General features: G+C 42.2%; 52 protein-coding genes and 1 riboswitch (2 of these 53 cut by a window edge). Of the genes, 8 read left to right on the top strand and 44 right to left on the bottom strand.

The features are described from left to right. The 19 genes from DL92_RS20140 to DL92_RS18460 form a co-directional block, all read right to left on the bottom strand. Positions 1-1,267, bottom strand: the 5' portion of a protein-coding gene (locus tag DL92_RS20140; protein ID WP_185750484.1) for a cache domain-containing sensor histidine kinase. Its footprint begins 515 nt before the window's first position; the window shows 1,267 of its 1,782 coding nt (coding positions 1-1,267); the start codon lies at positions 1,265-1,267; the stop codon falls past the left edge of the window. Positions 1,268-1,424: 157 nt separating this feature from the next. Continuing rightward, positions 1,425-2,252, bottom strand: a complete 828-nt coding sequence (locus tag DL92_RS0106535; protein WP_026656886.1) for a carbohydrate ABC transporter permease — start codon at positions 2,250-2,252, stop codon at positions 1,425-1,427. Further along, the gene (locus DL92_RS0106530; RefSeq protein WP_051199223.1) at positions 2,252-3,166 is read right to left on the bottom strand and encodes a carbohydrate ABC transporter permease; all 915 of its coding nucleotides are present in this window, start codon (positions 3,164-3,166) and stop codon (positions 2,252-2,254) included. The genes DL92_RS0106535 and DL92_RS0106530 overlap by 1 nt, the downstream gene beginning before the upstream one ends. Before the next feature lie 107 nt (positions 3,167-3,273). Then, positions 3,274-4,644 (bottom strand): ABC transporter substrate-binding protein, encoded by a 1,371-nt coding sequence (locus tag DL92_RS0106525; RefSeq protein WP_026667239.1) that lies wholly within the window; start codon positions 4,642-4,644, stop codon positions 3,274-3,276. A 78-nt stretch (positions 4,645-4,722) separates the two neighbouring features. Next, a complete protein-coding gene (locus tag DL92_RS0106520; RefSeq protein WP_026656882.1) occupies positions 4,723-5,304 on the bottom strand; it encodes a hypothetical protein in 582 nt (193 codons plus the stop codon). Between the two features lie 254 nt (positions 5,305-5,558). After that, complete coding sequence (locus DL92_RS0106515; protein ID WP_026656881.1) at positions 5,559-6,656, bottom strand: peptidylprolyl isomerase; 1,098 nt, start codon at positions 6,654-6,656, stop codon at positions 5,559-5,561. A 21-nt stretch (positions 6,657-6,677) separates the two neighbouring features. After that, positions 6,678-8,672, bottom strand: coding sequence for a 2-isopropylmalate synthase (locus DL92_RS0106510; protein ID WP_026667238.1), 1,995 nt, complete (start codon positions 8,670-8,672; stop codon positions 6,678-6,680). 165 nt (positions 8,673-8,837) lie between these two features. Continuing rightward, positions 8,838-10,145, bottom strand: a complete 1,308-nt coding sequence (gene thiC, locus DL92_RS0106505) for a phosphomethylpyrimidine synthase ThiC (RefSeq protein WP_026667237.1) — start codon at positions 10,143-10,145, stop codon at positions 8,838-8,840. A 108-nt stretch (positions 10,146-10,253) separates the two neighbouring features. Further along, a complete protein-coding gene (thiH, locus tag DL92_RS0106500; RefSeq protein WP_026656877.1) occupies positions 10,254-11,507 on the bottom strand; it encodes a 2-iminoacetate synthase ThiH in 1,254 nt (417 codons plus the stop codon). 63 nt (positions 11,508-11,570) lie between these two features. Continuing rightward, positions 11,571-12,338: a thiazole synthase gene (locus DL92_RS0106495; protein WP_026656876.1), complete on the bottom strand. Its 768-nt coding sequence runs from the start codon at positions 12,336-12,338 to the stop codon at positions 11,571-11,573. 89 nt (positions 12,339-12,427) lie between these two features. Next, positions 12,428-13,063, bottom strand: coding sequence for a thiamine biosynthesis protein ThiF (gene thiF, locus DL92_RS0106490; protein WP_026667236.1), 636 nt, complete (start codon positions 13,061-13,063; stop codon positions 12,428-12,430). A gap of 1 nt (position 13,064) precedes the next feature. Beyond that, the gene (gene thiS, locus DL92_RS0106485) at positions 13,065-13,259 is read right to left on the bottom strand and encodes a sulfur carrier protein ThiS (protein ID WP_026656874.1); all 195 of its coding nucleotides are present in this window, start codon (positions 13,257-13,259) and stop codon (positions 13,065-13,067) included. A gap of 23 nt (positions 13,260-13,282) precedes the next feature. After that, on the bottom strand, positions 13,283-14,062 hold the full coding sequence (gene thiD / locus DL92_RS0106480) for a bifunctional hydroxymethylpyrimidine kinase/phosphomethylpyrimidine kinase (RefSeq protein WP_026667235.1): 780 nt from the start codon (positions 14,060-14,062) through the stop codon (positions 13,283-13,285). Positions 14,063-14,150: 88 nt separating this feature from the next. Beyond that, positions 14,151-14,783: a thiamine phosphate synthase gene (gene thiE, locus DL92_RS0106475; protein WP_026667234.1), complete on the bottom strand. Its 633-nt coding sequence runs from the start codon at positions 14,781-14,783 to the stop codon at positions 14,151-14,153. Continuing rightward, positions 14,774-15,559 carry a hydroxyethylthiazole kinase gene (gene thiM, locus DL92_RS0106470; protein WP_026667233.1) on the bottom strand — a complete coding sequence of 262 codons (786 nt, stop codon included), beginning with the start codon at positions 15,557-15,559 and terminating at the stop codon, positions 14,774-14,776. The genes thiE and thiM overlap by 10 nt, the downstream gene beginning before the upstream one ends. Next, the gene (gene thiW, locus DL92_RS0106465) at positions 15,556-16,062 is read right to left on the bottom strand and encodes an energy coupling factor transporter S component ThiW (RefSeq protein WP_026667232.1); all 507 of its coding nucleotides are present in this window, start codon (positions 16,060-16,062) and stop codon (positions 15,556-15,558) included. Before thiW ends, thiM begins: the two co-directional genes overlap by 4 nt. Before the next feature lie 122 nt (positions 16,063-16,184). Continuing rightward, positions 16,185-16,287: riboswitch (TPP riboswitch) on the bottom strand. A gap of 81 nt (positions 16,288-16,368) precedes the next feature. Continuing rightward, complete coding sequence (locus tag DL92_RS0106460) at positions 16,369-17,904, bottom strand: ATP-binding protein (protein WP_026667231.1); 1,536 nt, start codon at positions 17,902-17,904, stop codon at positions 16,369-16,371. Between the two features lie 115 nt (positions 17,905-18,019). Next, on the bottom strand, positions 18,020-19,402 hold the full coding sequence (locus DL92_RS18465) for a vWA domain-containing protein (protein WP_034462177.1): 1,383 nt from the start codon (positions 19,400-19,402) through the stop codon (positions 18,020-18,022). Between the two features lie 15 nt (positions 19,403-19,417). Next, positions 19,418-20,347 (bottom strand): leucine-rich repeat protein, encoded by a 930-nt coding sequence (locus DL92_RS18460; RefSeq protein ID WP_051199221.1) that lies wholly within the window; start codon positions 20,345-20,347, stop codon positions 19,418-19,420. A gap of 161 nt (positions 20,348-20,508) precedes the next feature. On the opposite strand from DL92_RS18460, the gene DL92_RS0106445 reads away from it, so the two are divergent. Together DL92_RS0106445 and araA are read left to right on the top strand one after the other, a co-directional pair. Further along, entirely contained in the window at positions 20,509-21,597 is a 1,089-nt protein-coding gene (locus DL92_RS0106445; protein ID WP_026667230.1) for a GntR family transcriptional regulator, read from the top strand. Between the two features lie 155 nt (positions 21,598-21,752). After that, entirely contained in the window at positions 21,753-23,249 is a 1,497-nt protein-coding gene (gene araA / locus DL92_RS0106440) for an L-arabinose isomerase (protein ID WP_026656869.1), read from the top strand. 167 nt (positions 23,250-23,416) lie between these two features. Here the strand turns inward: araA and DL92_RS0106435 are convergent, their stop codons facing one another. From DL92_RS0106435 to DL92_RS0106425, 3 genes are read right to left on the bottom strand one after another with little or no spacing between them, the layout of a single operon-like run. Next, a complete protein-coding gene (locus tag DL92_RS0106435) occupies positions 23,417-24,319 on the bottom strand; it encodes a diacylglycerol/lipid kinase family protein (protein ID WP_026656868.1) in 903 nt (300 codons plus the stop codon). 22 nt (positions 24,320-24,341) lie between these two features. Beyond that, a complete protein-coding gene (locus DL92_RS0106430) occupies positions 24,342-24,830 on the bottom strand; it encodes a dihydrofolate reductase (RefSeq protein ID WP_026667229.1) in 489 nt (162 codons plus the stop codon). Between the two features lie 59 nt (positions 24,831-24,889). Beyond that, complete coding sequence (locus tag DL92_RS0106425) at positions 24,890-26,017, bottom strand: DUF3048 domain-containing protein (protein WP_081816844.1); 1,128 nt, start codon at positions 26,015-26,017, stop codon at positions 24,890-24,892. A gap of 115 nt (positions 26,018-26,132) precedes the next feature. Between DL92_RS0106425 and DL92_RS0106420 the strand changes: the two genes are divergently transcribed. From DL92_RS0106420 to DL92_RS0106410, 3 genes are read left to right on the top strand one after another with little or no spacing between them, the layout of a single operon-like run. Continuing rightward, on the top strand, positions 26,133-27,737 hold the full coding sequence (locus DL92_RS0106420) for an MBL fold metallo-hydrolase RNA specificity domain-containing protein (RefSeq protein ID WP_026656865.1): 1,605 nt from the start codon (positions 26,133-26,135) through the stop codon (positions 27,735-27,737). Between the two features lie 26 nt (positions 27,738-27,763). Beyond that, on the top strand, positions 27,764-28,615 hold the full coding sequence (gene thyA, locus DL92_RS0106415; RefSeq protein ID WP_026667227.1) for a thymidylate synthase: 852 nt from the start codon (positions 27,764-27,766) through the stop codon (positions 28,613-28,615). A gap of 18 nt (positions 28,616-28,633) precedes the next feature. Continuing rightward, the gene (locus DL92_RS0106410) at positions 28,634-29,404 is read left to right on the top strand and encodes a TraX family protein (protein ID WP_026667226.1); all 771 of its coding nucleotides are present in this window, start codon (positions 28,634-28,636) and stop codon (positions 29,402-29,404) included. Position 29,405: 1 nt separating this feature from the next. On the opposite strand, the gene DL92_RS0106405 is transcribed toward DL92_RS0106410, so the two are convergent. The 3 genes from DL92_RS0106405 to trkA form a co-directional block, all read right to left on the bottom strand. Then, the gene (locus DL92_RS0106405) at positions 29,406-29,993 is read right to left on the bottom strand and encodes a hypothetical protein (protein WP_026656861.1); all 588 of its coding nucleotides are present in this window, start codon (positions 29,991-29,993) and stop codon (positions 29,406-29,408) included. A gap of 138 nt (positions 29,994-30,131) precedes the next feature. Further along, a complete protein-coding gene (locus DL92_RS0106400; protein ID WP_026667225.1) occupies positions 30,132-31,577 on the bottom strand; it encodes a TrkH family potassium uptake protein in 1,446 nt (481 codons plus the stop codon). 3 nt (positions 31,578-31,580) lie between these two features. Beyond that, positions 31,581-32,942 (bottom strand): Trk system potassium transporter TrkA, encoded by a 1,362-nt coding sequence (gene trkA, locus DL92_RS0106395; protein WP_026656859.1) that lies wholly within the window; start codon positions 32,940-32,942, stop codon positions 31,581-31,583. A 689-nt stretch (positions 32,943-33,631) separates the two neighbouring features. On the opposite strand from trkA, the gene DL92_RS0106385 reads away from it, so the two are divergent. Further along, positions 33,632-34,174 (top strand): flavodoxin family protein, encoded by a 543-nt coding sequence (locus DL92_RS0106385; RefSeq protein WP_026656857.1) that lies wholly within the window; start codon positions 33,632-33,634, stop codon positions 34,172-34,174. Between the two features lie 16 nt (positions 34,175-34,190). Here DL92_RS0106385 and DL92_RS0106380 read toward each other — a convergent pair whose 3' ends face one another. From DL92_RS0106380 to DL92_RS0106355, 6 genes are all read right to left on the bottom strand, one after another. Then, a complete protein-coding gene (locus DL92_RS0106380) occupies positions 34,191-34,787 on the bottom strand; it encodes a hypothetical protein (protein WP_026656856.1) in 597 nt (198 codons plus the stop codon). A gap of 85 nt (positions 34,788-34,872) precedes the next feature. Next, complete coding sequence (locus DL92_RS0106375; RefSeq protein WP_026656854.1) at positions 34,873-36,756, bottom strand: threonine--tRNA ligase; 1,884 nt, start codon at positions 36,754-36,756, stop codon at positions 34,873-34,875. Between the two features lie 304 nt (positions 36,757-37,060). After that, the gene (locus tag DL92_RS0106370; protein ID WP_026656853.1) at positions 37,061-37,567 is read right to left on the bottom strand and encodes an SEC-C metal-binding domain-containing protein; all 507 of its coding nucleotides are present in this window, start codon (positions 37,565-37,567) and stop codon (positions 37,061-37,063) included. Between the two features lie 125 nt (positions 37,568-37,692). After that, a complete protein-coding gene (locus DL92_RS0106365) occupies positions 37,693-38,451 on the bottom strand; it encodes a sulfite exporter TauE/SafE family protein (protein WP_026656852.1) in 759 nt (252 codons plus the stop codon). Between the two features lie 47 nt (positions 38,452-38,498). Then, positions 38,499-39,725 carry an LL-diaminopimelate aminotransferase gene (locus DL92_RS0106360; RefSeq protein WP_026667224.1) on the bottom strand — a complete coding sequence of 409 codons (1,227 nt, stop codon included), beginning with the start codon at positions 39,723-39,725 and terminating at the stop codon, positions 38,499-38,501. Between the two features lie 102 nt (positions 39,726-39,827). Beyond that, positions 39,828-40,649, bottom strand: a complete 822-nt coding sequence (locus tag DL92_RS0106355; protein WP_026656850.1) for a hypothetical protein — start codon at positions 40,647-40,649, stop codon at positions 39,828-39,830. A gap of 813 nt (positions 40,650-41,462) precedes the next feature. Here DL92_RS0106355 and dapF point away from each other — a divergent pair. Next, positions 41,463-42,377 carry a diaminopimelate epimerase gene (dapF, locus tag DL92_RS0106350; RefSeq protein WP_026656849.1) on the top strand — a complete coding sequence of 305 codons (915 nt, stop codon included), beginning with the start codon at positions 41,463-41,465 and terminating at the stop codon, positions 42,375-42,377. A 514-nt stretch (positions 42,378-42,891) separates the two neighbouring features. Here dapF and DL92_RS0106345 read toward each other — a convergent pair. The 12 genes from DL92_RS0106345 to DL92_RS0106290 form a co-directional block, all read right to left on the bottom strand. Continuing rightward, positions 42,892-44,604, bottom strand: coding sequence for a DUF8201 family protein (locus DL92_RS0106345; RefSeq protein WP_026667223.1), 1,713 nt, complete (start codon positions 44,602-44,604; stop codon positions 42,892-42,894). A gap of 113 nt (positions 44,605-44,717) precedes the next feature. Beyond that, positions 44,718-45,653 carry a class I SAM-dependent DNA methyltransferase gene (locus tag DL92_RS0106340; RefSeq protein ID WP_026667222.1) on the bottom strand — a complete coding sequence of 312 codons (936 nt, stop codon included), beginning with the start codon at positions 45,651-45,653 and terminating at the stop codon, positions 44,718-44,720. A 27-nt stretch (positions 45,654-45,680) separates the two neighbouring features. Then, positions 45,681-46,151, bottom strand: a complete 471-nt coding sequence (locus DL92_RS0106335) for a COG2426 family protein (RefSeq protein WP_176756622.1) — start codon at positions 46,149-46,151, stop codon at positions 45,681-45,683. A 46-nt stretch (positions 46,152-46,197) separates the two neighbouring features. Then, a complete protein-coding gene (hisC, locus tag DL92_RS0106330; protein WP_026667221.1) occupies positions 46,198-47,250 on the bottom strand; it encodes a histidinol-phosphate transaminase in 1,053 nt (350 codons plus the stop codon). Between the two features lie 181 nt (positions 47,251-47,431). Next, positions 47,432-48,331: a hypothetical protein gene (locus DL92_RS0106325; RefSeq protein ID WP_026667220.1), complete on the bottom strand. Its 900-nt coding sequence runs from the start codon at positions 48,329-48,331 to the stop codon at positions 47,432-47,434. Between the two features lie 72 nt (positions 48,332-48,403). Beyond that, positions 48,404-49,198: a class B sortase gene (locus tag DL92_RS20135; protein ID WP_197027239.1), complete on the bottom strand. Its 795-nt coding sequence runs from the start codon at positions 49,196-49,198 to the stop codon at positions 48,404-48,406. After that, positions 49,185-50,246: an LCP family protein gene (locus DL92_RS0106315; RefSeq protein ID WP_026656842.1), complete on the bottom strand. Its 1,062-nt coding sequence runs from the start codon at positions 50,244-50,246 to the stop codon at positions 49,185-49,187. The genes DL92_RS20135 and DL92_RS0106315 overlap by 14 nt, the downstream gene beginning before the upstream one ends. Positions 50,247-50,255: 9 nt before the next feature. Then, positions 50,256-50,717, bottom strand: a complete 462-nt coding sequence (locus DL92_RS0106310; RefSeq protein ID WP_026656841.1) for a DUF5011/hyalin repeat domain-containing protein — start codon at positions 50,715-50,717, stop codon at positions 50,256-50,258. Positions 50,718-50,771: 54 nt separating this feature from the next. Next, positions 50,772-51,605 (bottom strand): polysaccharide biosynthesis tyrosine autokinase, encoded by an 834-nt coding sequence (locus DL92_RS0106305; protein ID WP_026656840.1) that lies wholly within the window; start codon positions 51,603-51,605, stop codon positions 50,772-50,774. A gap of 20 nt (positions 51,606-51,625) precedes the next feature. Continuing rightward, the gene (locus tag DL92_RS0106300; protein WP_026667219.1) at positions 51,626-52,339 is read right to left on the bottom strand and encodes a YveK family protein; all 714 of its coding nucleotides are present in this window, start codon (positions 52,337-52,339) and stop codon (positions 51,626-51,628) included. A 60-nt stretch (positions 52,340-52,399) separates the two neighbouring features. After that, positions 52,400-53,125, bottom strand: coding sequence for a CpsB/CapC family capsule biosynthesis tyrosine phosphatase (locus DL92_RS0106295; protein ID WP_026667218.1), 726 nt, complete (start codon positions 53,123-53,125; stop codon positions 52,400-52,402). A 215-nt stretch (positions 53,126-53,340) separates the two neighbouring features. Further along, positions 53,341-54,309, bottom strand: a complete 969-nt coding sequence (locus tag DL92_RS0106290; protein ID WP_026667217.1) for a hypothetical protein — start codon at positions 54,307-54,309, stop codon at positions 53,341-53,343. Positions 54,310-54,413: 104 nt separating this feature from the next. Between DL92_RS0106290 and DL92_RS0106285 the strand changes: the two genes are divergently transcribed. Then, positions 54,414-54,596: a DUF4250 domain-containing protein gene (locus DL92_RS0106285; protein WP_026667216.1), complete on the top strand. Its 183-nt coding sequence runs from the start codon at positions 54,414-54,416 to the stop codon at positions 54,594-54,596. Positions 54,597-55,408: 812 nt separating this feature from the next. On the opposite strand, the gene clpB is transcribed toward DL92_RS0106285, so the two are convergent. Then, positions 55,409-57,671: the 3' portion of an ATP-dependent chaperone ClpB gene (gene clpB / locus DL92_RS0106275; RefSeq protein WP_026656833.1), read on the bottom strand. Its footprint extends 329 nt past the window's final position; the window shows 2,263 of its 2,592 coding nt (coding positions 330-2,592); its start codon lies off the right edge, out of view; it ends in the stop codon at positions 55,409-55,411.

Genomic DNA, 57,671 nt, shown 5'->3' with positions numbered 1-57,671 from the left:
TTCTGTAAAAACTTCCGAGTACCTCAAGTGAATCGTGCACCTTGACCGCTCCCGCATCTAGTGCAAGAAAACCTATTGTTTCAAGAGAATTGTACAAAAAATGCGGCTTGATCTGTTCCTGCAAGACTCTCATCTCAGCTCGCTGAAGAGTCTTCTCCTTTTCGATCAAAGTACCGATAAGCTCGTTGACGTGATCGATAAGATTATTGTAATCGTCCTTAAGCATTTCAAGCTCGCTTGAAGGCATATCAATATCAATAGTCTTAAGGTCACCCGTCCTCTTATTTTTTTCCATTGATTCGGAAAGCTTGTATATGGGATCCGTTATATCGGTCTTGATAAAGAATCCCATGTGAATCGCCAAAACAACAAACACGAGCAAAAGAACCATCAGAACATACAGGATTCCATACGGTATGCCCTCTGTTCCATACTTTGATACTCTCATTATAACGATCGGATAATTATCAACACAGCATGCCGATAAAAGCATGCGCTTGTTATCTACTTTGATATTCTTATTCCTTATCCCGCCAACCGCAAAACCGGGACTGTAATAATTCAAATATTCCTCGTTTCCTGCGATAAAACATCCATCTGCGCCAAGGATACAAATATTATCATAGCGTAGCTGATTGAGCATATCCTGAAAAACATTTGACGATATGTTCATCATCATTATTCCGATACGCTTCTGTGAATTGATGTCATTTATCGCCCTCTCAATCGTAACCAGCGGCTTATCGTCGATTCTCCTCGCAACACCGCCACAATTCAGAGTAACGGTTGCTCTTCCTTCGTTGGAATATATGGTATCTCTCCACTCCCTCGAATTCATAAGCGTATCATCATACTCATAGGAAATTCTGTTGGTTGAGACCATTTTCTCGTCTTCTCTAAATGCCATAACAGAATCCACGCCTTCTGCCGCGTTCAATATATCCATCATTCCGTATCTGGCATCATTTGTCATATTTTCATCGACAGCACTTAAATCCGCTTTAAGAAAGGTGACAAGTCTTCTGTCCGTTATAACAAGCCTCGAAACATCCATATAGTTCTTAAGATCGGAACTTATATTATTGGAAAGAGCTTTAAGCACACTTTCTGATTCTCTTATTACATATGCTTTGCGTTCTTTTTCCGTAATGATATATGTCGAGATCAAAAAAGACACAAAAACTATCATTACAATGCCAATCATGGTGCTTCTAAAGCTTGACGAAAGCGTAGTTTTTTTTAACTTATCCCCAACCTGATCGATCATATTTTTTCCCATACCAATATTAATAATTTCATATTGAAAAATATAAATATCAATAAACGCTCTATAAAAAGATACCATTTTTTCGTTCTATTAGCAAAAAGACTCGCCATCATAAGATGCCGAGTCTCGAAATTCAATATTAAATTATAAGCTCACATCAACCCTTAACCGCGCCGGCAATGAAGCTGTCCTGAATCCTTCTGCTTAAGAATACATAAGCAATAAGTGTCGGGAATGTTGCGATTACAAGAGCCGCACCGATCGGGCCCCAATCAGTTGTGTACGCACCTGACAAAGCCTTAATACCTACAGGCAATGTTCTGTGCTTCTGATCTGAAATGAATACGTTCGCAAACATGAACTCGTTCCAGCACTGAAGGTATGCATAGATACCTACTGTTGAAAGAGCAGGCTTCATAAGCGGCATGATGATCTTAAAGAATGTTCCGAAAAGGCCACATCCGTCGATAATCGCAGCCTCATCAAGGTCATACGGAATATCTACCATGAATCCCGTACAAATAAGAATCGACATTGAAAGTGTGAAAGCTGAGTAAGGAACAATAAGTGTTGAATACTTATTGAGCCAGTGAAGCTTTGAAAGCACTACGTATACAGGAACGATTGAAGCCTGAAGCGGAATTGTAAGTCCAAGCATAAAGAATGCATTTGTGATCTTACTGAGTTTCCACTTAATACGTGTAAGCGCATATGTTGCCATCATTGCGGCAATAATTGAAATACCTATTGAAATCGCTGTAACAAGTAAACTGTTTACAAAGTACAACGCCATATTTCCGGTGCTCAAAGCTGAGCTATAGTTGGACCACAACCAATGCTTGGGAAGTCCTATGATATTTTCTCCGAAAATCTCATCATTTCCCTTAAGAGAGAATGTAAACATGAAATATATCGGGAATAAATTGATTATCGACCAGATAACCAAAAGTATATATACAAATGTTTTTTTCTTACCTACCATCATTACTTATCCTTTTCCTTAAATGCAGCACTAATTAGTAACGCAAACGCGAAGCACAGAGCAATAAGCATTACAGAGATCGTACTTCCCATTCCGTATCTGTTTCTCAAGAACAACATATATTCGAGCAATGTACTCGGAACTTCGGTTGTCTGATAAGGACCTCCGTCTGTCAGGATACGAACAAGGTCGTATGTCTTAAGTGAACCTGTAACAGCGAAGATAACACTTACTCTGATAATAGGCTTAATGATCGGGATAACAATGAATCTGTCTGTCTGCCACTTTGTAGCGCCGTCAATCATTGCTGCTTCTCTAAGGTCGGGTGAAACACCTTTAACTCCCGCATACATAAGAAGCATGTGATAACCGACATACTGCCAGATTGTGGGAACAACGATACTTCCAAGAGCAGTCTTGGGATCACCGACCCAAATATGCTGCAAACTCTCCAAATGGATTGCTCCAAGGAATCTGTTCAAAATACCGTAATCAGGGTTGTAAATCTTAAGCCAGAGCTGACCGATAACAACAGTTGAAATAAGCACGGGCATAAAGAAAACTGTAAGGTAGAAACGCTCGCCCTTAGGTTTTCTTCCAAGTATAAGTGCAAGCAACAATGCAAGCGGTAACTGTATAAATACTGAAAATAGTGCCAATATAAGCGAGTTCTTCAATGAGATCATGAACTTAATAGATCCGTTTGTGAACAGCTCTTGATAGTTGGCTAATCCTATGAATGTTCCTTCCGTAAACCCATTCCAGTCAAACAAACTTTTGTACAAAGAAACTGCAATGGGAGCAATTAAAATACTAACGAATAAAAGTAATCCGGGAAGCAGAAATACAAAGACTGCCAGTCCCTTTTTCAACTCCTTATTCCTCTTCTGATTTAACGCACTCTTATCTCTTTCCATACAAAATAACCTTCCAACAAAATACGGTTCCCCCTATGCTTCCCATTGGAAGCACAGGAAGAACCAAAATAAAATCAATTTAGATTAACAAACTCTTCAAAAAAGAATTACTTAATATCCTTAGCAAGACCTTCGATGAATCCTTTTCCATCGATCTGGCATCCATAAACCTGATCAACATATGAAAGGTATGTCTGAGCCTTATCTGCTGCCATAGCTGTATCTCCGAAGAGAACCATGTAATCAGACTTCTGAACGATATCTGCAACAGCCTGTGTAAGAGGATTTACAGAACTTGTGTCACCGTAAGGTGTCCATGCAGGAAGTCCGCAACCATCAAGGTAACCGTAGTGGCAGATAAGCTTACCAAGCTCGAATGTGTAATCAGCAGCTGCTGCAGCGTTAGGTGATGAAGCTGCAACTGCAAGTGTATCAGAAGGTCCACCGATGAGCTGGCCAAGCTTTGACTTGTCAGCGTTGATTACAGGGAACTCACCAACCTTAACCTTAGGTAAGAAGTCTGCATTTGCTGCAAAGTCTGCACAGTTCCATGTACCATTCATGTAGAATGCGTACTTGCCTGCCATGAAGTTAGCCTTAACTTCGTCGTTTGAAAGACCGATTCCTGAAGGATCGAAGTATCCGTCTTTGATGAGCTTCTGGAATGTATCAACGGCATCAGCAACGTCCTGATTGTTCCATGAATCAGTTCCTGCGAAGATAGCATCAAGTGTAGAAGCACCTGCGCTCTTCTCGATGATAGACTCAAGATACTCAGTTACGCACCATGTTTCCTTACCTGCACATCCGAAAGGAATCTTGCCCTTAGCCTTAAGAGCATCACAGCACTTAATGAAATCTTCATAAGTTCCGGGAATCTCATCATATCCTGCTTCTTTGAGGATATCCATGTTAGCGAAAAGACCTACAATATTCATTGTAAGCGGAACACCGTAGTGTTTTCCGTCAAATGTTGTGTTCTTAAGCATAGCTTCAGGAAGCTCGTTCTTATACTTCTCGTATGCTTCGTCAAGGCACTGTACCTTTCCTGCGCTTACGAAGTCACCGAGGAATGCACATGACCATGTAAAGAAAATGTCAGGCATTTCATTAGCTGAAACTGCAGCTTTGATCTTTGTCTTATAAGACTCGTTCTCAAAAGCTTCCCAGTTCAAAGTAACATTTGGATGGTTTGTCTCCATCTCCTTAATAGCTGTCTCGTAAGACTTACGGTTTGAATCACTCTCTGTAGCGATACACCACATGTTAAGAGTAATAGGTGTGCTGTCATCCAATCCAGCACCTGCTGCACTTGCTTCTGCTCCTGCATCTGCTCCTGCGTCTGCTCCTGCCTCTGTTGCTGCAGCTGCACCGTTGTCACCTGATTCTGCAGGTGCTGAAGCTGTATCTCCGCATCCAACAAGAGAAAGAGTCATTACGCCCGCCAATAACATTGAAACTAAACGCTTCTTCTCCATTTCATACCTCTCCTTCTTAATAATGGTTTTTGGCAGTCTTACTGCCATGATCTATCGTAAACGCGCCATGCGTTTCGATTACGTTGTACCCTCATCCTTCTTGGTCGTGTCTTTCTCCTGAGTCTTAACTAAAGGCCAGGGATAATCGATTGTAAGTTTCTTGCCGTCCAAAGAATAATAGAAAGTCGCATCCGGAATAGGTGCATCATACATAAGTTTCACACTGGAATTTGCTTCATCCACTGAATAGTGGCCATAGAAAGCATCCTCCTCACTAAACTCCAATTTAGGCGCGGGTAAAAATCTGAAAACATTATTACCGCAAGCCCAATTCCCAACAATTCCATCAGGATCCCCTTCATCCTGATAGTCATAAACCGATGCTATATAAAAAACCATTTTTTCATTATCCATGTAGTATCTGTGTTCTATCGAATTACCATCTTTATCGGTAAGGGTGATACTGTCATCATCCTTAACATATGTATAATTCTTACCTTCGCAAACAGCCTTTCCGTCATCATAAAGAGCAAGATACTCTTCACTCGGCTCATAATCCTTTGCCCAGGATTCAATTTTGTTTGCGGAACCGCAACCTGTGGGGATAAGCATCACCATAATCAAAGCAAGTATAATAGAAGTCTTTTTTAAATTTTTCATGCTTATCATCACCTCGGTGTAATTTTGATACTACTGATAATAATATAAACGATTAAGTAAATATTCTGAACATATTTTTTTTACTTCATCAAGCACTTTTTTTACTTCTTGACCATAAATCATAGTTTTTTCATGTTTTATTTGTGCATATTGCCATTAGTAGCGCTTCCATTTTGTCTAAAATGGATAAAAATAGACGTATGATTCTTACCAAAGTAAAAATCATACGTCATTTTGACACTTCTGTTAAATTATCACTTTTTCGAGAAATATTTCTGATAGACTTCCATAAGTCCCTTAGCGGTAACTTCGGGATCCTTGCCTACAGTTACGCTGCTCCAAAGCTTTTCGTTGAGCTGTTTGTTCAGTGTCGCGACAAAGCTGTCATACTTCTCACCGAAAACTTCACGTTTTCTCTCCTGAACGATCTTAACCTTATTGGCTTCGGTTTCCTCAAGATTGAATTTGCTGATGCACTTGATTATCGCATAACCTTCACTTGTCGCAAAGACACCGCTCACCTCACCGCCTCCGAGATTAAACGCAACGCTCTCATAATCGGGTTGTTCGCCGCCTTTTCCAAAAGAGAGTTCCGATTTATCGGACTCGTTATATTCAAGCATGAGTTCTTCGAAACTTGCTCCCTCGTCTTTAATCCGTCTGTATATACCGTCAGCTTTAGACTTGGCTGCCGCCTTGTCGGCCTCATTGAATTCTACCTTATTTCCGTTAGCGTCAAGCGAATACGTCTTTATCAAAATCTGCTCAATCGTTATCGTTCTGGCTTCGTCATCGCTTATCTCCGGATTTATATCTTTGATGATATCGTTGTAAAGCTTGTCTGCAAGAGCCTGATCCTTGTATATGCCCGCAATATCTTCCTGCGTTATTCCATCCATAGCCGCAATATCGGCTTCTGAAAGTGTAGCATAATACTCAGCCGCTGCTTCTTCAGCTTTTTTGTTCTCTTTGTCATCAAGCACAATTCCGTTATCCGCTGCCAGAATATCCATTGTCTTAATCTGAGCAATCTTCGCAAGAACAGAGTCTTTTAACCTGTCCTCGACAGTCTCGCTTCCGGTCTCGCGCCCCCATATCTCTTCTCCAAAGCTTGCCTCATAACCCTCCTGGGTATTTATGAGATATGCCTTGGCCTCCTTGAGGGTGCACACCGAATCTTCTATCCTGAATACTTCATCCTTTGCAAAACCCGTGGTAAAAACTATCTTTACAGGCTTTTCGGATGATCCGCATCCTGTTATAAAAACTAAGGAACAGGCGGCGACTGTTGCCGCAATTCTTTTTGCAATTTTTTTATTGTTAAGTCTACCGCTCTGCCTTTTGTTTTCCACTCTTTTTTCCTGATCCGATCTTTATTTTTCGCTGCAACGATACTGAACGGGAGTCATTCCGAATCTCTCTTTAAAGAGACGATTAAAATGTTCAACGTTCTGGTATCCGGATGCCTCAGCTACTTTCTCGACCTTCATGTTTCCGTTTCTCAAAAGAGTACTTGCCTTGTTAAGTCTTATCTGCTTTACATTCTCACCGAAAGTCATTCCCGACTTGTCTTTGATGAACTTGGACAAATAAGGCTTTGAAAGGAAGAACTGCTTGGACAGATCTTCAAGTGTGATCGTGAGGTAATTCTCCTGAATATAATTCATGATCGCGTTGATCCTCACATCTCTCACATCCTTGTTGTTCTTAACGGCATCAAGCTGGTTAACGGCAACAACAAGAGCGTTAATTGAAGATTTGATAATATCCTCGTCAATTCCAACTCCCCAGTACTTCTTGCCTTCAACGGTGATTCCGACATATGTACATGCCTTGGATGAAGAACCTCTTGAAAGAGCGTGCTCCTCATATGTTGAAAGCTCGTATTTTATTCCAAAGTACTGCTTGATGGCATTACTTACAGCGTCAAGACGTCCGTTTCCGTTTGCCTCAACAACCTGCTGGGCGTCAAGATGATCTAACTTAACCTCTGCAAGTATTCCCTCTTTCTGCTTGAAGTGACATTCATCAATCTTAAATACATGATTGTTGTGAACGTACTTATCCTCAAAGATCTGATAGATACGCATGGGAGAAAGCTCCGCATGCTCTCTGTCGGAAATGTCTTTGATCGTGTAGCTGACATCTTCCTGCATTTCTCTGGGAACCATCATACCATAATTATTCTTAAGAATATAGCTTACGCCACCTTTTCCTGACTGGCTGTTGATTCTGATAACGTCTCCGTCGTACTCTCTTCCGATATCCTTGGGATCGATGGGAAGATAAGGAACCGACCATATTCCGTTGTCTTTCTTAAGTTCATGCCAGTTGAATCCCTTGGAGATCGCATCCTGGTGAGAACCTGAAAATGCAGTAAAGACAAGCTGTCCTGCATAAGGCTGTCTCTCGTAAATACGCATTCTTGTAAGTTTCTCATATGTCTCACCGACCTGTGGAAGGTGTGAAAAATCAAGCCCCGGATCTACACCGTGCGAATACATATTAAGGGCAAGTGTAACGATATCAACGTTACCTGTTCTCTCACCGTTTCCGAAAAGAGTTCCCTCAATTCTGTCAGCCCCCGCAAGACATCCGAGCTCCGCATCACCGATGCCCGTTCCTCTGTCGTTGTGAGGATGAAGTGAAAGTGTTACCGCCTCGCGATATTTAAGCGAGTTATGTATATATTCAACCTGTGTTGCAAACACATGCGGCATAGCATTTTCAACTGTTGTGGGAATATTGATTATTACTTTGTTTTCTTTGGTAGGCTTCCATACATCAAGAACGGCGTTACATACCTCAACAGCGTAATCAACCTCTGTTCCGGGGAAGCTTTCGGGTGAGTATTCAAAAGAGAAGTTTCCTTCAGTCTCTTTTGCAAGCTTATCGAGAAGCTTTGCTCCTTCAACAGCGATCTTCTTGACCTCATCCTTATCCTTTTTGAACACCTGCTCACGCTGTGCTACGGAAGTTGAGTTATAAAGATGGATGATGGCTCTTGGAGCCCCCTTTACAGCCTCAAATGTTCTCTTGATAATATGTTCTCTTGCCTGTGTAAGAACCTGAACCGTAACATCATCAGGAATCATATTTCTCTCAATCAAAGTTCTCGCAAATTCATATTCTGTAACAGAAGCTGCAGGGAAACCAATCTCAATCTCCTTGAAGCCGAGCTTAACAAGCATTGTGAAGAATTCAAGCTTCTCCTCAAGACTCATAGGCTCAATAAGCGCCTGATTTCCGTCTCTTAAGTCAACACTGCACCAAATGGGGGGAGTCTCGATATGATCCTTTGTTACCCAATTGTATGTTGCCTTAGGAGGCATATAGTACTGACACTGATACTTCTGACAATTATCCATTATTCATCTGCTCCTTGATTTCTTGATATTTTTTATCATAATCGAATTAAAATATCTCAGTTTTGTTGATGGATATTATGATATCACATTTTTTCACAAATAAAACATGGCAAAATTAATCATTTTACTTGATGTTTTTTGCCATGTCGCTATACTTTTCAGTTTTTATCCCAATATATCAATATACTCTCCGTTAAGAGCTTTGTTCATGCTTCGTACCGCACAGAACTTACCGCACATTGAGCATGTATCGTCAAACTCGGGAGACCTTTCGTCTCTTATCTTCTTTGCAGTCTCGGGATCAAGTGCGCACTCCCACTGCTTATCCCAGTCAAGCACTCTTCTCGCATCACCCATCTTGTTGTCCACCTCCATTGCATGAGGAATCTTCTTTGCAATATCAGCTGCGTGAGCTGCAATCTTGGAAGCAATGATTCCCTGCTTAACGTCGTCGACATTTGGAAGTGCAAGGTGTTCAGCGGGTGTAACATAGCAAAGGAACGCTGCTCCCGATGCTGCTGCGATTGCACCTCCGATCGCGGATGTGATATGATCGTATCCGGGCGCTATATCCGTAACAAGGGGTCCGAGTACATAGAAAGGAGCTCCCATACAGATTGTGTTCTGAATCTTCATATTGGCTTCTATCTGATCCATAGGCATGTGTCCGGGACCTTCAACCATTACCTGAACATCTTTTTCCCAAGCTCTCTTGGTAAGCTCGCCGAGCCTTACAAGTTCCTCTATCTGGCAAACATCGCTCGCATCCGCAAGGCATCCGGGTCTGCACGCATCTCCGAGTGAGATTGTAACGTCATACTCTCTGCAGATCTCAAGAATTTCATCATAATACTCATAAAAAGGATTCTCGTTACCCGTCATACACATCCATGCAAATACAAGAGAACCACCTCTTGATACGATATTCATTTTTCTCTTATGCTTCTTGATCTGCTCAATCGTCTTTCTTGTAATTCCGCAGTGAAGTGTGACAAAGTCAACTCCGTCCTCAGCATGAAGTCTTACAACATCGATGAAATCCTTAGCCGTAAGCTCAGCAAGATCTCTCTGATAATGAATAACGCTGTCATATACGGGAACCGTTCCGATCATTGCAGGGCATGATTCTGTAAGCTTTTTTCTGAAAGGCTGTGTATTTCCGTGGCTTGAAAGATCCATAATAGCCTCAGCACCCATGTTTACAGCGGCCATAACCTTTTCCATCTCAATATCATAATCCTTGCAATCTCTTGATACACCAAGGTTTACGTTGATCTTGGTTCTGAGCATTGAACCAACGCCCTCAGGATCGATACATTTGTGATTCTTATTTGCGGGAATCGCAATCTTTCCTTCCGCAACAAGTGCTCTTATGAACTCAGTATCACGATACTCTTTTTTGGCAACCGCCTCCATCTCCTTGGTCACGATTCCTTTGCGCGCCGCCTCCATCTGTGTTGAATACTCTCTCATTAAAACCTTCTCCTATTCTGATTTTTTATATTTATGGTGTAATAAACTGATTTTTCCATGTTTTATATTCGAATCGCCCCGTTTCTTCAAAGTTCTCACGATTCTATATCATACGTATACGTAGTCGTTGTAAACCGGCTGAAGCCCTTCGCTTTCAATATCCTTATACATTCTGTTAAGGCTTCGTCCGTCCGATATTTCAAACTGCTCATCTCCGGCCTCTTCACCTTTTTCTTTTCCCGAATACTTCTGTTCGTGATCGCCGATTCCCGTCGATACTCCCGCTGAAACCTTGGTAGCAGCAATCTTCACAATGCCGTTTCTAAATTCCGCCGTTTCCCTCGATGAAACCGTTATTCCGCAGAACGGCAGGAATATTCTGTACGCGCAAAGAATCTGGCAAAGCTGCCTCTCGCCCACATCAAGCGGATTTATGGTCTCGTTGTTGATAATGGGGCGAAGCCTTGGACAGGACAAAGACATCTCGGCATAAGGATATTTTCTTTGCAAAAAATATACATGAAGCGCCGAAGCTAGCGCATCCTTCCTGAAATCCGAAAGCCCCAAAAGCGCAGAAAAAGCTACGCCGCGCATGCCGCCCATAAGTGCCCTCTCCTGTGCATCGAACCTATACGGCCAGACTCTCTTGTTTCCCATAAGATGCAGCTGTTCATATCTGACTGTATCGTAAGTTTCCTGAAATACAGTGACGTAGTCCACACCGCACTCGTGAAGATACTTGTAGTCTTTAACATTCACGGGATAAATCTCAATTCCGACCATTCGGAAATACTTCCTCGCGATCTTACATGCCTCTCCGATATACTCAATATCCGAATTGGCGGGGCTCTCTCCCGTAAGGATCAGGATTTCCTCCATTCCGCTGTCTGCTATGACCTTCATTTCATGTTCAATCTGCTCGTATGACAGCTTCATTCTCTTAATTCTGTTATAGCAGTTGAATCCGCAGTAAACGCAATAGTTCTCGCAATAATTTGCAATATATATCGGGGTAAAAAGATATACCGTATTCCCAAAGTGCTTGCTCGTCTCGCGCTGTGCCTTCTCAGCCATCTGCTCCAGAAAAGGCTCCGCCGCAGGTGAAAGAAGTGCTTTGAAATCTTCAATCGAACATCTCTCGCTATCAAGAGCTCTTCTGACATCTTTCGCCGTATACTTGCTGTAATCATATGACTCAAAGTGCTCCATTACATTCTTGCAAACATCGGATTCGATCACGTCCATTCCGGGCAGATAAGCCATGTGATCCGTCCTGAACGAAGGATCGTTCTCAATCCTGTGTTTGCGCTCAAGTCCCGCCTCGGACAATTCATCCGAATCGATCAAAAAATGATTTTCCATATCTTCCTCCTTAGTGTTGCTGTCCATTCTGTACAAAAGTCGAAATATCTTACAACAGCATCACTAATGCAAGAATCCTATCAAAGGATCGGATGCGCTGGCTCCGCGGGTCAAAACTCTTCCGACTCCGGCAAGATATGCCTTTCTTCCGGCTTCAATGGCATCTTTAAATGCCGATGCCATAAGAGTCAGATTTCCTGCTGTCGCAAGCGCTGTGTTTGCCATTATCGCAGCAGCTCCCATCTCCATTGCCTCGCAGGCCTGAGAAGGTCTTCCGATACCCGCGTCAACGATTATCGGAAGGTCAATCTCATCTATAAGAATCTGTATAAATTCTTTTGTAGCAAGTCCCTTATTTGAGCCTATAGGTGAAGCAAGCGGCATGATTGACGCTGCTCCCACTTCCTTAAGCTCTCTCGCAACATTGAGGTCCGGATACATGTAAGGCATTACCACAAATCCTTCTTTTGCAAGTATCTCCGTCGCTTTGATAGTTTCATAATTGTCGGGCAAAAGATATTTCGTATCGCGCATGATCTCAATCTTTACAAAATCACCGCATCCAAGCTCTCTTGCAAGTCTGGCTATACGCACTGCCTCTTTTGCATCTCTTGCTCCGCTCGTATTTGGAAGAAGTGTGACATTCTTTGGAATAAAGTCCAGAATGTTCTCCTCATCCTTCGTATTTGTTCGTCTTACTGCAAGCGTGATTATCTCAGCGCCCGCATCACGTGTTGCAGCCTCGATAAGTTTCATCGAGTACTTTCCCGATCCAAGAATGAATCTTGAATTAAATTCTTTTCCTCCGATAATAAGTTTGTCTTCTGTCATTTTCCTTCTCCTACCCGATGTGCTGTGATATTGCCGATCTGAATTCTTCATTGTCTGCTAAAACTCGGCTTGTCAGCTCATCAAATCATTCACGTTTCCGTTTCTCCCATCAATATGCGCAGCGCCATATGTGCTTCGTGTGCTGCACACACCATCACTCTCGAAGAGATCAATCCTATGCCGTCATTTACGTCACTAACGGAATCTCCGGATAAAAAGAACCTTTTCGAGATCTTTTTTGTCTTAATAAGATTGGCACTTCCAAAGCCCGCCATTCCGGAGCTTGATACAAGGTACTTTTCGGGAGCATTTTCAAGTATCGCATTTACAAGCATTGCTTTGTTCTCTGCCTTATCAAATGCCTCGCAGACTAAGTCTGCGTCTTTTGTAAGTTCGATGACATTTTCTTCTGTGACTTTCGTGTTATGCGTCTCGATGGTTATATATGGATTTATTTCTTTCAGATTATCTGAAAGAGCCTGTGCCTTTGGCATTCCAACCTGCGCAGCCTTATACTGTTGCCTGTGAAGATTGGTTATGTCGACTTTATCAAAGTCGATAAGAATCAGCTTTCCAACTCCCGCTCTTGCAAGGCATATAGCAATATTGGAACCGAGCCCTCCAAGTCCGCAGATTGCCACTGTCGCCTTGTCAAATTTCTTTTGATTCTCGGCTCCGTGCCGCTCTATGAGCGCATTATGGAACTCCTCTCTCGTCGGTGTCATATCAGCCACCTCCCACAAAGCTCACAACTTCTACGATATCTCCGTCCTTAAGAACAGTAGCATCGTAACATACCTTTGGTACGATTTCTTCATTGATCTCAACAGCAATCCTGGCCTTGTCGTAATTAAGTTCCTCAAGAACCGCAGTCAGCTGCTTGTTTTCATATTGGTATTCTTCTCCGTTTATTTTGACCATATACCCTCCTGCTTACTCCTATTTCATAAATCCACCATGTGATCAAGTGGTCCCGAACCCTTTCCCAGATTAAGTCCCGACGCGATTGCATCAGAGATATATGCTTTTGCATTTCGTATAGCATCTTCGAGATTCAAACCAAGTGCAAGGTTTGAAGCTATCGCACTTGAGAGTGTGCATCCCGTTCCGTGAGTATTGCTGCTCTCAATTCTTTTTCCCTCGAACCACGTAAGCTTCCCGTTCTCATAAAGAACATCGCTGGCATCTTCTATGCTGTGGCCGCCCTTTAAAAGAACCGCACATCCGCTCTCATTTCCAAGTTCTTCCGCAGCTTTTTCCATATCTTTTCTCGATGTTATCTTAAGTCCCGTAAGTGCCTGAGCTTCAGGTATGTTGGGCGTTATAACACGACTTATGGGAAAAAGAAGCCTCGCCATAACCTCGGCTGTCGAATCCTTCATAAGGCTGCTGCCGCTTGTAGCAACCATCACCGGATCCACAACAAGATTTTTTACCTTATACTTGGTGAGCTTTTCGTGCACCACCTTAACCTGCTCTGCAGACGGAAGCATTCCGATCTTGGCCGCATCGCACGGAATGTCACTAAGGCAAGCTTCAATCTGCTCCCCAAGGAACTCGGGACTTGCCTCCATAATATCCGTAACCCCTGTTGTGTTCTGAGCTGTGAGCGCCGTTATCGCAGTCATTCCGTATACTTTGTGTGCGGTCATTGTCTTAAGATCTGCCTGAATGCCGGCTCCGCCGCTACTGTCGCTTCCCGCTATAGATAAAACTACTTTCATTGAAAATCTCTCCCGATCGTATAATTTCTGATATGCAATAATCTGCATTTTTCATTGATAAATAGCTTTTATTCGCATTTATATATAATCACAACTCTTCAATCGCTTTAATAAGTCCCTGCGCCGCTTCCCTTGGCGACTCAGATTTCATGATCGCAGACACTACGCAGATTCCGGCAATCGGAATGCCTTTTAATACACCAAGGTTGTCTTTATTTAGCCCGCCTATCGCATTTGCCGGAATCGGCACCGCATTGCAGATATCATTTAAAGTTTCAGTTGAAGTAAGAATCGTTTTTACCTTTGTCGTTGTCGGATATATCGCACCCACACCCAGATAATCCGCACCTGCTTTGTACGCTGCAAGTGCCTGCTCGACAGTCTTGGTTGTTGCGCCAACTATCTTGTCTTTTCCCAGAATCTTTCTTGCCGTCTCAACAGGCATATCCTCTCTTCCGACATGTACTCCGTCTGCGCCTGTCGCAAGAACGACATCAACTCTGTCATCAACGATAAGCGGCACATTGTGCTTTCTTGTGATTTCAAGCGCCTTACTTACGAGATTTATATACTCCGCTGTCGACTTATTTTTTTCCCTGATCTGGACAAAGGTAACACCGCCTTCTATCGCCTCTTCAAGAGCTTTAAGGAATTCTTCGTCGCTCTTATCCGTGCTGTCCGTGACAAGGTAGAGCTTAAGCTGCTTTCTGTCTAGTACCATGTAACTTTCTTCCTTTCTTCAATGATGTCGTCATTTATCTCCGCGATAGCGTCAAACAATCGCATCAGGAACATGTTGCCCTCTGCGTTCTCTCCGCTTATCCCAAAAGCCGACGTCGCATTCACAACCGCTTCAATACTTGTATCTACCGCAAAAAAACTTGCGCACACTGCTCCGAGCATACATCCCGTTCCGGTTATGCTACCGAGCTTTTTCGTTCCGTTCTCGATAACCGCCGTTCTGCTGCCGTCTGTTACTATGTCTTTTTCTCCGCTTGCAAGAACTATGGCATTAAGGTTATTTGCAAGTTCCTTGGCGATGTTGATTGTCTCTTCGAATGTGAGCTTCTTATCCGCATCAACTCCTGATGATTTATAGTCGATGTCGAAAAGAGCCCGTATCTCAGAGTAATTGCCTTTTATCAGCATCGGAGCTTTAGGATTTCTTTTACCTGTCATCTTTTTTACGATGTTTCTTCGAAGCTCCGAGCACGAAACACCCACCGCATCTATCACGACAGGCATCTCTTTTTTCATCGCCTCATCATAAGATACAGCCATCGCCTCAAGCCTGTCCCTCGTTACGTTTCCGAAGTTGAGCAAAAGAGCTTTCGCACTTGCCGTAATCTCACGAACTTCATCGGGATGCTCCGCCATTATCGGTCTTGCACCAAGAAGAAGCACGGCGTTGGCACACTGCATTATTGAGATTGGGTTAGTGATGCAGTGAATTAGGGGCGATTGTTCTTTTAGTTGTTTGCAGATGTTTGTTTTCATATAAGGCTATCCTGTATCTTTCTAAGCATTCCCGTAGCGGCAAGCCTCTTAAGCAGAAGGTACGCAATGCTTCCACCTATGAGCGTTCCCATGATAAATGAAGGGACATAGAAGAAAAGTGTTAGCCCAGTTTTGCCCCAAAGATAAGTCATAACAGGATATGATACGATCGCACCGATAATTCCGGTTCCGATAATCTCGCCGATAACCGCTGCTATAATCTTGCCCTTTGAAAGCTTATACAAAATTCCGGAAAGAGCCGCGCCAAACACCGCACCCGTAAGCGCAAGCGGCGGAATCCCCATCGTCGTCATTCTTATCACGCCGATCAAAACCGCACATGTAAAGGCATACACAGGCCCCATAAACACAGCGCACGTGATATTGATAAGATGCGCCATAGGGCACATTCCCTCAACACGAAGTATCGGAGAAATCACAACTCCAAGCGCGACAAACATAGCAAGCGTAACCATTTTCAGCAATACTTTTTGATTTTTCATATCAATCTCCTTTTGACGGGCCTGAAAATCAATGCACGATAGTGCTTTAGCATCCGGCGGAGGCATCTTTTTTTGCATCAAAAAAGCGGAAGCTCCCGTCCGGTAAGCTTCCGCATAAATCTCCTATTTCTACAAGGCATCCCTACGTTGGCATTATCCAAATCAGGTTCTCGGTCGAAGGTCACACCTTCCTCTCAGCCTGTAATACAAGCTCCCGTCTGTTTAATTTTTATAAATATGGTTATACACCATTATGAATGGAATTACAATATGGCGTTTTCTTAATTGATTCCGTTAATTTTTCACTCACTCCAGCTCATACACAACCTTCCGAATCTCCTCATTAATCTCCTGCCTCCTGTCATTCAAAAGCAGTATCTTATTATATTTGTAATACGCTTCATTTCCCGTCTCGCGAACAAACTTAAGGCTGTAGTAAGCGTTCGAAAGCTCTGTAAGAAAAATGACCATCTCCTGGTTTCCCGAAAGAGACTCCTCATCGCCAAACACGCGATTTATAAATTCAAGGCTGTTTGTAAGATGTCTTCCGCTCACTTCACTTGCATTTTTCCTTGAAAGCTCCCTGCTGTTGAACCACTCTTTCACCACTGAGACAGGATTCTTATCGCAATCCTTGGCAATAATCTCTGCGCAGTTCTTTAGCTCTGCTGCCGCAATTCGCCTGTACTTCTCGTCATCGCGGCTCACCATTCCGGTCTCGACATCCTTCTTTAAAATCTCCAGCTCCTCATCGGCTTTTGACAATAAATACTCCGAAGCAGCATCGGCTTTTAAGGCATTCTTTTCACAGCAACCAAGAAACTCCTTCAAGACTACGAACAAGCTCTTCTGAACCGCTTGATCTTTGGCATAGTCCCTAAACTCTTCCATCAGTTTATCTGTAAGAAGCCCGATAATACTGAGCTTTTCATCAAAGCTTCCGTTTCGAAGGGCATCCCTGTCCTCAAACGCCTCTCCCTCAAGAATCTTGGGAATCTTATAAAGCTCTCTGTACCTGTGATAAAGCTCATAATACGTTGCAAAATCAGAAGCAATATCCGCATTCTGAATATACTGACTGACAAGATTCTCATCCACAACAACGCCGAGTTTCTCATGAACCTTGATAACTCTCGATAAATCCTCCCAGCCTCTTGCGGTCACAAAACTTCTTTTCTCGAGCTCAGTCCTGATGCTGTAGAAATTATCTTTTTTAATCTCCAGATAAGCGAGGATCGCACCGTGAACGCCTGCCTTATATGCATATTCCTTCCACGCCTCAAAGTCCTCTTCAATATCAATCTGACGCACTCTGTCGAGAGTTACTATATCGAAATCTCTGACCGACTTGTTATACTTCGCAGGATTTCCGGCAGTCACAATTATATATCCGTCAGGAAGCTTATGTGTTCCGAAAGTCTTGTACTGAAGAAACTGAAGCATCGTAGGTGCAAGCGTTTCCGAGACGCAGTTTATCTCATCAAGGAAAAGAATTCCCTCTTTTACCCCGGATTTCTCTATCTGATCGTAAACAGCCGCTATTATCTCGCTCATAGTGTATTCGGTTACCGAATACTTCTTCCCACCATACTCTTTCTCAGAGATCATCGGAAGTCCGATGGCGCTCTGCCTCGTGTGATGAGTTATCGTATAAGATACAAGACCTATTCCAAGCTCCCACGCAATCTGCTCCATTATCGCAGTCTTACCTATTCCGGGAGGTCCCATAAGAAGAACGGGTCTCTGCCTGTTTACGGGAATCTCATACTGCCCGCTCTCATCTTTCGTAAGATATGCCCTAACGGCATTTTTCACTTCCTCTTTTGCTTCATTTATGTTCATGGTCAATCCCTCATCTATTGTTGTGCAATTATCTTAAATAAGACGTGTTTCAATTTACACAGCATATTTCATAATCAAATGTATAAATCTATGCGCCATACTCAAAACCACTTTCTTATACATATAGCTTAAGTGCCCACTCCGGCACCTTTGTATCATCGATGTCACCATCCTTCGGAAACGCAAACGCAACATCGTAGTCAGGGCTCTTTTCCGGATACTCTCCATACCCGTCGGTAAAATATATTAGCCCCTTCAGATTCTCAAACTCTCCCTTTTCGCGCAAGTTCTCGACATATTCAAACACAGGCCTAAAGTCCGTTCCAAAGCCGCCTTCAACCGTAATCTTACCGATGCGCCTCTCCATATCTTCAACGGATTCAATAAGCTCATCCTTCTGCACCCTGTCGTCGCACTCGATAAGATGCACCTTGATCTTCTGAAAAAAGCTCTCCTTGTCCAAAAGAATTTTCGCCGCCTCTCGAAGAAATCCCTCAAGCAGCGTATCCGTACAGGACGCCGAAGTATCCACCGCGATCACCAGCTCTTTTAACCGCTTAACTTCCCTGAACTCGTTCTCTTCAATAAGCGGCATATTTCCGTAATGCGTCATCCCAAAGGAATACATCCCGTAGTCGAAGCTATCAAGGTCGATACCGCCCTCTTCCCTAAGTATCATAAACCTCTTTAAAAATTCCCGGTAATCCGTCCTTGACGTATTCTGTATCTGCAGAAGAAAAGAGAGCTTCCCGACCTTATCCGACGCCCTGCTTGAAAGCGCATCTATCTCGCTCTGAAGACGTTTTGCCTCTTTCTCCCAGTCTTTTTCTTTATCCTTAATCTCCCTTAAAACAAGCGGACTTATCAGCTTTTCCTTAAGCTTCTCATCTTCGTCGTTTTCTTTCTCCGGCTCATCCTTCGGAATCCTTCTGAAAAAACCGTGATCATCAAGCTTAAACTCCCGCTCTGCCCGTTCAAGCTCATCTATCGAAAGTTCTTTTCCCTCAACAGAAAAAAATCTGTATAACTTCTCCACAGTCAAAACCTTGAGTTCATCCTCTAAAAGCGCATACATCCTGTCCCTGTAATCCGACGTAACCCTGTAGATGCAAGGATAGTCCATACCGTCGAGAATCGATTCGACCACGATATCGGCGCACAGATCAAAGAGTCTCTCATCCTCATAGAACGCTGAGGTGTACATATGCCTGAATATGCAGTGAAGTATCATGTGCAGATACGTTCTGTTAAGCTTCCCCGGCTCCTCGACAAAGAGCTTTAATATATACGAAGGATTGTACCTGATGTTCACCGCATCCGTACCTACTGTAACCGTCGAAAGATCCATCTCATACCGAAGGCTCATAAGCGCTGCCCCCATGAATCTCATAGCAATATATAGTTCCGTTCTCGAAGCCTCAAGTGCCTTTACACCTACAGCCTCAAGCTCCCTTCTTTTCGCACTTCCGGAAGTACCTTGATCCATGTCTTTCTCCATCTCAGCCTCCGCCTTTTACAAAAGATTGAATTCCTCGAAATTCCCACCGGGCTTTCTGCTCCGCTCGACAATAACCGCGCACAGCAAAGTCTTTCCGGCATCCGTAGCTCTTTTTATCCCCTCTTCGATATGCTCATCAAGGAAAAGAGCTCCGGTCGCACCCATCCTGTAATCAAGGAGCTTACCGATATACTCAAGATTCTCTTCCGTCTCAGATGCCTCATCTATCAATCTGTTAAAAATGCTTCCAAAATTATCGGAAACATACTCCTCATACTTTTCTCTGAATCTGTCTTCAAGTTTAAGCGGATACAAAAGCCTCCCCATAGCTATATCCTCAGCGATCTCGCTTCCGTCTATTATCGCCTTTTCAAAGAGCTTGTCATACTCCCTGAAATTGATGAAACTCCTGTCAACGCACTCCCTGTACGCATAGCCCGATCCGCCTATAGAGAACTGGATCGTCCTCGCCATTGTATTCTCATTGAAATCATAAAGAAACTCAGGAAAGGTCAAAAGAGCTTCTTCAACGTTTCCATCCTCCTGATGAATCTTTATCCAAAAGCTCAGTGTCCTGTCCACATCCGCGAGAAAATTTCGAATTATCTCGTATCTTCCGCTTTTTATAGTCACATCTATTTTTCTGAGACTGTCGCACTGCCTCAAAACGCCGTCGTAATAATCGATTATTCCATCGTACACGCTTATCTCTTTAAGCGACTTACAGTTGTGAAAAGCAAATCCGAAAACAGTCTTAATACTCTTGGGAAGTACAACACTTTCGATATCGTCTCTTCCTGAAAAAGAGTGATTTCCTATTTCCTCAACCAAGGCGCCGTCAATCTTATGAGGTATCACAAGTTTCCTGATGCTGCCCTCATATCCCGTTATCGCAATATACTCATGTCCGTCTTTTTTATGATTCTTTTTCTCATACAAAAACATTTCGCTTTAAAGTTCCTTCCTGCACTACTCGAAGTTTACCAAAACCACTACCTCGGCGCAACATTGTGGTCACAACGCTTTAAAACTTGTATATACAACTTACGTTTAATCGGTGATAAAATACATATATTATCTCAAGCTTATTATAAAGGGGAGCAATCATGGATAACCCAAAATCAACATCGCTTAAATATCAGCAAATAGAGGAAGAACTAAAGCAACTCATCCTGGAGGAAAAGATAAAACCCGGAAAAAAAATGCCGTCCGAGAACGTGCTTACCGCAAAGTATGGCGTAAGCCGTCAGACAGTCAGAAAAGCCATCTCCAACCTGATAAATGAAGGCTTTGTATATGCGGTTCAGGGAAGCGGCACTTACTGCTCCGATGCTTCAAGATTTAAAAAAGACTCAAAGGATATCGCCGTTGTGATGACGTACCTTTCGGACTACATTTTCCCGAAAGTCATAAGCGGTATCGATTCCGTTCTTTCTGAAAACGGGTACAGTATTGTGCTCAAAAATACAAACAACTCAAGGACAAGAGAAATAAAGTGTCTGGAAGAGCTTATTGAAAAAAATATCGACGGCATAATCATAGAACCCAGTAAGAGTAACGTTTTTTGCAAGCACAAGTATCTGTATGACAAGCTTGATTCTTACGGAATCCCCTATATCTTCATTCAGGGCGCATACTCCGTTATGGAAGACAAACCGCATGTCATCATGAATGACGAGAAAGGCACATATCTTTTGACAGAGCACCTGATCAATCTTGGACACAGGAATATCCTCGGGGTATTTAAAAGCGATGACACGCAGGGGCAAAACAGGCACAAAGGTTATGCCAAGGCTCTCGCCAAAGCAGGAATCACATATGATCCGGAAAATGTCATATGGTTCTACACAGAAGACAGAGCCGTGCACCCCTACACCACTCTGCAGAAGATGATCAAAAGCGGTAAAAAAGTCGACGCCATCGTAGCCTACAACGATCAGATAGCCTTTCACCTCATCAAAGCTATACGCGAGCTCGGCCTTAAGGTTCCTGAGGACATTTCAATCACAGGATATGACAACTCGCAAACTGCAAGTAACACAGACATTACCCTCACAACCATAGCCCACCCCCAGCAGGAACTCGGCAAGATTGCCGCAGAGGCACTCCTTAAAATGATCCACGGCGAAGAAGTCGACAAAACAATTGTCATAGAACCCAAGCTCATCGTTGGCAACTCCTGCAAAAGCATGTAAAAATTAACCCCTAAACGGTAACCCGCACAGAATGTTTACAACTTGACCACTCGTACGTACAAGTTTGAAAATCAGATTATAACGTATTGTCTTTTTTGTGAGAAGGGAAAGCAATACATGGGGTAATAACGCTATATTTTTAAGGAGGGTTACACATGATCAAAACAAAGTCATACAAGTTTTGGTTTTGCACGGGCTCTCAGGATCTTTATGGGGATGAAGTCCTGAGACACGTTGCCGATCATTCAAAAGAAATTGTTGAAGAGCTCAACAAATCCGGAATGTTACCGTACGAAGTTGTATGGAAACCGGTTCTTATAACAAACCGGCTCATCAGACAAACTTTCAACGAGGCAAATGCTGACGAAACATGCGCAGGCGTCATCACATGGATGCACACATTTTCACCTGCAAAGTCCTGGATAATCGGACTTCAGGAGTTCAGAAAGCCTCTCCTTCACTTGCACACTCAGTACAATGAAGAAATTCCTTACGATACAATTGATATGGACTTCATGAACGAGAACCAGGCTGCACACGGCGACAGAGAATACGGTCACATCGTCAGCAGAATGCGTATTGAGCGCAAGGTTATCGCAGGATATTGGAAAGACACCGAAGTAAGAAGCAGGATCGCATCCTGGATGAGAACCGCTGTCGGCGTCATGGAATCAAGCCACATCAGAGTTATGAGAGTTGCCGACAACATGAGAAATGTTGCGGTTACAGAAGGTGATAAGGTTGAAGCTCAGATCAAGTTTGGCTGGGAAGTTGATACTTATCCCGTAAATGAAATTGCAGACAGCGTAGCAGCTGTAAATGCTGCCGACGTAAGCGCACTGCTCGATGAATATTATGACAAGTACGAGATCATTCTCGACGGAAGAGATCCCGATGAATTCAAGAAACACGTAGCCGTTCAGGCTCAGATAGAACTTGGTTTTGAGAGATTTCTTGAGGAAAAGAACTATCAGGCAATCGTAACTCACTTCGGAGACCTCGGTTCACTCGGCCAGCTTCCCGGACTTGCAATCCAGAGACTTATGGAAAAAGGCTACGGATTTGGCGCAGAGGGTGACTGGAAAGTTGCCGCAATGGTTCGTCTTATGAAGATAATGACCGCAGGCATGAAAGACGCTAAGGGTACTTCAATGCTTGAGGATTACACATATAACCTTGTAAGAGGAAAAGAAGGAATACTCGAAGCTCACATGCTTGAGATATGCCCTACTATCGCAGACGGCCCTATCAGTATCAGGGTTAAACCTCTTTCAATGGGTGACAGGGAAGATCCCGCAAGACTTGTATTTACATCAAAAGAAGGAAAGGGTGTTGCCACATCACTTGTTGACCTCGGAAACAGATTCCGTCTTATTATCAACGAAGTTGAATGTAAAAAGACAGAAAAGCCCATGCCTAATCTTCCGGTTGCAACAGCATACTGGACACCGTATCCGGATCTTTACACAGGTGCTGAAGCATGGATTCTTGCAGGCGGCGCACACCACACAGCATTCTCTTATGACCTCACAGTAGACCAGATGGCTGACTGGGCTGAGATCATGGGAATTGAATCTGTAATAATTGATAAGAACACTTCTATACCGGCGTTTAAGAGAGACCTTAAACTCGGTGAAGTATTCTATAGATAACCCCACAAACCTCTTTTTTTCAGGGAAATACCGACCATTACAGTATTTCCTTAACCACTTCGCGGGATGCGCAAAAACGCTTCATCAGCGCTTCCCAAAATTGCACGACTTATGCAAAAGGCTGACGCTTAGGTACCCCCATAGCGTCAGCCTTTTGCTTTATTAAATTAATTCTTTGTCCTTATAGTTATGGCTTTCTCGATAACAGATACATCCGTTTCCTTGTAGGATCCGCCATATTCGCCGTCCAAAGTCCATTCTACTTCTTCCGAAGCCTTGAACGTAACATGCTTAACCTGCTTATATGTAAGGTACGGGTTATCGGGCTGCTTCATCGCAAGTGCCGAGATTATTGAATTAAATTCAGCAAGATTCTTGGGCGCGTGTATAAGAATAAGCTCCATCTGTCCGTCATCCTGCTGTATCAGCTCATCTCCAAAGAGCGTCATTCCCGCAACAGATGATGAGTTGCTCACTGCTCCGAAAACGTAGTCACCGCTCTCTTTTACTCCGTCCGCTTCAATTTCCATATGACAGCTGTATCCGATATTCTGCGGAAGTTCTGCAACCGCACTGAGTAAGTATGCCGCATAACCAAGAACATTTTTAAGTTCCTGATCCGTTGCATAACTTACTTTAGAAAAAGCTCCGAACGCCGCAACATAATTAAAATACGTGCCATTCATCTTTCCTACATCATACTTGAACGGCTTTCCGTCTACCGCGGCCTCGATTGCCCTTGCTCTGACTCCCGGTATTCCCAGTCCCTTTGCAAAATCATTGGTACTTCCCGCCGGTATATACGACAAAACAGGCTTATTGCACATACGCATTATTGCATTTACAACATGATTGAGCGTACCGTCTCCGCCGCTGCACAGTATGGCGTCAACACGACCGTCATACTGATAAATGATAGTTTCCGAGGTAATATCATCCTCAGGCAAAATAGGGAATACAACCGGCTCATATCCTGCCTTCGCAAACCTCGTAACTATGTCCAAAGTATAATTTCCTGCTTTTCCAACCCCCGCAGTTTTATTTATCAAAATAAGAACTCTTTTCTCCATATGCGTTACCCCCGTTGTATCTTTATTTCTTTTTGTATGTCCTGTACGTATATGTTATGTCGAAATAAACCTGTTCCTCACTCTCTTCTACAAGTTCCCAGGCAGTGTTTTCATCAAGATTAGGGAAAAAACTGTCTGCCTGATATTCCTTATCGATAAAAGTGACAATCGCTGTATCACACTCATCAATAAATTCATTATACACGCTTGCTCCACCAATGATAAATATATCATCAGAAGGAACACCTTTTAAAAGCTCAGCAAGCTCTTCCTTATTGTGCGCAACAACAGCATCCTTTACTTCATAGTCTTTTCTTGTTGAAAGGATAATGTTATTTCTTCCGGGAAGCACTACCCCTCGAGGAAAAGTCTCAAGAGTCTTACGACCATACACGATAGTCTTTCCCATTGTTAAATTCTTAAAATTCTGCTGATCGGCTCTGATGCTCACCAAAAGGCGTCCCTGATATCCGATTGCCCAATTCTTATCCACTGCTACTATTGCTTTCATATTCTCCTCCAAAATAGAAGGGCTGCAAAATATTGCAGCCCTCATAGTCTATTATTTTATTACTTTACAGTAAGTGAATCCCATGTATCAGCCGGAACAAGTGTGATATATGTCTTACCAGTGTTGATCTGAATCTCTTCACCCTTATCGTCATAGTACTTAGTTACATGTGTCTCTCCGTCCTTAACCCATGTAATGTCCTTGGCAACACCGTTTGTGATATACCATCCGGGCTGTCCTGCTGCGATACAGTTATAAATAAGATAACCGTGATCATCATACTGATGGAAATCACATTTCTGGATAATTACGTTCTTGAAGCTGAGAGGTTCATTGTCCTCAGCATCCTCATGACGTGATCCATACTCATAATACTCATATTCTTTAGTCTGATCGTTGTACTTAAGAGTTGAAGTATTATGCCAGAAAGGAAGTGCAATCTCTGTTGCAGGATATGTTCTGTCATATACTTTTGTAAGGTCTACTTCTTTGCCATAAGGAGCAAAGTTGAAGTGACTACCGTCATTCTTATACTCAGTGTATGTTTTTGAATATCCTGTTTTGCTTGCTGTATTTGAGAAGTTCTCATCAAGATCTCCCTTGCAAACATACTCTGTAAATTCTCTGGGCTTTCCGTTCTTTACTCTGGAAAATGTGCCTGAGAAATGCTGTGCCCAAGGATTCTTCAAATACTCATCGATATAGAAAGGTCCGCCGTCATGGCAAAGTACCGCATTCCACTCAGCTGCAAGAAGAATATTAGTAGGACGTGTACTTCTTACGCTTCCCATCTGTTCAATCTTTTCCCAGTCCTTAACGATACACATAAGTCTGGTAATTCTGTCATTCTGTGTGCTGTTCATAAGCTCATAAACAACGTCTGCTTCCGATGTTCCGAAATGAGGAAGCGCTGTCTTCTCATTATCAACCATTACAGCGACGGGACGCTGATCTTTAAGTTCTTCACTGATAGGCTCACCTGTGATCTCACTGAGGTACATTCCTTCAGGAACTTCAAAGTTCTCTGCCTCTTCTGTAGAAGCCTCTGAAGAAGCCTCAGTTGTAACATCCTCAACCGAAACTGAGAGTGATGAATCATCAGCTCCCTTATCTTTTCCACAAGCTACAACGGAAAAGGCCATAGCTGTGCACATTGCAATCGCAATAAATTTTTCCCTTTTTTTCATAGTAAACATCTCCCAATTTTTCTTAACTAATTAAGTCAATGCAATTATTTTACCAAATATCGCCTATTTTTTCCACAAAGAAATTATGATATGCTATTTGAAAGGGGGAAACGCCATGAAACTTACCTTTATCGGCGCTGACCACGAAGTAACGGGCAGTTGCCATTTACTTTCCGCTTGTGGAAAAAATATTCTTATAGATTACGGAATGGAACAGGGCAAAGATTATTTCGAAAATGTTCCGATTCCCGTTTCAGCTCCCGAAATCGATTATGTATTTCTCACCCACGCTCACGTGGATCATTCGGGAAATCTTCCTCTTTTATACGCCAAAGGATTCAGGGGAAAAATATACTCAACCGACGCAACCTGCGATCTGTGCAACATTATGCTCAGAGACTGCGCACATATTCAGATGCAGGAAGCCGAATGGCGTAACAGAAAAGCTAAGCGAAATAAAGAAATAACGCGGATGGAGCCCACCTATTCCATGGAAGATGCAGAAAAGACGATCAAGTCTTTTATCCCATGTAAATACGGAGATGAGATATCTGTCTGCGACGGTATAAAGATACGCTTCACCGACATCGGCCACCTTCTCGGTTCGGCCAGCATTGAAGTATGGATTACGGAAAAAAATATCAGCAAGAAAATTGTCTTTTCCGGCGACATCGGAAACAAAGATCAGCCACTGATAAAGAATCCACAGCTTACAGATTCCGCAGACTATGTTCTGATAGAATCAACCTACGGTGACAGACTGCACGGAACTGAGAAACCCGATTACATAAAAGAACTGTCGGAAATTCTTGACAGAACTTTTGCAAGAGGCGGAAATGTTGTCATCCCCTCTTTTGCCGTCGGAAGAACTCAGGAAATGCTATACTTTATCAGGAAAATAAAAAAGGACGGACTCGTAAGATCCTTCCCGAATTTCCCGGTATTTGTAGACAGTCCGCTCGCCGTTGAAGCAACTGAGATATTCGATGAAAACCGCTACGAATGCTACGATGAAGAGGCTATGGAACTTGTAAAGCGCAAGATAAATCCCATAACTTTTCCGGGACTTAATCTTGCCATCACAACAGAAGAATCACGAGCCATCAACGAGGATCCTGAGCCAAAGGTTATCATCTCTGCATCAGGCATGTGCGAGGCAGGCCGTGTAAGGCACCACTTAAAGCACAACCTCTGGCGTGAAGAATGCACGATTTTGTTTGTCGGCTACCAATCGATCGGCACAACGGGAAGAACTATCATTGACGGCGCCGAACAGATAAAACTCTTTGGCGAAACTGTTGATGTCAAGGCAGATATCTGCAAGCTTGAAGGACTTTCGGGACATGCCGATAAAAACGGACTTATTGAATGGATAAACGGATTTAGCAAAAAGCGTCCCAAAAAAGTATTTGTCGTACACGGTGAAGACAGCGTATGCAACTCTTTTGCCAAACTCCTACGAGACGAGTACGGATTCGATACATATGCACCTTACAGCGGAACCGAGTTTGACCTTGTGTCCGGAACATTCATAAAAGAAGCTGTTCCCATTCCCAAGAAGACAAAGGAAGCCACTCTCGTATCCGATGTCTATGCAAGACTCAAAGCAGCCGGTGCAAGACTTGTCGGCATAATCGCAAAGAGCGAAGGCATGACAAACAAAGATAAAGCAAAATTTGCAGATCAGATAATCGCATTATGCGACAAATGGGGAAAATAACGTTATATAAATTTAGGAGGAACGGTATGTCAAAAGCCGATGAAATTTTTATTTCCATGTGCAACGATATCATGGAAAACGGAACATCAACAGAAGGCGAGAAGGTTCGCCCCCACTGGCCGGACGGAACTTCCGCTTATACCATAAAGAAATTCGGTGTCGTGAACAGATACGATCTTTCCAAAGAGTTTCCTATCATGACTCTCAGAAAAACCGCACTTAAAAGCGCAACCGACGAGATACTTTGGATCTACCAGAAAAAGAGCAACAACATAAACGATCTTCACAGCCATATCTGGGATGAATGGGCCGATGAAACAGGCTCAATCGGAAAAGCCTACGGCTACCAGATTGCTCAAAAAAGCATATACAGAGAAGGCGAGTTCGACCAGATCGACAGAGTCATCTATGACCTAAAAAACAATCCATTCAGCAGACGTATCATGACAAACACTTACGTGTTCTCAGATCTTCACGAAATGAACCTGTACCCATGCGCTTACAGCGTAACTTACAATGTCACCCAGAAAAAGGGCGAAGGCAGACTTACGCTCAACGCTGTACTCAATCAGCGCTCACAAGACGTGCTTGCCGCAAACAACTGGAATGTTGTTCAGTATGCAGTTCTTGTTCATATGTTGGCTCAAGTCTGTGATATGAACGTCGGCGAACTTGTACACGTTATCGCAGATGCGCACATCTACGACAGACACATTCCTCTTGTAAAAGAGCTTATTAAGAGAACTCCTCTTCCCGCTCCTAAATTCACATTAAATCCGGACATAAAAGATTTCTACGAATTTACAAGAAATGACGTGTCACTTGAAAACTACGAGGTTGCCGGAGAGCAGCTCAAAGACATTCCTATTGCAATCTGACGAGGCTGACTTAAACTAATGGACAATTTTGCAAGTTTCCGCAAATTATCAGGAAACACACTAAAAATAATAGCTTGCGTGACAATGCTTATAGACCACATAGGTGCAGCTATAATTGCTCCACTGGTAGAAGATGACATTTTACCCGTGGGGATGTCTTTTGATACCCTTAACACGATATATAAGGCGATGAGATTTATAGGAAGGACTTCTTTCCCTCTCTTTATCTTTCTCATCGCAGAAGGATTCCTACATACTTCAAGCAGACTAAAATACGCAATTAGTCTGCTTGTTTTTGCATTAATATCAGAGATTCCTTACGACTATGCCTTTTACAGCGGACTACATCTTGAAAACAATAACGTATGCATAACTCTTTTTATTGCGCTTATCACGTTATGGAGTGTAGATGCCGTAAGTAATTATTTTCAAAAAAAGAATCTGAATGCCACTTATGCAATGGTCGCAGGCATCATCATTATCCTGCTCACATCCGGCGCTGCCGCTTTCATGCAGAGTGACTACAAATGCTATGGGGTCTTTCTTGCAGTGATATTCTGCTTCTTTAAGCCTCTTTTCCCTTTAAATGTACTTGCCGCATATTTTGTTATTGCTTCATACAACACAGAATGGCAAAGCTTTCCCGCCTTTCTCCTCATATGTCTGTATAATCAAAAACAAGGTAAAAAGCTTGGCAGATATAAATATCTGTTCTACGCTTTCTACCCTGTTCATCTCATCATTTTATACGTGATAAGGCTCCTTATCGCCGGTGCACTTTCAAACTGATTCAATTACCTGCAATGCCAGCCATAGCTTCCTGTGCTGCAGCAATATTCGTTGTAGACAGAGTATATGTCTGCAACATATCCGTTGAAAATCTGACAGTATTATACTTATCTACGGTAACAACCGCATATTCCGTATAGCCCGAATCCTTATCTCCGGTAAGTATATAGACCTCATCGCCCTTTAATACATCCATCTCAACTTCAACGGTAGCCTTGTTTGGCAATAGATCATTCTGATTAAATGATATCTCATATGTTCCCGGATAAAATGAATCCGTATCTTTTGTTATCGTTCCGCTGTATGGGAGCATCTCATCATTATCGTCTTTAACCGTTACCCTCTGAGTAAACCTGCTGTTTGTAGACAAATCTGCAACTATTTCTTCGTCGCTATTGGAAGCATCATCCTTTTTTTCATCGACGCCCAAATACTTAAGAAGTGTTTCTTCTGCGGCATAGTATGCATCTTCGTTATCAGCTGCCTGCTGATTCGAACCGTGTCTGTTATAAACATGCAGACATACGGCTGACAAAACAGCTACAAATACCACAGCAAGAACAATAACCACCCATCTTGCTCTTTTCATCTTCACCTCAAAACAAACTTTATACTTTTTTAACCTTTATTTCACAGAATAAACTAAAGTTTATCACAATTTGGACACAGATTCCAATAGATTTTTTCAAAAATATTGCAAATTTTATTCAATTTCTCTACAAATGCCTTATCTACGCCATGTTTTAGGTTTCATGATAATAAATATCGGCAAAAGTTCGAGTCTTCCCGCCAACATATCAAACATAAGAACCAATTTGGACAAAGCAGAGAACTCTGAATAATTGCCCATGGGACCTACCATTCCAAGTCCGGGTCCTATATTGTTAAGAGTAGCCGCAACTGAGGTTACTGTGGTCTGAAAATCAAAATTATCAAGTGCAACGATTATTGTTGAAACAATAAATGTCATAACATACAGGCCAAGATACGCAGAAACAGACTTGACCGTGGTACCTTCAACCGTATGTCCGTCCATATATACTCTCTTGATAGCTTTGGGATGAACAATAAAGTTAAGTTCATTCCTAAAGTTCCTTACTACGATAATGGCTCTCGAGAATTTGAAACCACCGCCCGTCGAACCGGCACACGCTCCGACAAGCGACAAGATACACAGGATCATCTTGGAAAACATCGGCCACTTGTCAAAGTCAAGTGTTCCGAAACCTGTCGTAGTCATAACGGAAACAACCGCAAAGAGCGAATGGTGGAACGAAAGTCCTGCGTTATTAAGAACTCCCGCTCTGTAAATATTCACAGCAATAAGTGCCGCCGCTATAAACATTGTTCCGAAGTAGAATTTTACTTCGTCTATTGCAAAAGCCTCTTTCGGCTTCTTGTTCAAAAGAAAATAGTAAACGGTGAAGTTTACTCCGCAAAGTGCCATGAATACAATGATTATGGCCTGGCTTAATACGGAATATCCGCCCACACCGGCGTTATTAACAGCAAATCCGCCTGTACCAACGGTTGAAAAAGATATTGTTATCGCATCGTAAAGCGGCATTCCCGAAAGGAACAGGCATATGATCTCAACAACCGTGATTCCGAAATATATAAGATAAAGAATTTTAGCAGTATCTTTTACCTTGGGAACAATCTTACCTACAACAGGCCCCGGGCTTTCCGCACGCATAAGGTGCATACTGTAGCCGTCCGCCATCGGAACGATTGCAAGAAGGAATACCAAAACTCCCATTCCACCGATCCAGTGAGTAAATGTCCTCCAAAACTGTACACTGTATTCGATACCGTCAAGACTCGTGAGAATACTTCCTCCGGTTGTCGTAAGACCTGATATTGTCTCAAACACAGCATCAATGTAATTGGGAATAGCTCCGGTAATAACAAAAGGAACCGCGCCCAAAAGACTCATAAGTATCCATGCCACGGCCGTAATGGAAAAGCCTTCTTTTGCATAGATAACCTTGTTTGAAGGTTTTTTACGAGAGCCAATGACTCCGACAATCATGGCAACTGCCGCGAGCGCCAGGAAAGACACTGCGCTGTCGTATTCCTTATAGATTATTGCCACCACGAACGGCAACATAAACAGACATCCCATGACTCTCATAAGTCTGAAGAGAATGTATCTGATCATTGAATAATTCATTTTTTAGTTCTCCAAAATATCATTTATGTCTTTTAATCCTGTTTGTGTCGTAACAACGATAACAGAATCTCTGTCCTTTATCACACTTGCACCTGTCGGAGATATGATCTCTCCGTAGTGATTAATGCAGGCAATAAGAATACCTTTCTTAAGATTAAGCTGTGCAAGAGGAACTCCTATTACAGGGCTTCCGTTTCTGACAATAAACTCAAGTGCTTCTACACGCTCATCGTTGAGCTTGTAAAGTGTCTCGATATTACTGTCTTGGGAAGCAGACATTCCTCTTACGAACTGAACAATCCTGTCCGCCGTAATATTCTTGGGATAAATGACACTTCCTATATCAAGTGAACCGATTATATCGCCATAATTTACCCTATGAACCTTGGTAATGATCTTTGCCTTGGGATTTATGCTCTTAACATACATTGAGAGCATAATATTCTCCTCATCAAGATTTGTAAGAGCTACAAAAGAACCGACAGAAGTAATACCCTCTTCAAGAAGCATATCTTTGTCTGTTCCGTCTCCGTTTATTATAAGTGCCTGAGGAAGAAGCTCTGAAAGCTCCTTGCATCTTACAGGGTCTTTTTCAAAGAGCGTAACTTTGATTCCGATAGACATGAGCTCTTTTGCCAGATAAAAACCTGTCTCTCCTCCGCCTACGATTATCGTCGAAGGAACCTTTGCTGTCGGAAGTCCGAGTTTTCTAAAGAAAGCAAGTGTATTTCTGCCGGAACCGAAAATTGTTATCTCATCCCCTGCCCTTAATATAAAGTTACCATCAGGAATGAATACTTCATTGTCACGTGATACCACGGAGATAATGACCTGTTTCTTAAGGTCGTCTGGGATATCTTTCAAAGCCTTATCGCAAATTCTTAGATTCTTGGTAACGATAAACTTTACGAGCTCCGCTCTTCCCCTTGAAAAAGTTTCAACCTTCGTTGCAGACGGGAACTTAAGAAGTCTGTCCGCTTCTCCCGCCGCCGCTTCCTCGGGATTGATTACCATTGAAAGACCAAGTTCTTCTTTGATGAAATTGATCTCTTTTTTATAGATCGGATTACGAACTCTGGCTATTGTATGGCAATTACCTGCTTTCTTTGCTATAAGACAGCAAAGAAGATTAAGTTCATCCGACTCCGTAACAGCAATCATAAGATCCGCCGACTCAATACCTGCGTCCTTCATTATGGAATAGCTGGCACCATTACCCACTATTCCCATGACATCATAACTGTTAACCACATACTGAAGAACATTGCTGTTCTCCTCTATGACCGTTATATCATGTCCCTCCTTGCTAAGTTGTTGAGTAAGCGTCTGGCCGACATTTCCACAGCCAACTACTATGATCTGCATATAATTCCTCCATATAAAAGACTAAAAGGTTGCTCCAACAAAAAAACCTGAGCAACCTCTATTATTATATTGTTTAATCAGATAATAATCAACCTGCGCAAAAAGCGCTAAAACATGGTTTTCTTGAACATAAAGGTCCTGAAAGTCGCTGTTTTATCGTTTTTTTATAATAATTTCCCCTTAAGTTCATTGTATATATAGCATTCTGACAGTACAATTATGATGTCGGTGAAGTTTTTTTACACCGACTTTTGTATATAATTTCATAATAAGGAGACCGAAAATGAGAAATATTTTCTCCCAATTTTTCCAAGGACGTTACGGTTCCTACGGAATGGACAAACTCACAAGGTTTCTTTTGATATTGTCAGTAATAGCTTTGATCGTCTCGCTTTGTTCACCATTTGGTTTCTTATACTATGTTGCCTTTGCGTTATTGATCTACTCATATTTCAGGCTTTTATCGAAAAATATCACTAAGAGATACAAAGAAAATGAGAGTTTTATCAAGGCCGAACAAAAGATCCGTTTATTCTTCGGAAAGAAACACAACAAAATTATACAGTACAGACACTATCACATTTATACCTGCCCGCAGTGCAAACAAAAGATACGCATACCAAGGGGCGCCGGAAACATTATGGTTCGATGTCCCAAATGTATGACAGAATTTAAGAAGAAAGCTTAACATGAAAAAATATCTGGTAGTTTACGCCAGTGAAACAGGAAACACCCTTATGCTGGCAAAAGAAATTTATAATGCCATAGCTTGTCCAAAAGATGATAAAGCGCTTGTGGACATAAGATCATGGAACGGGACTCTGGATGCAGAGCTTTATTTTATAGGTTTCTGGATTAACAGAGGTTCATGCAGCCTGGAGATAATTGACCTTATCTCCTCTCTGCATGGCAAAAACGTTGTTTTCTTCGGCACATGTGGTTTGGGTGACAGCTACGCGTACCATAAAGTTCTTGAGCAAAATGCCAGAGCATGGCTCGCTGCTGACAATAATTTTCTGGGTTCATTCTTTTGTCTTGGAAAAATGCGTCAGGAAATCAGAAACAAATATGAGTCTCTTCGCGGAACATGTGAAGATGTTCAGATAGATATAATGCTTAGTATGCTTGACGATGCATCAAATCATCCCGATAACCGGGATCTTTTGCAGGTAAGACTTTTTACGGATGAAATACTTGTGAAAGCCGAGAATTATACTGCGGCTTATATCTGATTTTTTTTAGAGTATATTAGTGAACTCTTATCGTACTTGCGCTTATCTGAAAGCTTTCTTCGCATTCATCGTCGGCAGCTCTCTGATAGGTTATTGTGAACGTACGATACTTGGATCTGATAATATACACAGTCTGATAAACAGCTTGAGAGCCTTCGGGTTCATAGTGGGCGTCTATCTTGTAACCGGGATAGCCGTCTATTTCTATGCGTTCAAAAGATTCCACTTTAAAACCTACATCTCCTCCATATTGTGCCGCATAACCGGCCGAAACAAGAGTTTCGTACTTATGCTTATCAAGCTTAGCCAAGCTGTCTATAGTCTTTTCGCCGCTTGCCTGCTCAGCTTTTTCCCTGTTTGTAAGCATAAAATCGTTGCTGTTATTGTGAACAACATAGCTTACGGAAGATGATTCCATAGGTCTGTACTTATTTACATAATAGCCTTTAACTCCGGCCGGAACAAATTCGGGATTAAGGACAAAAGTACAGCCGGTCGCTTCCTTAAGTTCCTCTCCTGCCGCCAGTTCAAGGCATAGAGCGTTAGTAACAAAAATGGCAAATGCCATTGATGCCGCAAGTATTACATTGAATAAAATTTTCTTTTTATTCATAAACATGACGCCCCGTTTCATTAAATGACCTGACCACATTACATGGCCAGGTCTTCAAAATATCTTTTACCAAAAATGTAAACTATCAAGCCTCATAACTGTCAATAAGCTCAAGAGTATGTTCTTCGTTCATCTTCTTGCACATCTCAACGAGCGCATCGAGAGGAACATTCTGAACCTGCTTGTTGGAACCGCGAACATTGATAGATACAGTATTCTCCTGCGCTTCCTTATCACCGACAACGATGATGTACGGGTCTTTGTAGTTCTTGAACTTTTTGATCTTCTCTTTCATGTTGTTGTCTGAGTAATCAGCCTCAACACGAATTCCTGCATTCATAAGAGCAGTTTCAACCTTCTTGGCATACTCATTGTGCTCAACACGGATGGGTACGATACCAACCTGATAAGGGCTGAGCCAGAACGGGAATACTCCCTTGAAGTTCTCAATAATGATACCGATGAATCTCTCAAGTGAACCGTAGATAGCTCTGTGAATAACTACAGGCATCTGCATCGTTCCGTCCTGCGCCTGGTATGTAAGGCCAAAATTATGAGGAAGCTGGAAGTCAAGCTGTACAGTACCGCACTGCCACTCTCTTCCGAGCGCATCCTTGATCTGAAGGTCGATCTTAGGTCCGTAGAACGCACCGTCACCTTCGTTGATCTCATATCCACCCTCGCCGTACTTCTCATCGAGGATTTCCTTAAGAGCAGCTTCTGCTCTGTTCCACACTTCAATATCACCCATGAAGTCTTCAGGTCTTGTTGAGAACTCGGCTCTGTAAGTAACACCGAATGTTGAGTAGATCTCATCAGCGATTGCGATAACATCGGCAATCTCTTCTTTTATCTGTGACTCCATTACGAATGTATGGTCATCATCCTGACGAAACTCCTGAACACGGAAAAGACCGTTCATCTGGCCTGACTTTTCTTTACGATGAAGAACATCATATTCACTGTAACGGATAGGAAGCTCTTTATAAGAGTGATTTGTTCTCTTATATGTCATCATCGCATTAGGGCAGTTCATAGGCTTTGCAGCCATTGTGTCGTCCTGCTCACGGTTATAAACAACAGAACCTGCCTGAATCTTAATATTCTTAGGCTCTTCTGTAGGTTCGTTGATATTCTCAAGAACTCCGGGAATCTCGGCATCTGCCTTGAGCCATCCCGAAACACCGGGAACCATGAACATGTTATTTACGTAATGAGCCCAGTGTCCGCTTATAAGCCAAAGCTTTTTATTATTTACAAGAGGAGCTGCGATTTCTGTATATCCGTGTCTCTCCTGTACTTCTCTTGAATATTTAAGAAGTGCCTGATACATCTTCCAGCCTCTGGGAAGCCAGTAAGGCATACCGGGTGCAGTCTCATCAAACATAAAGAGGTCAAGCTGTGCACCGATCTTCTTGTGATCGCGCTCCATTGCCTCCTGGATCATCTTGATGTGCTTTTTAAGCTCATCCTTGCTTGGGAATGCATAGAGATAGATTCTTGAGAGCTGATCTCTCTTCTCATCACCTCTCCAATACGCGCCTGAAACAGCCTTGATCTGATAAGCTGCGTTCATAAGCTCCTGCGAGTTACCTACGTGAGGTCCGCGGCAAAGATCAACATAATCATCGCCTGTATAGTAAACCGTCAAAATCTCATCTTCAGGAAGGTCCTGAATAAGCTCGGTCTTGAATTTCTGGTCTTTGAACATTTCAAGTGCTTCTGCTCTTGAAACTTCCTTGCGTGTAAAATCTTCTCTTCTCTTGATGATCTCGCGCATCTTATCTTCGATGGTCTTGAAATCATCCTGTGTCACAGCCTTGGGAAGTACAAAATCGTAGTAGCAACCGTCATCAATCTGAGGTCCGATTGCGTACTGTACTTCTTTTCCGTAAAGCTCGATAACAGCCTTAGCGAGAATGTGTGCCAATGAATGGCGGTAAACTTCTAAATATTCTTCTTTTGTCATTTCAGCTCCTTCTGCTATACCTACCGGGTACAGCCATGCTTATTTTATTAGTAAGGTGAAAATGCCTTCTCTGTGGTCAAGGCATAATGTGCAATATTTTGCTCCATTAAACCAAACGCTACATTGAGCCCAAAGCATCAATTTCATCGTGCATAGGCACTCGAAATTGATTGGTCTCAACTCCGCGGTTTAAAGTCGCAAAATCTTGCACATTATTGCCTTATGACCACAAAGTAGTCCTTTTCGCCATCTACTTCTTTATCATTCCTAAACTGGATTGACTTTATTCTTAAATGAATCCAAATTATGCGTTCTTTCCGCAGCACTTCTTGTATTTCTTTCCGCTTCCGCACGGGCAGGGATCGTTGGGGTAGATCTTGACTTCTTTTCTGATTGTGTGAGAAGCCTTCTCTTCTTTGTAGAGGGCCTTTCTCTTATCCTCATCAAAGATCTCTTCCCATTCAGGAAGGTTGTAGAGCCAGTCTGCGCCGGCATTTACCATATTCTTGTAAAGGAGTTCTTTCTCGAAACCAAGGTTAACCTCAGTATCCTCCTCCATCTCTTCAATAGGGTTCTGCACCTTAAGGCTGTCGTTGATTCCGTCAAGGAAGCCAACCATAGTCATAAGGTCAACTTTGTACTTCTCTGCGAGCTCTTTAACTGTTCCCTTAACAACCTCATCAGGGTTCTTCAAAAGCTGCGCATAGATGTCGCGCTCTTTCTGGAAGTACTCTGTCCATAATTTCTGGAGGGTACCCTTATCTGTAGTCTCTGAATAAGCCATATCATGCCATTTTTTCAATAATGCCATATCCGTTACTCCTGTTTTTCATAATAAAATTCGTGATCAGGGCATAGTAATACCACTGACTTTTATACGTAAAATTTATTCTATCGTATTATCAGTAGGGTGTCAAAAATTGAGAATACTTCTTTTCAATCAAAAAACGCCGTCTCAAGCATCAGCTTAACAAAGAAAATCGACAATACCGCGATCATGACAGGTTTGACGATCTTGGAGCTGTTCTTCTCAAAGCAAGTAGCTCCGATATAATTGCCTGCAATGTTGAAAAGGCCTGCTACTGCACCAAGAGGAAGAAGTACCTGTCCATTGATCAGAAACACCACAAGTGCAGCGATATTGGTGGATAAGTTTATCACTTTGGTAAGTCCGTTGGCTGTTGTAAGCTTCATTCCCGCAAAGTAGGTCAAAAGAAGTATCAAAAACACACCGGTTCCGGGGCCGTAGAAGCCGTCGTATGCACCGATGGAAAAAGCCACAAAAGCACTTATAAATAAGGCCGCTTTGTCGGAACGGACCGTATTTGTTTCCAGATTTCCTTTGCGTGTAATAACATAGATTCCCGTGAGCGGGATGATTATCATAAGGATTGTCTTAAGAATATTGTCGGGAACAAGAAGTGAGGCCTTTGCTCCAAGCGCAGATCCGGCGAGTGCACAAGGAATGCACACCATTCCTATCTTCCATGGAATAAAACCTTTTCGTGCATATTTTGCCGTAGTTACCGATGTTCCCATGAATGAACTCATTTTGTTGGTAGCTATGCAGTTATGTACGGGAATTCCCGTAATCATATAAGCGGGAAGCGACACTAGTCCGCCGCCTCCCGCTACCGCATCTATAAAGCCCGCAATGAAGATAAGCGGGCATATTATCAAATACTTAGTGAGCATTGCTAAAAATAATGCCTTTCCTTTTCGCAGCTCTTTTTCCTGACAGATCAGAGCTTTTTGATTCTCTCAAGCGCTTCCACGCTGTTCTCGTAGCTTCCGAAAGCAGTAAGTCTGAAGTAGTGCTCTCCGCTGGGACCAAATCCCGATCCGGGTGTACCTACCACATTTGCCTTCTCAAGAAGGTGGTCAAAAAACTCCCAGCTTGTCATGTTATCGGGTGTACGAAGCCATACGTAAGGTGAGTTTACACCGCCTGAAACGTCGTATCCTGCCTCTTTAAGTCCGTTAAGAATATAGTTCGCATTCTTCATGTAGCGTGCAACCATATCTTTAATCTGAGCCTTACCTGCATCTGAGTAACAAGCCTCGCCCGCTCTCTGAACGATGTAAGGAGCTCCGTTGTACTTTGTTCCGTGTCTTCTTGCCCAAAGGCTGTGCATCTGAACTTTTTTGCCCTCAAAATCAACTGTAAGATCATGAGGAATAATCGTTGCTCCAAGGCGAAGTCCCGTAAATCCTGCGTTCTTTGAAAAAGATCTGAGCTCTATAGCACAAGTCTTGGCGCCCTCACACTCATAGATTGAATGAGGGACGTTGTCCTCTGAAATATATGCCTCGTAAGCTGCATCAAATATGATAACAGCGCCGACTTTGTTTGCGTAGTCAACCCAAACCTGAAGCTGATCCTTAGTGATCGCGCTACCTGTAGGATTGTTGGGGAAGCACAGATAAATAAGATCCGGTGTCTCCTTGGGAAGTTCAGGCGCAAACCCGTTCTCTGCTGTGCAAGGCATGTAGATCACATTGCTCCAGATTCCTGTATTCTCATCGTAATTACCTGTACGGCCTGCCATTACGTTAGAATCAACGTAAACGGGATATACGGGATCGCAAACCGCAATCTTTGCATCCTGTGAAAAGATCTCCTGAATGTTGCCGGAATCGCTCTTGGCTCCATCTGAAATAAAGATCTCATCGTCGGCGATATCGCATCCTCTGCTTCTGAAATCATTCTCGGCCATTGCGTGGCGAAGGAAATCATATCCAAGATCGGGAGCATATCCTCTGAATGTCTCGGCTACGGCCTGCTCGTCAACAGCCTTGTGAAGCGCCTCGATTACTGCGGGGCAAAGAGGCTGTGTAACATCTCCGATTCCGAGTCTAATTATTTTATTATCCGGATTAGCCTGCTGATAAGCATTAACCTTCTTTGCGATAGTGCTGAAAAGGTAGCTTCCGGGAAGTTTCAAATAGTCACTGTTAGGTTTAAACATCGATTCGTCCTCACTTTCATGCGAATATAGAAAAAGTTTACTACTTTTTTGTATAATTGTATACATTTTCTTTTCGGAATGAAATCAGCTATTTATAATTCGCTATAGAAGATACTGCTCTATCATATTCTTTATTACATAAGAGCTAATAGCATACTGCGAAGTTTCAAATGTCATGATCATGTTTTTCCCCTGATAAAACCCACTCTGTTCATAAGCATTTATCTTCGCAATATTCTTATTGGCATAGGCAATGTTATCCATCATTCCGAAATGTTCCCATATAAACTCTTTTCTGGTTCGTATATTAAGACACATAAAATCCGGGCGAACCGTTCCAATCCCCTTTAGTGTTATCGGATATTCATAGCGATATGGAACTTTGAATTGTTCAAGCATGTTAGCGATGATTATTTCCGACTTGGACCTAAGTCTTACTCCACCATTTGAACAATATACCGACATATCCCCTTCAAAGCCCATAGGTTTATATATCTCCCCTCTCCAGGCTTCTATATATTCCTTGTCGGTAACAAATACCGGAGTTATAAGTTCCTTTCTACCGGGCATCATTAAAGCAAATAAATCTTTAATAGATTTTGTATTTATGAAGTCCTCATAATGCTTAATTACTTCCAGCTCTTCTTTTGCCAAGTCCAAAACCTTTCTGTCATATCCCTTCTGCGCCAGCTCACGCGCAGTCCGTTGCCTTTTCTTTGGAATGTAAATACCATTCGTATCTTTTGGATCAGTCCTTCGGTAATACTGCCATCCATTCGGCCTTTTAAGCACTCTGAGAGTCCCTTCCGGCGCTGATTTCAATGCCTTTTCCTTTTCGCTTATCAGGTATTTCAACATTTCTTTTCTTTTTTTAAGCAATTCCAACAGCTGCTCCTGCTGATCTATCTCTTCTATCCTTTTCATATTTCCTCCGATTTTGAGACTTCTTTGCCCTATTACGCCCTATTCAAGCGCACAAAACATATAATTCAAAATTGATTTGCCATTGTTATATGCTTTTCACCTCTGTTCCCACATTCAATAGGCATATAAAAAGCCTAAGCATGAAAAAAGTTATATGCTATCCTCCCTTACTCCCACCTCAGAAAAGCATATAAAAACCGCAATTCCTATACATTTTATTGCTCTTCACTTTATTTTTTTACCAAGTAGCATATAAGTCTGTTGCGTATTCAAACTTTATATGCTTTATACATCACTAAGCTTCTGAAAATGCGAGCAGATAATTTTCTCATTATGTAACCGCCAATGAGATTACCACTGTTCAGCTTTTATAAAAGCGTTTAAACTCATTAGTTTGGCAACGCAAAGACATTTTAAACAATTTGTTCATTATAGGTTATAATTGTGGGAATATATAGCTGCTTAAGAACAAGCAACATTCCTGATATCATATTAGATTATTCAAAAAAGACAAATAACAGAGAAAATGTACTATAAAAATCCAAAAAAGTAAAGCTCTTTCTTCGACTGATACACTACTCAGTCTTATATTGATACACTGCTCTATCTTACGATGATGCCCCGCATTTTCTTAAACTGCTACACTGCTCTTGATAAACAATCTTCACACAAAAGCACACTAATCAACGTTTACAAAATAAAAAGCACCAATTCCATACTTTTTGAACTTATAATACAATGTAGATAGCACTATAGTAAGCGCCAATACATTTGCGGTTTACTTTATAATACACAGAATGCGAGGTACCCAATATGAAATTTACCAAGATGCACGGCTGCGGCAACGATTATGTATATGTAGACGGAGGAAAAGAAAACGTTCCTTCCGAGAAAAAATCTAAGGTGGCACAAATGGTTTCAGACCGTCACTTCGGAATCGGCTCTGACGGTATTATCTTCATAAATCCAGTTGCGGACGATGATATTGATTTTGAAATGGAAATGTACAATGCTGACGGCTCCCGCTCTGAGATGTGCGGAAACGGCATCAGATGCGTTGCAAAATACGTCTATGACAAGAAACTCACAGATAAGACCACCCTTACAATAGTAAGTGCAGGTAAAAAGAAATACATCGACCTTAAGATCGGATCCGACGGACTTGTAGAGACTGTCAAAGTTGATATGGGTGCTCCGATCCTTGATGCTGCAAGTGTTCCTGTTTCAGTATCAGATGAACTTCTTTCGAATGATAATAAAAAACATGAAGCTCTTTCACCGAAATACGGAAGGCTCGCTGTAGATGTTCCGATTGAAGTTGCCGGAAAAACATGGCACATGACATGCGTATCAATGGGTAACCCCCACTGCGTTGTATTCCTTCCTGAAGGCGAAGATCTTGCTTCTTTTGAGATTGAAGCTGTCGGACCTCTGTTCGAAAATCACAAAGCATTCCCTAACCGCACCAACACAGAATTTGTAAAGATTGATGACAAAAACAACGTACACATGAGAGTCTGGGAACGCGGAACAGGCGAGACTCTTGCCTGCGGTACAGGTTGCTGCGCCACAACAGTTGCCTGCATACTTAACGGTCTTACAGACACGGAAGTTACCGTACACGTTCTCGGCGGCGACATCAAGTGCTCCTGGGATAAAAAGCCCGAATCTCCCGTGATCATGGAAGGCCCCGCAACTACTGTGTTTGAGGGTGAGATTGAGATATAACGCGACTTTGAGTTTTAATTTGATTTTGAGATTTAATGCGACTTTGAGATATAATTCGACTTTAAGTTTTAATTGAAACTGTAGTTTACATAAACCCCAAAATATTCTGCTTCAGACAAAAAATGACTAAACCACCATCTTTTAATGAGTTTAGTCATTTTTTTCACCATGTTAAAGTCACAGCTATTTTCATCAAGTGACTAAATAGCGCTCTTTTGTCTGATTTAGTCACTCTACGACTATATTTTGCTCTTCGCGTGCTTCTGTTGAGTGACTAAATCATGCTTCTTTGTCTGTTTTAGTCACTCTACAACTGTATTTGCTCTTCACGCGGCTTCAGTTAAGTGACTAAATCTTACTTTTTTATTCGATTTAGTCACTCTACGACTGTATTTTGCTCTTCGCGTGCTTCTGTTGAGTGACTAAATCATGCTTCTTTGTCTGTTTTAGTCACTCTACGCCCGTATTGTTCTATTTCAGCCCTTTCGCTTTAACTCAAGGCTGTGCCGCCGCGTCACTTTGCTTTAAATCCCTCTTTCAAAGTTGTACCTATCGGCTCACTTCGATTCATCATGTCGCCGTAGCATGAACTCGGGCAATTATAATAACTGTTTACTTCATCGTCTTCATGAACGGTGTTGTAAACGATTATTCCGTTCATATCAATTCTTTCCGTCTCAGAATCAGGAAACGGAATCGGCGTTACATAATAGCCGTCTTTCACATGTTCAGAAAAACGATTCTTATCAACCTTAAGATAATGAGCCGTCCAGTTTCCGAAACATACAACTGCGATAGCTACCATTGCAAATCTAAGGAACGCTTTCCCCTTAAATATATTCTCTGCAAGATCCATTGCCGCACAAATCGGAAGAAGCATCAGAAATGCCAGTCCGTACCTGATAAAAGGCGCGGTAAAAAACCACATGGCAATGTTGATAAACACGGCGATATAGAACATTGCTACATCCGCGCGGATCTTTTTTCTAACTTTCCTGATGATAAGATTAAGAAGCACCGCCCCCGCTCCCGCCACCTGAAACGCGAGAAGAAGTTTCTCATAAAACCTTTTCTTTTCCCACCAAATTGGAAGCCACTCGGATATACCAACCGTTATGCCTTCCTCTACACTTGTGATATCTTGAAGCTCTCTGCCCCAAACCTTGATCTGATTGGCATCAAACTTCATATATTCTGCAGGAACCTTCCATACAACATTAAACAAATCTATCGCTTCCGCAGGGTACAAGAGCCATCCGGAGATTATCACGTTCCTTACAAGATACGGAAGGAAGGATAAAAATCCTATCACGATAAAAGAAATCGTCTCTTTTGTCATCTTCTTTTTTACCAGAAGAATAAAAGGAAGAACTGCAAGCACAACAAGCGCTGCCGCGGAAAGCTTCATGCTGACCGTAAATATAGAAAGAACCGCAAGATACCCGTAGACAGGAATATCCTCCGAATCATCTTTTTTCTCAACTGCCTGCGTAATCCAGGCACACATGATGTAAAGAACCATGTACATCGCACCGTAGTCCGTTGCAGGAGACTGCAGATATTCAAGCGCCGTGATGCCATAGATGATTATCGCAAGTCTCGCCATATCAGCCGTATGGCTAGCGCGAGATGTCCACTTCATAAGGCCGCAAGCGGCATAACAGGTAAAAAGAGCCATGATAAAGCCCGTCATTGTATGAAGTGCAAACGGCAATATAAAGCTCATCGTAAACAGCGCACAAAGCGCAAGATACGAGCTGTTATATGCAAAATGCAACTGGAAATTACCGATACCCTTTATGACACCATACTCTTCAATTATCCTGATTGCCTGAGCATGATAGATGCCCGTATCCCTGTGGAAAACGCCTCTCGACGCATAAAAAGCGGATATAAGCACGATTATAAGACAAACAACGCCCTCTTTTGACCTGAATCTCTTTTTTACATTTATAAGAAGCGCGCTTACTTCCTTGCGACACTTATAAGCCCCGATTGTAAGAATTATGAGCATCAAGGCATGACATACCGCCCCGACTTTGTAAAAGATACTGAAACACTCAGCATACACGGTAAGCGTCACAAGACCTGTGGTAACAATGCCTGTAATACCGATTCTCTCTTCGCTTGGAATGGGAATAAATCTTGAAAGAACTTTTCTTATCGTCACTCCCGAAATAAGGCAGATTAAAAATATATAAATATAGCTGAGTAATACTACAACCATATATTAATCCTCTCTGTTATGCATTTATCGCATTTATCTTTGCATATCAATACTTCCATAAATCTCTTTAATGCGGGAACAGGCTCACTACTTTTACCGAAATTTTTATGCACTTACATCGCATCTTTGCCGTTTTCACCCGCAACAATATAAATCCTCTCACTCTCCTCTGTCGGAGCCTCGTGGGTGTCCGCATCGTAACAGGCGATAAACTTAAGTCCCGCTTTTTCAACAAAAGACTTCATCTCATCGAGCGTATATCCTCTCTGATAATGAGTCTCAACGGAGCGCTTGAACACATCTCCCTCGCCGCACTTTGCAAATATCGTAAGGTCATATTCATTGATATGCTCTTCGTCATGATAATAATTATCCCAGATAAAGCTGCAATCCTCGCGGTTCTCCGCTATCGTCACATCACCGATGACATCTCTGTATTTGTGAAGCGTATTGAAATCAAATATGAATACTCCTTTTGGAAAAAGAAAATTATTCACAAGTTTAAATGTCTCGATAACATCCTCATCCTCAAGAAGGTAATTGACGCTGTCGCACACGCTAAGCACCGTTCCGCAGGTACAGTAAAGATCAAGCTCTCTCATATCCTGCTCAAGATACATGACATTAAGTCCTTCGGCCGCAGTCTTTTTTCTCGCAATATCCAGCATATCGGATGACATATCTATTCCGATTATATCATAGCCGCGCTTTGCCATATTCAGGGTAAAAGAACCTGTTCCGCAACCAAGTTCAACGATAAGATTTTTCTCTTCTTCAAGCGCCTGCTCGGTATCTTCCTCAGTTGTATATTCACATGTAACGCATTCATTTTCATTCTGCACCTTGTCATTTGCAGACTGTTCAGGAATTTCATTGTCATCTGTATTATTAGCTTCATCATTTGAACATGTCGGACATCCTGCATTCTTCAAAGGCTTAGTGACTCCGTATTTATTCAAAAGCTCCACTACAAAATCACCCCATACGTCGTATGGGGTTTCATCCATGAATGTGTCATATACATTTGCAAAATCTGTGTATGCTTCCATGTTTAATCCTTTGTCTCAACTAAATGTTCAGAACAAACTTACTATAAGTAATACTGCCTTCGTTCCAAGTCCCATTATAATACCCGCAAAAACCACACCACAGACAACTGCTTTAACGCTCTTCTTAAAATCCATATCGAGGATTGAAGCAGCAAGCGTGCCTGTCCAAGCACCTGTTCCCGGAAGCGGAATTCCTACAAATAAGAAAAGTGCCCAATACAAGCTATTTCCGGCTTTCTCTTTTAATTTTTCTCCGCCCTTATGTCCCTTTTCAAGGCAAAAAGTAAAGAATCCACCAATTATCGGCTTATCTTTTCCCCATTCAAGAACTTTTCTTGCAAAGAAGAAAATAAAAGGCATCGGAAGCATATTACCGATAATTGCGATAATATAGCTTGGAAGTACCGGAAGTCCAATTTTGATAGCGTAAGGCACTGCTACTCTGAGTTCTACCAAAGGGACCATTGATATCAGAAAAACAATTAAATAATTCAACATAATAAACTAATAACACTCCTTATCAAATCAATCTACAAAATACATCTCATCCCAGAAACTCTTTAAGCTTTGCAATAAGGATATCCATCTCCTCATCCGTTCCGATTGATATTCTGAGGTGATCCTTGATCCTGGGCGCATCCCAGCGTCTTACGATTATGTTGTTTGCCCTGAGGTAATCAAAAATCTCTTTTCCCGACTTCTCTTTGTGCTTTGCAAAGACAAAGTTAGTCTTGGAATCCGCAAACTCAAATCCAAGCTCACGAAGTTCTGCCTTAACGCGCTCTCTCGTGTTGATGATCATGCTCACAGTCTTCTCAAAGTAAGCTCTGTCCTTTATTGCAAGAGAACCAAGCTCAAGTGCAGGCATATTCATTGTATATGAGTTATACGCAAATTTCACGTCAAGAAGGTATTTGATAAGCTTCTTGCATCCAAATGCATAGCCTATTCTCATTCCTGCCATTGAACGCGACTTTGAAAAAGTCTGAACAACCAAAAGGTTATCATACTTGTCTATCAAAGGAAGCACCGACTGTCCGCCGAAATCAGCATAGGCTTCATCAACAATCACAACTACGTCGGGATTTCTTTTTATAACTTCCTCAACTGCATCAATCGGAAGCTGTGCGCCCGTCGGTGCGTTGGGATTAGCCAGAACAACACCGCCGTTCTCGCCAAAGTAATCTTCAATCCTTACAGAGAAATCATCAAGTAACGGGATCTGCTTGTAAGGGATCCTGAAAAGCTCTGCCCAGACATCATAGAACGAATATGTTATATCCGGGAAAAGAACCGGCTTATCCGAATTAAAGAACGTCATAAAAGCCATTGCAAGTACATCATCGGAACCAACTCCGACAAAGACATTCTCCTTATCAACCTCGTAAAAATCAGCTATTGCTTCCACAAGCACATCACATGTCGGATCGGGATATTTCTTAAAACTATCGGAATCCATATTCTTAAGTGCCTCCTGAACCGCAGGAGCCGGCGGATAAGGATTTTCATTTGTATTAAGCTTGATTATATTCTTAATCTTGGGCTGCTCACCGGGTGTATACGGAACAACCTTACGTACGTTTTCTTCCCAACTCATAGTATTCTCCTCATCTTGCCATGCGCATTTATACATATGCACAGCAACGCTATTATAACAGAACAACGAGTTGCATAGCAACTCGTTGCACATTGAACGTATTCCCCATTTATTAAAAAGCGCATATGCAGTTTTCTTTGCATAAGCGCCCTTAAATCTTTTATTCTTTTTCAAAATCTTATCAATGTGTTGCTGTGGCAACCGCAGCAACTCTCACAAATGCAAGAGGCCCGTGCTGTGTAAGATTTACGGTTACATGATTATCTGTTACGGATGAAACAAGTACCTGAACCCAGTTTTTGCCCTGGAGCTGATATACAGCGATAGTATCGTTCGCATATACGCCCGTAACAGTGAAGTTTACTGTAGCAGTCTTAAATGAAACTCCGGGTGAACTTGTTGTTACGCAGTGAAGAAGTGTACCACCGACACTGCTTGCATACTGATTTGCAGAGCTCAAAACACCTGCTGTCGGAGCAGCGAGTGTAAATGTCACATTGCTCTTTCCTCCGTTAATCTGAACGTGTCCGCCCTGAGCAATATATCCGCCGTATCCGTCACCTATCGCATTGTTTCTGCTAAGCTGAGCAGCTCTTGAAGGAGCTTCGTTCTTACCGTGTTTTGTTGCATTTTTATATTTTTCCTGATATTTATCTCTTGCCGTTACAGCGTCACTAAGGCTCTTCTGAGTATTTGCAAGCTGCTTTGAAAGAGAATTTTTTTCGTTTGAAAGTGTTTCATAATTCTTTTCCTGTGCCTGTCTGAAAGCTTCAAACTGCTGCTGAAGAGTCTTGATCGTACTTTCATTTCTAGCGTTCTGAGACTGAAGCTCAGCCTTAAGATTTGCAATTTCCTCTGCCTGCCTCTCTTTTTCAGACTCAAGCCTTCCTATGTTCTGATTGGCAGTATTAAGCTGCTCCTGTAAATCCACCGTCGGTCTGCTTGGAATTGCAGTACTTCCCCCGCTTGTATTTGTGTCTGTATTCCCCTCGGTAATACCAATACCCTCCGTAGCAAATACACATACGGAACTTGTCATCATAAGTGTACCTGCAACTGCAAGTGCCAGAATCTTTTTCATAATTTTTTTGCCTCCGTTCCTTTATTAAACATTACTGATTTATCTGCAACTATTCAGCCTTATATCAAAGCATTAGTATTCTTCATTTCCGTAATCAATCTCGCGGTTTATCTTCCCTGCCGCATCACCGACAAGACAACCAACAACAACTGTCTGTCTTCCGGGTTCTACCGTACTGTCTGTAGTAAGCGTAATAAGAAAATGCTCGGGAGAAAGCCCCGTTTCGCAGCCTTCCCTTATAATCTTATTCGCGTCGCCGTTATTATATATCTCGTCAATAAACTCAGAGCATCCCGAAGCGTACGAAAAATCGTATTGCTCAAGGAGCCTTGTATTATCGCGCGTATAAGCGGCGATTATATAATATGTAAGGGAGTTGTCCTCCATATATACGTATGCATATTGATGCTCATCAAAATAAGCTTTGTCCAAAAAATTATTAAGCTCTGCAAACCTGTTGCCATCCGCAGGTGACGCCCCGTGGATAACTTCGTTAAAGTCACACATATCATTCAGATTGGCAGCCTCAATATATATGGCGCCTTCTGCATCAGGCTCTTTTAACTCGTTATGCCCTTGATAAAAAGTGTCATCCCCTTCGGCATTTTGAAGTATCGGATAGTTGATATTCGTGTCGGGAATGTACAGCCACGCAAAAGCGTCGGAATTCATTCTTTTAACACTGTCAAATCCGCTTTCCGTATCGGTAGGCAAAGTACTTGATTCATACCCTGTTCTTCCTACGGCATTCCCAGCTTTTTGGGAACATCCGGTAAGTGAAAATACAATCAGCAGAAAAAGTAATCCTTTTACGGCTGTCTTATCTATATATCGTCTTATTTTATACCTTACATTAGTTTGCGTCATCAATTTTTTCATAAAAAACATTTACTATAGCTTCATACAGACTATCTTCATCCGCATAAAATTCTTCATACTTGCCGTTTTTTGTAGTCTCTCCGTCAATCGTCACGATATCGTCCATATCAAACTTGTATGAAACCAGATACGGAGCCAGATAAGAAATCTCATCGGCAGAAATATTTGTTACCATCTTGTCTCCGATAGAGGTAAACAGTTCAACCGCCGCGTTATTATTCTCCCTGCACATAGTCCTTGCAGAATTAATAAAAGAATTTATGTACTGGCGCTGTCTCTCAAGTCTTGAGCCGTTCGAATTGGGAATATAAATATCTCTGCTCTTCACATAGTGAAATGCCGTCTCTCCCTCAAGATGAACCCTTGCGCCTTTTTTAAGCTTTTTATCAAACTTGGTAAGATCCTCAAGTACAACAACGTCCACGCCGCCTACCTGATCGTTTATCGTAGGAATCGCACTCATATTTATAGCCGCATATCCGTGAATCGGAAGTTGGTGAAAAAGATTCGACACTGCCTTCACCTGATACTCACAGGACTCTTCCATTCCATCGCCAAATCCATGCTGCAACGAAACCTGAGCCTTAGCGGTTGTCTGATATCTTCCATACTCATCGTAAACATCGACATCGGTCATTGTATTTCTGTTGATGCCGATAATGCTGATTGACTGAGTGTGCGGGTTAAGAGCAAGCAAAAACAATGCATCCGCCTGGCCTCCGTCAGTTCCCTCTGCCACCTTGGTAACGATCTCATCGTCCTTGTCGATACCCATTATCAAAAAAGTGATTATATCTTCATTGTAATCATAAACAGCACCGTTATATCTGATCCAGTCGTCCTGCCACTTGGTACTGCCTGTTGTATTGCCCTCATAAAGAGCAGACTTCGCCATCACAGGTGCTGTTGTTGCCGATTTCGAATCAAGATTTGCTCTTCCGAAACCTCTCATTATTTCAAATCCAAGTAGCGCCCCCGATACAATCGTCATAAGCACTGCCCATATAATGAGAAAAATCTTTCCTTTTCCCCTCATCCTTGACTCCTAGTTACCGTTTGTTTCTTCTTCACTGTCGGCTGATGATGCCGCTGTCGTGCTGTCCCCGTCTTCAAAAGAAAGCTTGGGGTGCACACCGTCCTCTATCTTATCAGAGGAATCACCGTTAAATTCTATATCAGCAATATTTGCCGGAAAAACTCTCGACTGTTTTGTTACGTTTCCGCTGTGATCGGCCACTGCATAGTAAACTACCGCTGTTTCCGCATCTTTGTTAAGAACCACCTTCTCAACAACTATTCTGTCCGTGATGTCACCGTCCTTGGCATCATATGCATTGATCCCTACTATAAGATCTTTGTCTTTTGTCTCTGAATCATAAATAAGATCAAGTGCCGAAAACCTGAACTCGGGAGCCATCTTGTCGCTCCTTCCGTATGCCAAAACTATAAGAGCGATCATCACTCCGCTCAATATGGTAAAAAATATACCGAGTATATTTCCTCTCACTTCTTCCTCCGAATGTGCTGCATGCAGCCTTTTTGCTGCCGATAGTAATAATTCTTATCTGTCTTTTCTGGTAACTCCGGCAAGGTAATTAAGCTCGTCAAGATCGTCATCATCAGGCTCCGGAACAGTTTCCTGCGTCTTTGGACGAGTCACCTGCATAGCTTCGCCTTCTCCGTACTTGCCATAATACTTGCCGTAATACTTACCGTAATATTTGCCGTAGTAATGACCGTAATGGCCGTAATAGCCTTTGCCGTTTATATCAACCTTGTTAAGGACAACTCCGAGCATCTTTGCCCCCGCCTTGTCAAGCTGGTCTTTTACCCTCTGCGCAAATCTGTAGCTTATTGAATTGCTCTCAATTACCATAACTGTTCCGTCGCACTGCTTGGCAACGACAGCCGCATCGATAACGCTTCCGAGAGGAGGCGTATCAACGATTATGTAATCAAAGACCTGTTTCATATTCTCAAGTGCCTTGGCAAATATCCTGCCGCCCAGAAGTTCACTGGGATTCGGTGGAACAGGGCCGCTGAATATTACGTAGAGGTTTGGTGTATCCGTTTCACAAATAACACTTGATAGGCGTTCTCTTCCGACAAGACAATGCGTAAGGCCGAGCCTTACAGAACCTGTCCTGTATCTTCCTACAAGGACAGACTTACGCATATCGGCATCGACAAGAATTGTCTTCTTGCCCGCCTCGGCAAATGCCCTCGCAAGCGCCATAGCAACTGTTGTTTTTCCCTCACCCGGAGTACAGCTTGTAACAGAGATGACTCTCACGTTCTGTCCACTGAACTCTACGTTACTTCGAAGTGTCTTATATGCTTCTTTTACCTGATAATTATTTTCTGCCTGACTGAAATGAAGTTTTGCGGTCTGCATAAAATCTCCATTCTATTTTTTTATTTTTTTGATTTCTTTTTTCCCTGTTCATCTGAAGAAAGAGGGATAAGTCCGATAGTGCTGAGTCCAAGATATCTCTCAACATCGTCGTTACTCTTAATGGTGTCATCCATAAGGAATCCCAGTACTACGAAAAACGCCACGATAACCGTTCCCGCAAATCCCGAAACTATCGTCCATCTAAAGACGCTCGGGCTCGCTTTTTTAGTAGGAACATTGGCCGTCTCCGCAACATTGATGGCATCTATATCCATAACATTTGTAATGTGTTCACTTGAAACTTCTCTGATACAGTTTGCAATCTCCATTGCCATAAGCGGATCTTCGTCCTTTGCTGTAATGGCAACGATTCTGGTGTCGGAAGGTGTATCAACCTTGACTACTTTTGCAAGGTCCTCATAGGTTGTGTCAACAAGATTGAGCCTCTGTATTGCTTCTTCCAATACATATCTGCTCTTTATAAGTTCCGCATAATCCGAAGTAAGCTGCGTAGATATCTGCACATCGGAATATGTCACCGTCTGATTTTCCTCTTTGTTAAGTATGTAAATCTTGGTCGTAGATTCAAAAACGGGATGAATAACAAATTTACTCACAAACAGTCCTACCAGGGCAAAAAACAATCCTGCGCTGATTATGAGAAACGCTCTCCCTAAAAGGATTGAAAAAAGTTCCCCAAGATTAATTTCAACGATGTCGTCTCTTTTATCCATCAATTACTCCAACAAACATTTTTTCATATTAAGGGAACCGTCGATTACATCCGTATTCCCTCAGATAACCTCATTATTTATGACACTCATGGGATTATCATAAAAAATCTTTCTCCCGTATTCCTCCCCAAATTTCCTGTCCACAAAGTTTCTGCAATCAAGAATATCAGGCGCTCTCTTTGCCGTATCGTGAGCATCGGTCGCAACGAAGTGTACCAGCCCCTTTTTGAGAAGCTTTTTGGTAAAAAGACCTATTCCAAAGCCGTACTTGCCCATAATACTTGATGAATTAACCTGGATGTAGCATCCCATATCACGAAGTTCTTCCACATAAGAAGGATGTGAAACAACATCGCTGTATCGTTCAACATGAGCTATTATCGGCATATATCCGGCACACTGGATCCTGTATACCGCATTGTGTATTGCTTTAAAAGTATTGGTCGGATGAAACTCCACAAGTACATACTCAGAATCTGCAAGTGTTGTTATCTTGCCGTTTTCAAGTTCTTCTTGAGTCTCATCGCTGTAATATACTTCATTCCCGGGATACAGACTGATATTTATTCCAAGTTTGGATGCTTCCTGCCGGAGCTGTTCCGTATAACTTCTGTTATGCAAAGGGCTCACATTATGGTGCATGGGCTTATGATGCGGCGTAAGTATAACATGAGTTATCCCATTCTTTTCCGCAATCTTAAGCATCTTAAGACTTGTCTCAATATCCCTTGAGCCATCATCCACCCCCGGCATTATATGACAATGAATATCGATTGATTTTTGCATATCATTCGCTTTCAGTAATAATCACTTAATTTTCCCGCTTATATGATTAAAGTACACAAAACAGGAAAGCTAATATATCAGATATAATCAAATAAAATAAACTCTTATATCACATTAAATTATACACCAACAAAATAGGCACTTTCAACATAATGTGCTGAATTATGCATTATTGATGTTCAAGAATGCATAATTTTTAGGTGGACGATTTATCATTATTTCCCGATTTTTGATATCTCTTCCTCGGTTAAATCGTGATAATCAATATCCAATTTCTCAGTTCCATTTGTATAGCACTTAAGCCACGCCTGATATTTATCATCATCTACTGCAAATTTCAAATTATCACTAGAATAATGAGAATCAATAAAATAGACATAACCATTTCCGTCTTTATCCACATTTGAGAGAAATGATGTTTCATCTGATGGCCAAGCTTCAGACCATAATGCCTCAGCATAACCGGCCCTGTCATATTTGCCTGTATTTTTGTTAAACACATATAAATTATAAGGCCAAAAATCACCTGTATACAGAGCACCATGAGACAGGCCGTCTTCAATAGCACCGTTCTCATAAAATTCAAGCCCATAATATCCATGATATTCTTCATATAATTCATGTTTTGTAAAATCATATCCAATAACTTGTTCATACTTAGAGGCAGAAATGCTAGCATTATATCTGAAAATCAATTCATCATACCCATCTCCGTCAAGATCAAACACACTAAAATCTGCAACAAAACTATCTGAATATGAATCTATATCATGCATATAATTCTCTTCTTCCTCACACAGCCATTTCCCTTTTGCCACAAAATCTCTGAGTGCTTTTTTATATGCATCATACATCTCGTCAGCAGAACCTTCTTTTCCATATAAAGCTATTGTCTCACTGTCGGAAGCCGTACTATTGATTGCAGTATCTGAAAAAGAAGATGATTCACTATCAAGAGCCGCATCATCACTCGTAGTATCTGCAATAGCAGATGATTCACCGTCAGACTCACCCTCTATCGAAGTTGAAACACTACTATCACCTTGTTCTTTTTCATCAGTAAATAATTCGTTGCCTACCTTTGTCTTTTCTAAAATCTTCTCTGCATCAGCCTTAGCCTCTCCACAGGCAGTAAGCAAAAAACACACCGTTGCTGCCAATATTAGTTTCTCTCTTCTAAACATATTTCGTCTCCTTGCCATGTTGCATCTTGTTTTCAAACTCAAATATCGTATCATGTAATTAATACTATTAACAGTGCGAAAGCACATTCTCCGGGAGGTTCACTATGTTACCGAAAGATCCTGTTATGCTATTAAGTTATATGAATATGAAACTACGCGACAACTATTCCAACCTTGACGCTCTCTGCGACGATCTTGAAATTAATAATGAAGAGCTTGCCGAAATCATAGGCAAGCTCGAAGGAATCGGATATAAGTATGATTCCGGAAGAAATCAATTTGCATGACATCTTAAATGAAATTACAGAAATCCGCACTTGCTGCGGATTTTGTGAGAACATGAATCAGGAGTCAGCCAAGCCCTATCGACGAAGTCGATTCAAATTGGCTTGGTTGATGCATTCTTGAACTTCATGTTCAAGAATGCATAGATTTTTATCAGTTGCCATTGCTAAGTGTATTAGAACTGCTCTGTAGCGATTGGATATATTTTGCCTATTTTCCAGATAAACTTATCATTTATCCTTTTTTATCTGCGATTTTGGGCTATTTTTTTCAACCCATATCGCAAAAATACAGATAAGAAAAGCAACTTATGCCCAGCTTATCTGGAATTTCATGCTCTTTTTCTATAAACAGACCTTAAATCCACAGATAAATCTTCTATCTTCCGCAAAATCCATCTGGGTTCCATCGCTTTTTTTACATGAACAGACCTTAAATCCACAGATAAATCTTCTATCTTCCATAAAGTCTATCTGGGTTTCATCGCTTTTTTACATAAACAGACCTTAAATCCACAGATAAATCTTCTATCTTCCGCAAAATCTATCTGGGTTATGCCGCTATCATTAAATAGATAAATCAAAAACCACAGTCCTGCTATAAGGGGAGTTTTCGCAGCATTTACATATGTTGCCATATTCAAGAGCAATAAAAAAGATGCGCTTTTCATTCTGTTTTTGCTCCAACTGTTTGAGCCCATTTATGGGCGAGTTTTGGAGCAAAGAATGAAAAGCGTATCTTTTTTTATGCCTTGAATATCAACATATGTAATAGCAAGAGAACTTCCCTTATAGCCGGACTGCAGTTCCTTGCATCAGTGTTTCGCCGAAGCGATAAGTTCGCCGCCTTGCACATCAAATTCGATGGTGTCGTGAGGTTTTACTCTGTCTTCAAGGATGAGTTTGGCTGACAGGGTTTCTACGTACTTTTGGACATATCTCTTAAGAGGTCTCGCGCCGTAGATCGGATCGTATGCCTCATCAATTATATAGTTCTGCGCCGCATCAGTCAGTCTTATCGAGATCTCGCGCTCTGAAAGTCTGCTGTTGAGATCATCAACGATAAGTTTGATGATTCCGCCGATGTTATCTTTTGTAAGAGGCTTGAACATGATAGTCTCATCAAGTCTGTTGAGGAACTCAGGTCTAAAGTGGCTTCTTAAGTCCTCCATCGTCGCTTTTTGTGCTTCTTCGCTGATATTTCCGGCGCCGTCTATTCCGTCAAGAAGATACTGCGCGCCTATATTTGAAGTCATGATAAGAATCGTGTTCTTAAAGTCTACGGTTCTGCCCTGAGAATCAGTAATTCGTCCGTCGTCCAGAACCTGCAGCAGGATATTGAACACATCGGGATGCGCTTTCTCAATCTCATCAAAAAGAACTACCGCATAAGGTTTTCTTCTCACTGCTTCCGTGAGCTGACCGCCCTCCTCGTAACCAACGTATCCGGGAGGCGCACCGATAAGACGTGACACGCTGTACTTCTCCATGTACTCACTCATATCGATACGGACCATGTTGTTCTCATCGTCAAAAAGTGCCTGAGCAAGACTCTTTGCAAGCTCTGTCTTTCCGACACCTGTAGGTCCGAGGAAAAGAAACGATCCTATGGGCTTTCCGGGATCTTTTATTCCCGCTTTTGATCTCATTATCGCTTCTGAAACAAGTGTTACCGCATCATTCTGTCCGATAACTCTCTGATGGAGTTCATCCGCAAGATGAAGTGTCTTGTTTCTCTCACTCTCAGTCAGCTTATTTACAGGAATTCCCGTCCATCTGCTGATGATTCCCGCGATTTCTTCATCTGAAACTCTCTCATGAACAAGCGTTGTGTCTGCTTCTTTTTGATGTGCAAGTTCCTCCGCTTCTTCAAGTTCTTTCTTAAGAGCAGGAAGCTTACCGTACTGAAGTTCTCCGGCCTTCTCGTAATCACCGTTTCTCTGTGCGATTGCAATCTCGGAATTGATCGTATCTATCTGCTCACGCATGGCGGCAAGTCTGTCAACTGCCTGCTTTTCATTCTCCCACTGAGCCTTTCTGGTATCAAAATCTTCCTTTAGATCTGCGAGCTCTTTTTGCAAATTGGCAAGTCTCTCTGCACTAAGAGAATCATCCTCTTTCTTAAGTGCCGCTTCCTCAATCTGCATCTGCATGATCTTGCGGTTAAGCTCATCAAGCTCTGCAGGCATAGAATCCATCTCGGTCTTTATCAGAGCGCACGCCTCATCCACAAGGTCGATTGCCTTATCGGGAAGGAAACGGTCCGAAATATATCTGTTTGAAAGAACCGCCGCACTTACAAGCGCGCTGTCCATAATCTTAACGCCGTGGAAGACTTCATATCTCTCCTTCAATCCGCGCAGAATACTGATCGTATCTTCAACCGTGGGCTCATCCACCATGACAGGCTGAAAACGCCTCTCAAGAGCCGCATCCTTCTCAATATACTGCCTGTACTCATTAAGAGTTGTCGCACCTATGCAGTGCAGCTCGCCTCTTGCAAGCATGGGCTTAAGCATGTTGCCCGCATCCATTGCACCGTCAGTCTTACCTGCGCCGACTATCAAATGAAGCTCATCGATGAAAAGAATTATCTCTCCGTCAGACCCTTTTACATCCTCAAGTACAGCCTTAAGTCTCTCTTCAAACTCGCCTCTGTACTTAGCTCCCGCAACAAGAGCTCCCATGTCGAGTGAAAAGATCTTTTTATCCTTAAGAGCAGAAGGCACATCCCCGCTCGCAATTCGCTGCGCAAGCGCCTCAACGACCGCAGTCTTACCGACACCCGGTTCACCTATGAGAACGGGATTGTTCTTGCTCTTTCTTGAAAGAATCCTTATTACGTTTCGAATCTCGGTATCACGTCCGATAACGGGATCCAGCTTTTGCTGCTTTGCCTTCTCGACAAGCTCCGTGCCGTATTTGCTGAGCGTATCGTATGTTGCCTCGGGATTGTCGGTCGTAACATTCCTGTTACCCCTTACCTCCGACAGAACCTGAAGAAATCTGTTCCTGTCGATTCCAAATTGAGCAAAGATCTCTTTTACCTCTTTATTTGGATGCTTTAAAAGAGCCAGA

This window comes from Butyrivibrio sp. AE2005, from assembly GCF_000686965.1.
Taxonomy (GTDB): Bacteria; Bacillota; Clostridia; order Lachnospirales; family Lachnospiraceae; genus Butyrivibrio; species Butyrivibrio hungatei_A.
The sequence above is the reverse complement of the archived record's forward strand: the minus strand, read 5'-3'. Positions and strand labels throughout refer to the sequence as shown.

Bases quoted from the DNA above. Each gene is read 5' to 3' on its own strand.
- DL92_RS0106535 (WP_026656886.1), bottom strand. From the start codon at position 2,252: ATGATGGTAGGTAAGAAAAAAACATTTGTATATATACTTTTGGTTATC.
- DL92_RS0106530 (WP_051199223.1), bottom strand. From the start codon at position 3,166: ATGGAAAGAGATAAGAGTGCGTTAAATCAGAAGAGGAATAAGGAGTTG.
- DL92_RS0106525 (WP_026667239.1), bottom strand. From the start codon at position 4,644: ATGGAGAAGAAGCGTTTAGTTTCAATGTTATTGGCGGGCGTAATGACT.
- DL92_RS0106520 (WP_026656882.1), bottom strand. From the start codon at position 5,304: ATGAAAAATTTAAAAAAGACTTCTATTATACTTGCTTTGATTATGGTG.
- DL92_RS0106510 (WP_026667238.1), bottom strand. From the start codon at position 8,672: ATGGATAATTGTCAGAAGTATCAGTGTCAGTACTATATGCCTCCTAAG.
- thiC (WP_026667237.1), bottom strand. From the start codon at position 10,145: ATGAGAGAGTATTCAACACAGATGGAGGCGGCGCGCAAAGGAATCGTG.
- thiH (WP_026656877.1), bottom strand. From the start codon at position 11,507: ATGGAAAATCATTTTTTGATCGATTCGGATGAATTGTCCGAGGCGGGA.
- DL92_RS0106495 (WP_026656876.1), bottom strand. From the start codon at position 12,338: ATGACAGAAGACAAACTTATTATCGGAGGAAAAGAATTTAATTCAAGA.
- thiF (WP_026667236.1), bottom strand. From the start codon at position 13,063: ATGACACCGACGAGAGAGGAGTTCCATAATGCGCTCATAGAGCGGCAC.
- thiS (WP_026656874.1), bottom strand. From the start codon at position 13,259: ATGGTCAAAATAAACGGAGAAGAATACCAATATGAAAACAAGCAGCTG.
- thiD (WP_026667235.1), bottom strand. From the start codon at position 14,062: ATGAAAGTAGTTTTATCTATAGCGGGAAGCGACAGTAGCGGCGGAGCC.
- thiE (WP_026667234.1), bottom strand. From the start codon at position 14,783: ATGGTACTAGACAGAAAGCAGCTTAAGCTCTACCTTGTCACGGACAGC.
- thiM (WP_026667233.1), bottom strand. From the start codon at position 15,559: ATGAAAACAAACATCTGCAAACAACTAAAAGAACAATCGCCCCTAATT.
- thiW (WP_026667232.1), bottom strand. From the start codon at position 16,062: ATGAAAAATCAAAAAGTATTGCTGAAAATGGTTACGCTTGCTATGTTT.
- DL92_RS0106460 (WP_026667231.1), bottom strand. From the start codon at position 17,904: ATGAACATAAATGAAGCAAAAGAGGAAGTGAAAAATGCCGTTAGGGCA.
- DL92_RS18465 (WP_034462177.1), bottom strand. From the start codon at position 19,402: ATGGAGAAAGACATGGATCAAGGTACTTCCGGAAGTGCGAAAAGAAGG.
- DL92_RS18460 (WP_051199221.1), bottom strand. From the start codon at position 20,347: ATGTTTTTGTATGAGAAAAAGAATCATAAAAAAGACGGACATGAGTAT.
- DL92_RS0106445 (WP_026667230.1), top strand. From the start codon at position 20,509: ATGGATAACCCAAAATCAACATCGCTTAAATATCAGCAAATAGAGGAA.
- araA (WP_026656869.1), top strand. From the start codon at position 21,753: ATGATCAAAACAAAGTCATACAAGTTTTGGTTTTGCACGGGCTCTCAG.
- DL92_RS0106435 (WP_026656868.1), bottom strand. From the start codon at position 24,319: ATGGAGAAAAGAGTTCTTATTTTGATAAATAAAACTGCGGGGGTTGGA.
- DL92_RS0106430 (WP_026667229.1), bottom strand. From the start codon at position 24,830: ATGAAAGCAATAGTAGCAGTGGATAAGAATTGGGCAATCGGATATCAG.
- DL92_RS0106425 (WP_081816844.1), bottom strand. From the start codon at position 26,017: ATGAAAAAAAGGGAAAAATTTATTGCGATTGCAATGTGCACAGCTATG.
- DL92_RS0106420 (WP_026656865.1), top strand. From the start codon at position 26,133: ATGAAACTTACCTTTATCGGCGCTGACCACGAAGTAACGGGCAGTTGC.
- thyA (WP_026667227.1), top strand. From the start codon at position 27,764: ATGTCAAAAGCCGATGAAATTTTTATTTCCATGTGCAACGATATCATG.
- DL92_RS0106410 (WP_026667226.1), top strand. From the start codon at position 28,634: ATGGACAATTTTGCAAGTTTCCGCAAATTATCAGGAAACACACTAAAA.
- DL92_RS0106405 (WP_026656861.1), bottom strand. From the start codon at position 29,993: ATGAAAAGAGCAAGATGGGTGGTTATTGTTCTTGCTGTGGTATTTGTA.
- DL92_RS0106400 (WP_026667225.1), bottom strand. From the start codon at position 31,577: ATGAATTATTCAATGATCAGATACATTCTCTTCAGACTTATGAGAGTC.
- trkA (WP_026656859.1), bottom strand. From the start codon at position 32,942: ATGCAGATCATAGTAGTTGGCTGTGGAAATGTCGGCCAGACGCTTACT.
- DL92_RS0106385 (WP_026656857.1), top strand. From the start codon at position 33,632: ATGAAAAAATATCTGGTAGTTTACGCCAGTGAAACAGGAAACACCCTT.
- DL92_RS0106380 (WP_026656856.1), bottom strand. From the start codon at position 34,787: ATGAATAAAAAGAAAATTTTATTCAATGTAATACTTGCGGCATCAATG.
- DL92_RS0106375 (WP_026656854.1), bottom strand. From the start codon at position 36,756: ATGACAAAAGAAGAATATTTAGAAGTTTACCGCCATTCATTGGCACAC.
- DL92_RS0106370 (WP_026656853.1), bottom strand. From the start codon at position 37,567: ATGGCATTATTGAAAAAATGGCATGATATGGCTTATTCAGAGACTACA.
- DL92_RS0106365 (WP_026656852.1), bottom strand. From the start codon at position 38,451: ATGCTCACTAAGTATTTGATAATATGCCCGCTTATCTTCATTGCGGGC.
- DL92_RS0106360 (WP_026667224.1), bottom strand. From the start codon at position 39,725: ATGTTTAAACCTAACAGTGACTATTTGAAACTTCCCGGAAGCTACCTT.
- DL92_RS0106355 (WP_026656850.1), bottom strand. From the start codon at position 40,649: ATGAAAAGGATAGAAGAGATAGATCAGCAGGAGCAGCTGTTGGAATTG.
- dapF (WP_026656849.1), top strand. From the start codon at position 41,463: ATGAAATTTACCAAGATGCACGGCTGCGGCAACGATTATGTATATGTA.
- DL92_RS0106345 (WP_026667223.1), bottom strand. From the start codon at position 44,604: ATGGTTGTAGTATTACTCAGCTATATTTATATATTTTTAATCTGCCTT.
- DL92_RS0106340 (WP_026667222.1), bottom strand. From the start codon at position 45,653: ATGGAAGCATACACAGATTTTGCAAATGTATATGACACATTCATGGAT.
- DL92_RS0106335 (WP_176756622.1), bottom strand. From the start codon at position 46,151: ATGTTGAATTATTTAATTGTTTTTCTGATATCAATGGTCCCTTTGGTA.
- hisC (WP_026667221.1), bottom strand. From the start codon at position 47,250: ATGAGTTGGGAAGAAAACGTACGTAAGGTTGTTCCGTATACACCCGGT.
- DL92_RS0106325 (WP_026667220.1), bottom strand. From the start codon at position 48,331: ATGAAAAAGATTCTGGCACTTGCAGTTGCAGGTACACTTATGATGACA.
- DL92_RS20135 (WP_197027239.1), bottom strand. From the start codon at position 49,198: ATGACGCAAACTAATGTAAGGTATAAAATAAGACGATATATAGATAAG.
- DL92_RS0106315 (WP_026656842.1), bottom strand. From the start codon at position 50,246: ATGAGGGGAAAAGGAAAGATTTTTCTCATTATATGGGCAGTGCTTATG.
- DL92_RS0106305 (WP_026656840.1), bottom strand. From the start codon at position 51,605: ATGCAGACCGCAAAACTTCATTTCAGTCAGGCAGAAAATAATTATCAG.
- DL92_RS0106300 (WP_026667219.1), bottom strand. From the start codon at position 52,339: ATGGATAAAAGAGACGACATCGTTGAAATTAATCTTGGGGAACTTTTT.
- DL92_RS0106295 (WP_026667218.1), bottom strand. From the start codon at position 53,125: ATGCAAAAATCAATCGATATTCATTGTCATATAATGCCGGGGGTGGAT.
- DL92_RS0106290 (WP_026667217.1), bottom strand. From the start codon at position 54,309: ATGTTTAGAAGAGAGAAACTAATATTGGCAGCAACGGTGTGTTTTTTG.
- DL92_RS0106285 (WP_026667216.1), top strand. From the start codon at position 54,414: ATGTTACCGAAAGATCCTGTTATGCTATTAAGTTATATGAATATGAAA.